The 56014-nt window shown below is 64.4% G+C and carries 51 protein-coding genes, 1 tRNA gene and 2 pseudogenes (1 of these 54 cut by a window edge); 25 read left to right on the top strand and 29 right to left on the bottom strand.

From position 1 onward, the window contains the following. Together JQ586_RS17455 and JQ586_RS17450 are read left to right on the top strand one after the other, a co-directional pair. On the top strand, positions 1 to 543 hold the 3' portion of the coding sequence (locus JQ586_RS17455; protein ID WP_212395836.1) for a hypothetical protein. It extends 465 nt beyond the left edge of the window; the window shows 543 of its 1008 coding nt (coding positions 466-1008); its start codon lies beyond the left edge, outside the window; it ends in the stop codon at positions 541 to 543. 109 nt (positions 544 to 652) lie between these two features. Continuing rightward, a tRNA-Ser gene (locus JQ586_RS17450) sits at positions 653 to 729 on the top strand. Between the two features lie 533 nt (positions 730 to 1262). Here the strand turns inward: JQ586_RS17450 and JQ586_RS17445 are convergent. The 7 genes and pseudogenes from JQ586_RS17445 to rsmI form a co-directional block, all read right to left on the bottom strand. Then, complete coding sequence (locus tag JQ586_RS17445; RefSeq protein WP_212395835.1) at positions 1263 to 2264, bottom strand: ParB/RepB/Spo0J family partition protein; 1002 nt, start codon at positions 2262 to 2264, stop codon at positions 1263 to 1265. Then, entirely contained in the window at positions 2261 to 3928 is a 1668-nt protein-coding gene (locus JQ586_RS17440; protein WP_212395834.1) for a recombinase family protein, read from the bottom strand. The genes JQ586_RS17445 and JQ586_RS17440 overlap by 4 nt, the downstream gene beginning before the upstream one ends. Before the next feature lie 41 nt (positions 3929 to 3969). Next, a pseudogene (locus JQ586_RS17435) lies at positions 3970 to 4614 on the bottom strand (magnesium chelatase domain-containing protein); the annotation flags it as partial. Positions 4615 to 4755: 141 nt separating this feature from the next. Next, positions 4756 to 5502, bottom strand: a complete 747-nt coding sequence (locus JQ586_RS17430) for a hypothetical protein (protein ID WP_249147709.1) — start codon at positions 5500 to 5502, stop codon at positions 4756 to 4758. A gap of 411 nt (positions 5503 to 5913) precedes the next feature. Next, on the bottom strand, positions 5914 to 6861 hold the full coding sequence (gshB, locus tag JQ586_RS17425; protein ID WP_212395832.1) for a glutathione synthase: 948 nt from the start codon (positions 6859 to 6861) through the stop codon (positions 5914 to 5916). A 30-nt stretch (positions 6862 to 6891) separates the two neighbouring features. After that, entirely contained in the window at positions 6892 to 7275 is a 384-nt protein-coding gene (locus JQ586_RS17420; protein WP_212395831.1) for a YraN family protein, read from the bottom strand. After that, positions 7262 to 8215, bottom strand: a complete 954-nt coding sequence (rsmI, locus tag JQ586_RS17415; protein ID WP_212395830.1) for a 16S rRNA (cytidine(1402)-2'-O)-methyltransferase — start codon at positions 8213 to 8215, stop codon at positions 7262 to 7264. The genes JQ586_RS17420 and rsmI overlap by 14 nt, the downstream gene beginning before the upstream one ends. A gap of 208 nt (positions 8216 to 8423) precedes the next feature. On the opposite strand from rsmI, the gene JQ586_RS17410 reads away from it, so the two are divergent. Beyond that, positions 8424 to 9614, top strand: a complete 1191-nt coding sequence (locus tag JQ586_RS17410; protein ID WP_212395829.1) for a penicillin-binding protein activator — start codon at positions 8424 to 8426, stop codon at positions 9612 to 9614. On the opposite strand, the gene hemW is transcribed toward JQ586_RS17410, so the two are convergent. Genes hemW through rph form a run of 3 tightly spaced genes read right to left on the bottom strand, consistent with a single transcriptional unit; the run spans position 9611 to position 12115 of the window. Continuing rightward, positions 9611 to 10768, bottom strand: a complete 1158-nt coding sequence (gene hemW, locus JQ586_RS17405) for a radical SAM family heme chaperone HemW (RefSeq protein WP_212395828.1) — start codon at positions 10766 to 10768, stop codon at positions 9611 to 9613. The two genes, JQ586_RS17410 and hemW, sit on opposite strands and share 4 nt — an antisense overlap. Continuing rightward, the gene (rdgB, locus tag JQ586_RS17400) at positions 10755 to 11390 is read right to left on the bottom strand and encodes an RdgB/HAM1 family non-canonical purine NTP pyrophosphatase (RefSeq protein WP_212395827.1); all 636 of its coding nucleotides are present in this window, start codon (positions 11388 to 11390) and stop codon (positions 10755 to 10757) included. The genes hemW and rdgB overlap by 14 nt, the downstream gene beginning before the upstream one ends. Positions 11391 to 11401: 11 nt before the next feature. Beyond that, positions 11402 to 12115: a ribonuclease PH gene (rph, locus tag JQ586_RS17395; RefSeq protein ID WP_212395826.1), complete on the bottom strand. Its 714-nt coding sequence runs from the start codon at positions 12113 to 12115 to the stop codon at positions 11402 to 11404. A gap of 217 nt (positions 12116 to 12332) precedes the next feature. Between rph and hrcA the strand changes: the two genes are divergently transcribed. Both hrcA and grpE read left to right on the top strand, forming a co-directional pair. Beyond that, entirely contained in the window at positions 12333 to 13421 is a 1089-nt protein-coding gene (gene hrcA / locus JQ586_RS17390; RefSeq protein WP_212395825.1) for a heat-inducible transcriptional repressor HrcA, read from the top strand. Positions 13422 to 13576: 155 nt separating this feature from the next. Continuing rightward, complete coding sequence (grpE, locus tag JQ586_RS17385) at positions 13577 to 14182, top strand: nucleotide exchange factor GrpE (protein WP_212395824.1); 606 nt, start codon at positions 13577 to 13579, stop codon at positions 14180 to 14182. 24 nt (positions 14183 to 14206) lie between these two features. Here the strand turns inward: grpE and pncA are convergent, their stop codons facing one another. Next, positions 14207 to 14929, bottom strand: a complete 723-nt coding sequence (gene pncA, locus JQ586_RS17380) for a bifunctional nicotinamidase/pyrazinamidase (RefSeq protein WP_212395823.1) — start codon at positions 14927 to 14929, stop codon at positions 14207 to 14209. A 99-nt stretch (positions 14930 to 15028) separates the two neighbouring features. Then, entirely contained in the window at positions 15029 to 15967 is a 939-nt protein-coding gene (locus JQ586_RS17375; protein ID WP_212395822.1) for a hypothetical protein, read from the bottom strand. 590 nt (positions 15968 to 16557) lie between these two features. Between JQ586_RS17375 and dnaK the strand changes: the two genes are divergently transcribed. From dnaK to JQ586_RS17335, 8 genes are all read left to right on the top strand, one after another. Next, on the top strand, positions 16558 to 18459 hold the full coding sequence (gene dnaK, locus JQ586_RS17370; protein WP_212395821.1) for a molecular chaperone DnaK: 1902 nt from the start codon (positions 16558 to 16560) through the stop codon (positions 18457 to 18459). 148 nt (positions 18460 to 18607) lie between these two features. Next, the gene (gene dnaJ, locus JQ586_RS17365; RefSeq protein ID WP_212395820.1) at positions 18608 to 19741 is read left to right on the top strand and encodes a molecular chaperone DnaJ; all 1134 of its coding nucleotides are present in this window, start codon (positions 18608 to 18610) and stop codon (positions 19739 to 19741) included. A gap of 92 nt (positions 19742 to 19833) precedes the next feature. Beyond that, positions 19834 to 20436 (top strand): class I SAM-dependent methyltransferase, encoded by a 603-nt coding sequence (locus JQ586_RS17360; RefSeq protein WP_212395819.1) that lies wholly within the window; start codon positions 19834 to 19836, stop codon positions 20434 to 20436. 139 nt (positions 20437 to 20575) lie between these two features. Further along, positions 20576 to 21154, top strand: coding sequence for an NADPH-dependent FMN reductase (locus JQ586_RS17355; protein WP_212395818.1), 579 nt, complete (start codon positions 20576 to 20578; stop codon positions 21152 to 21154). A gap of 6 nt (positions 21155 to 21160) precedes the next feature. After that, the gene (gene pyrF / locus JQ586_RS17350; RefSeq protein ID WP_212395817.1) at positions 21161 to 21871 is read left to right on the top strand and encodes an orotidine-5'-phosphate decarboxylase; all 711 of its coding nucleotides are present in this window, start codon (positions 21161 to 21163) and stop codon (positions 21869 to 21871) included. Positions 21872 to 21893: 22 nt separating this feature from the next. Beyond that, the gene (locus JQ586_RS17345; protein ID WP_212395816.1) at positions 21894 to 22196 is read left to right on the top strand and encodes a DUF1330 domain-containing protein; all 303 of its coding nucleotides are present in this window, start codon (positions 21894 to 21896) and stop codon (positions 22194 to 22196) included. 123 nt (positions 22197 to 22319) lie between these two features. Beyond that, positions 22320 to 23132, top strand: coding sequence for a 4-hydroxy-tetrahydrodipicolinate reductase (dapB, locus tag JQ586_RS17340; RefSeq protein ID WP_212395815.1), 813 nt, complete (start codon positions 22320 to 22322; stop codon positions 23130 to 23132). Positions 23133 to 23163: 31 nt separating this feature from the next. Further along, positions 23164 to 23784, top strand: coding sequence for a 2,3-bisphosphoglycerate-dependent phosphoglycerate mutase (locus tag JQ586_RS17335; protein ID WP_212395814.1), 621 nt, complete (start codon positions 23164 to 23166; stop codon positions 23782 to 23784). Positions 23785 to 23846: 62 nt separating this feature from the next. On the opposite strand, the gene JQ586_RS17330 is transcribed toward JQ586_RS17335, so the two are convergent. Together JQ586_RS17330 and JQ586_RS17325 are read right to left on the bottom strand one after the other, a co-directional pair. Next, positions 23847 to 24743 carry a bifunctional helix-turn-helix domain-containing protein/methylated-DNA--[protein]-cysteine S-methyltransferase gene (locus tag JQ586_RS17330; RefSeq protein ID WP_212395925.1) on the bottom strand — a complete coding sequence of 299 codons (897 nt, stop codon included), beginning with the start codon at positions 24741 to 24743 and terminating at the stop codon, positions 23847 to 23849. 57 nt (positions 24744 to 24800) lie between these two features. Beyond that, entirely contained in the window at positions 24801 to 25331 is a 531-nt protein-coding gene (locus JQ586_RS17325) for a DUF2244 domain-containing protein (RefSeq protein WP_212395813.1), read from the bottom strand. Between the two features lie 22 nt (positions 25332 to 25353). Between JQ586_RS17325 and nth the strand changes: the two genes are divergently transcribed. The 6 genes from nth to JQ586_RS17295 all read left to right on the top strand — a co-directional run bounded on the left by nth (position 25354) and on the right by JQ586_RS17295 (position 32190). After that, complete coding sequence (nth, locus tag JQ586_RS17320; protein ID WP_212395812.1) at positions 25354 to 26130, top strand: endonuclease III; 777 nt, start codon at positions 25354 to 25356, stop codon at positions 26128 to 26130. A gap of 58 nt (positions 26131 to 26188) precedes the next feature. Then, entirely contained in the window at positions 26189 to 27322 is a 1134-nt protein-coding gene (locus tag JQ586_RS17315) for an HlyD family secretion protein (protein WP_312016978.1), read from the top strand. Beyond that, positions 27309 to 28949 (top strand): MFS transporter, encoded by a 1641-nt coding sequence (locus JQ586_RS17310; RefSeq protein ID WP_212395810.1) that lies wholly within the window; start codon positions 27309 to 27311, stop codon positions 28947 to 28949. Before JQ586_RS17315 ends, JQ586_RS17310 begins: the two co-directional genes overlap by 14 nt. Before the next feature lie 114 nt (positions 28950 to 29063). Next, complete coding sequence (locus JQ586_RS17305) at positions 29064 to 30116, top strand: type III polyketide synthase (protein WP_212395809.1); 1053 nt, start codon at positions 29064 to 29066, stop codon at positions 30114 to 30116. Then, entirely contained in the window at positions 30113 to 30625 is a 513-nt protein-coding gene (locus JQ586_RS17300) for an isoprenylcysteine carboxyl methyltransferase family protein (protein ID WP_212395808.1), read from the top strand. The genes JQ586_RS17305 and JQ586_RS17300 overlap by 4 nt, the downstream gene beginning before the upstream one ends. Continuing rightward, positions 30622 to 32190 (top strand): DHA2 family efflux MFS transporter permease subunit, encoded by a 1569-nt coding sequence (locus JQ586_RS17295; RefSeq protein ID WP_249147708.1) that lies wholly within the window; start codon positions 30622 to 30624, stop codon positions 32188 to 32190. Before JQ586_RS17300 ends, JQ586_RS17295 begins: the two co-directional genes overlap by 4 nt. On the opposite strand, the gene JQ586_RS17290 is transcribed toward JQ586_RS17295, so the two are convergent. The 3 genes from JQ586_RS17290 to JQ586_RS17280 all read right to left on the bottom strand — a co-directional run bounded on the left by JQ586_RS17290 (position 32187) and on the right by JQ586_RS17280 (position 35483). Then, complete coding sequence (locus JQ586_RS17290; protein ID WP_212395807.1) at positions 32187 to 32939, bottom strand: sulfate transporter family protein; 753 nt, start codon at positions 32937 to 32939, stop codon at positions 32187 to 32189. The two genes, JQ586_RS17295 and JQ586_RS17290, sit on opposite strands and share 4 nt — an antisense overlap. Before the next feature lie 78 nt (positions 32940 to 33017). After that, entirely contained in the window at positions 33018 to 34430 is a 1413-nt protein-coding gene (locus JQ586_RS17285; protein ID WP_212395806.1) for an MFS transporter, read from the bottom strand. A gap of 126 nt (positions 34431 to 34556) precedes the next feature. Then, a complete protein-coding gene (locus JQ586_RS17280; protein WP_212395805.1) occupies positions 34557 to 35483 on the bottom strand; it encodes a LysR family transcriptional regulator in 927 nt (308 codons plus the stop codon). A gap of 107 nt (positions 35484 to 35590) precedes the next feature. On the opposite strand from JQ586_RS17280, the gene JQ586_RS17275 reads away from it, so the two are divergent. Next, entirely contained in the window at positions 35591 to 36760 is a 1170-nt protein-coding gene (locus JQ586_RS17275; RefSeq protein WP_212395804.1) for a CaiB/BaiF CoA-transferase family protein, read from the top strand. Positions 36761 to 36767: 7 nt separating this feature from the next. Continuing rightward, on the top strand, positions 36768 to 37715 hold the full coding sequence (locus JQ586_RS17270; protein WP_212395803.1) for a hydroxymethylglutaryl-CoA lyase: 948 nt from the start codon (positions 36768 to 36770) through the stop codon (positions 37713 to 37715). A gap of 176 nt (positions 37716 to 37891) precedes the next feature. Here the strand turns inward: JQ586_RS17270 and JQ586_RS17265 are convergent, their stop codons facing one another. Next, a complete protein-coding gene (locus JQ586_RS17265; protein WP_249147707.1) occupies positions 37892 to 38779 on the bottom strand; it encodes a YiiX/YebB-like N1pC/P60 family cysteine hydrolase in 888 nt (295 codons plus the stop codon). 223 nt (positions 38780 to 39002) lie between these two features. Here JQ586_RS17265 and JQ586_RS17260 point away from each other — a divergent pair, with 223 nt between their 5' ends. Further along, positions 39003 to 40412, top strand: coding sequence for an NAD(P)/FAD-dependent oxidoreductase (locus JQ586_RS17260; protein ID WP_212395802.1), 1410 nt, complete (start codon positions 39003 to 39005; stop codon positions 40410 to 40412). An 818-nt stretch (positions 40413 to 41230) separates the two neighbouring features. Then, positions 41231 to 42445 carry an acyltransferase gene (locus JQ586_RS17255; protein WP_212395801.1) on the top strand — a complete coding sequence of 405 codons (1215 nt, stop codon included), beginning with the start codon at positions 41231 to 41233 and terminating at the stop codon, positions 42443 to 42445. On the opposite strand, the gene queC is transcribed toward JQ586_RS17255, so the two are convergent. Beyond that, positions 42442 to 43155 carry a 7-cyano-7-deazaguanine synthase QueC gene (queC, locus tag JQ586_RS17250; RefSeq protein ID WP_212395800.1) on the bottom strand — a complete coding sequence of 238 codons (714 nt, stop codon included), beginning with the start codon at positions 43153 to 43155 and terminating at the stop codon, positions 42442 to 42444. The genes JQ586_RS17255 and queC overlap by 4 nt on opposite strands. A gap of 129 nt (positions 43156 to 43284) precedes the next feature. On the opposite strand from queC, the gene mazG reads away from it, so the two are divergent. After that, positions 43285 to 44109, top strand: a complete 825-nt coding sequence (gene mazG, locus JQ586_RS17245; RefSeq protein ID WP_212395799.1) for a nucleoside triphosphate pyrophosphohydrolase — start codon at positions 43285 to 43287, stop codon at positions 44107 to 44109. A 69-nt stretch (positions 44110 to 44178) separates the two neighbouring features. Here mazG and mgtE read toward each other — a convergent pair whose 3' ends face one another. The 5 genes from mgtE to JQ586_RS17220 all read right to left on the bottom strand — a co-directional run bounded on the left by mgtE (position 44179) and on the right by JQ586_RS17220 (position 51434). Beyond that, positions 44179 to 45549 (bottom strand): magnesium transporter, encoded by a 1371-nt coding sequence (mgtE, locus tag JQ586_RS17240; protein WP_212395798.1) that lies wholly within the window; start codon positions 45547 to 45549, stop codon positions 44179 to 44181. Positions 45550 to 45687: 138 nt separating this feature from the next. Further along, entirely contained in the window at positions 45688 to 47082 is a 1395-nt protein-coding gene (gene hflX, locus JQ586_RS17235) for a GTPase HflX (RefSeq protein ID WP_212395797.1), read from the bottom strand. Positions 47083 to 47093: 11 nt separating this feature from the next. Further along, entirely contained in the window at positions 47094 to 47342 is a 249-nt protein-coding gene (gene hfq, locus JQ586_RS17230) for an RNA chaperone Hfq (RefSeq protein WP_006020546.1), read from the bottom strand. A 322-nt stretch (positions 47343 to 47664) separates the two neighbouring features. Further along, positions 47665 to 49035, bottom strand: a complete 1371-nt coding sequence (locus JQ586_RS17225; protein ID WP_212395796.1) for a sigma-54 dependent transcriptional regulator — start codon at positions 49033 to 49035, stop codon at positions 47665 to 47667. Between the two features lie 17 nt (positions 49036 to 49052). Further along, complete coding sequence (locus JQ586_RS17220; protein ID WP_212395795.1) at positions 49053 to 51434, bottom strand: PAS domain-containing sensor histidine kinase; 2382 nt, start codon at positions 51432 to 51434, stop codon at positions 49053 to 49055. Positions 51435 to 51925: 491 nt separating this feature from the next. Between JQ586_RS17220 and JQ586_RS17215 the strand changes: the two genes are divergently transcribed. Then, complete coding sequence (locus JQ586_RS17215; protein ID WP_212395794.1) at positions 51926 to 52171, top strand: hypothetical protein; 246 nt, start codon at positions 51926 to 51928, stop codon at positions 52169 to 52171. 20 nt (positions 52172 to 52191) lie between these two features. Here JQ586_RS17215 and JQ586_RS17210 read toward each other — a convergent pair whose 3' ends face one another. The 5 genes and pseudogenes from JQ586_RS17210 to JQ586_RS17195 form a co-directional block, all read right to left on the bottom strand. Beyond that, positions 52192 to 52638, bottom strand: a complete 447-nt coding sequence (locus JQ586_RS17210; protein WP_212395793.1) for a hypothetical protein — start codon at positions 52636 to 52638, stop codon at positions 52192 to 52194. A 4-nt stretch (positions 52639 to 52642) separates the two neighbouring features. Continuing rightward, positions 52643 to 52864, bottom strand: coding sequence for a hypothetical protein (locus JQ586_RS17205; RefSeq protein WP_212395792.1), 222 nt, complete (start codon positions 52862 to 52864; stop codon positions 52643 to 52645). A gap of 781 nt (positions 52865 to 53645) precedes the next feature. Continuing rightward, a complete protein-coding gene (locus tag JQ586_RS17200; protein ID WP_212395791.1) occupies positions 53646 to 55079 on the bottom strand; it encodes an HlyD family type I secretion periplasmic adaptor subunit in 1434 nt (477 codons plus the stop codon). After that, a pseudogene (locus tag JQ586_RS40520) lies at positions 55066 to 55257 on the bottom strand (hypothetical protein); the annotation flags it as partial. The pseudogene JQ586_RS40520 and the gene JQ586_RS17200, both read right to left, overlap by 14 nt. A 427-nt stretch (positions 55258 to 55684) precedes the next feature. Continuing rightward, on the bottom strand, positions 55685 to 56014 hold a 330-nt coding region (locus JQ586_RS17195), incomplete at its 5' end, for a transposase (protein WP_249147706.1).

The raw sequence follows: 56014 nt of genomic DNA, 5'->3' as shown, positions 1-56014 counted from the left end.
ACCAACACCGAGACCACCCACACCGAGACCGCCAACACCGAGACCGCCAACACCGAGACCGCCAACACCGAGACCGCCAACACCGAGGCCGCCAACACCGAGGCCAGCAGCGCCGAGAGCACCGGCGCCAGTGTTGAGAGCATCAGCGCCGAGAGCACCAGCATCAGCGCAGAGGCGACCGAAGCTGCCGCAAAAGAAGCTGTCGCTGGTGGCAACACTGAGGGCGGCGATACGGTCGCCGAGAGCCCGTCTGAAGAGCCACAAGGCTCCGAGAGTGAGCCGCCAAAAGTAAGAGATACCGTTCTCGAAAGGCTCAAGGCAGCGGGTGACAAGGGTTTGAAAGCTGCTGAGGCCCGTCAGTACTACGAAGACACGTTCTCAACCAAGCTGCACGAAAAGACTATCGGAATGACTTTATACCGCCTCTCGAGGGAAAAACTCGCTCGTCGTGAGGGGCGCACCTGGTTCTACGTCTCGTCTAACTCAGGCGAAACGAAGAACCCCGGCGGTGGCACGCCGGGGCTTATCGATATGCTCAAGTAGAGAAAGGAGACCAGCACCATGTGGCACATGGTCAACAGCAGCGTCTAATCCGGGTCGGGCTGTGGTTGGGGGCACTACTCCCCGCCCAGCTCGGTTCGGCGCTGCTCTCGGCCCGGTAACTCAGCAGGATAGAGTAGCCGTCTACTAAACGGCATGTCGGGAGTTCAAGTCTCCCCCGGGCCACCAGTACATAAACACGCGTCACCGTGCTTCGCAAGCCATCTGGTCTCATGCGGCTCCCCGGGCACGCTTTTGCTCGGCCCTCGTCGCGGCGCGACCTTGGGGCCCCCTTCCGGACATGGTACCATTTCCGGGCGCGCCCTACCCCTTGGCTTCAAAAAGTTGAGCTAAAGCCAAAAGCCTATGCTGGGCTTCACAGGGCGGTGCCCGCTTCCGGGAAACATTGGGGATGCACGGCACCCAGGTGCCAATGCCCCCCCTAGGTGCCCCTTCGGAAGGTGCTGGGTGCCCCCCGTGGGACCCTGCCTCCTAGCGCCTACCCGCCCCACGGGCTCCCGAGGGGCCCACAGGGGCATTGTGGGGATGCCTACGCGGGGCCAAAGCTGACCCGCCGCCCATTTGGCATCTATATGTGAGCGGAACGGGACCATGCCTGTAACTTATTGTAATTGCTACTGAATATTACTGCCTTGCCCCTCGTGTCCTCCGCTCGATACGCTTGGCGAAGGGTGCAAAATGCACTCCCTGTATTTGCACCCCTAAAATGGGCTGTCGTCTGGCATGGCGATTTGGGCCGCCAGTTCCTCAATATCCTCCGAGTAGTCCCCTGCCCAGTGTTGCATCAATGCCCTCGGCAGTTCCGCATTAAGCATTTGGAAGGCCAACGCCGTGACCTCCATGTCCTTCATGATCCCGGCAGCAACATTGGTCCTCTGGATGAGGTCCACAATCTCTTGGGCCTTCCGCTCCTTCCAAGTGTCCCGCTCTTCATCGGTGTAGGCCGCTGCCGACTTCCCCTGCCAAATATCTCTCGCCTTGGGCCATGACAGCTTCATGGGGTCCACTGGCTGCTCCCCCGCTGCCGCTGCTGCCGCCTCTATTGCCTTTGGTAGCCCCTTCCAGGCTGCCCTCATGTACTTCACTTGTCGCAGAGAGACGGATGTCCGGTCAGCTATCTCCTGTGCCGTAAGGCCCCCGAGGTCCTCCTTCACTATCTGCCAAGCGGCCTCGCTCTTGGCGTGTTTCGTCATCGGCAGCTTATCTTTGACGTTACAGGAGAGTGCCAGCAGCCGCGCCGCAGCTAGGTCCCCCGGAAACACCTCCACAGGTATCCCCCCGTCCCACCCTGCGGTGTCATAGGCTGCAAGGCGGTGGTGCCCATCAATCACGTAGAAACTCTGCCCCACCGGCATGACCAACAGGGGCGCTAGTGGCTTGCCCTGTTCCTCGATTGCCTTGGCGAGCGTGTGAATATGGTCACGCCTGCTCCACTGATCCGCGCTTTCGCTCCCTCTCCACTGAAACACCCGCTCAGCAATGCAAATGTCTGCCCGTGCGACCTTGCGCCTATCGGGCCCTCTGGTGGCGTTGCCCGCCGCCCCATTGCCCGCCTTGCGGCTGGCCTCAATATGCGCCTGTAGTTGTTCGGCGGTCCTTCCGCTGTCCGCTGGCGTCTGCACGTTCTCTTTGAGTACGCGGCGGGTCCTCACTTTGTCCCACGGGTCCTTCTTAGCTTTGGTGTTGGTGGCTTGCTTCTTCATTGTCCCGTTTCTTCCGCGTTCTTCTCAATCTGATTAGCGTCCCAGTCGTAGCGCCTTGTAATGAACGCCGTTTCCTGCGGTTCATCGGCGTGGTGCCAGTGTATTTCCAGGCCTCCCTCAGCGGGCCTCATGACCAGCTTGCGCACCGCGCCCCGCAGCGCCTTATTGGCCTCCTCGGTGTCTATGGTTTCCGCTGTGAGCGCCTCCTCGACTGCTGCCAGCCGTAGCTTGACGTTGGTGCTAGTCATGGTGTCCCGCCGCGCCAGCATCTCCCGCAGGTTCTCTTTGGCCTCCTCAAGCGCCTGATCCAACGTGTTCAACGCCTGTCTCGCCGCCCTGCTCTTATCGGTGATAGTTATCTCCAAAAGCTCGCGTACCCTGTCCTCTCCGTCATCAATTGCCGCGCGCTGCTGTGTAATCTTCTCGTCCATCTCTGCGGTGTCATTGCCCCTTGGAGCCTCTTCCAAGACGAGGCGAATTATCCGGCGCATCTCCTCCTCTGCATCGTGGTACGGGATGCTTTCGTACTTGCACGTTCCCGACTTCGCGTGCGCTGCTGAGCACACGAGGTACACATGCTCTCCCTTGTTGACCCGAGTTACAGTGCCGCCGCAATGCCGACATTTCAGAACCCCCGCGAATATGGACTGCACCGGGGCGTTGGTGTTCTTGCCTCTGGCCCCAGTGGTGCTCAGGCGGGCATTCACCCGCTCGAATAGTTCGCGGTCTATGGCGGCGGGGAAGCGGTGCAGGATAGGCTCTTGGGGTGTCCGTTCCTTGGTGCGCTTACCGTCCACCTTCCGCACCGTGTGTGGGACAAATACGCCGATAGCCGCTTTGTTGGTCAGTAGTTTGCGGATGTATGACTTGTGCCAGAATTTGGCCTTCCATCCCCCCGCGCCCCATGTGTCAACCTTGGCCTCATTGAGCTGTGCCGCGATGGTGTGCTGTCCCATGCCATCGTCAGCCATCTCAAATATCCAGCGCAGCCTCTCCGCCCGCTCGTCGATCAACTCATAGCTTTTCTTCTCAGTGTTCCAGCGTATCCACGCGGGTAGCCTCCGGGTGTAGGGTTTGGTCAGCCTCTCCTCGCTGGCGAACACGCGGCGTTTCTCGGCATACTTCTGGGCGACCCGCATACCTTTCACTGCGCTCTCTTGGTTGCCGCGTGCGAACGAGAGCACCATTGCGATGAGGTGCATCAGGCCATCTTGGCTGCGTAGGGTCTCCATGTTGTATTCGCGCCCAAGGCCGCCGTTGTCCGACAGATCAACGACGGTGATGCCCGCGCGGATGATCTTCTGCATCTCGAATGAAGCATCCGCTGCTGGCTCTCGGCTCAACCTGTCAAGGCTTTCGACAAGCAGCCATGAGCCCTTCGGCACAGTGCCCTCCTCCACCGCCTTGAGGAACGCACCGAGGTTTCCAACGTCTCGGTTGGCTCCTGTGTACGCAGAGACGCCCCGGTCAGTGAGGTTCAATTCGGTGTCGAGCGGGACACCCATGCGGTTAGCCCACGCCTGTGCTATGGCTGTCTGTCGCCGCAGGCTGTCTCCCAGCGCCTGTGCAGGCGTAGAGAAGCGTTTGTAGCTGTAGGCTCTGGGTTGCTGCTGGGTGTCCGGCGGAGGCGCCTGGCCTGCTGCGGGAATGGTGATGCGGTTCATTGCGGGTCTCTGTTAGCCCACCATGGGCAGTGAGACAATCACATGAGCAGGTGATGCCCGCCGGCGGCCGCGATCTCGAGTGCGCGTTTCGCACTCTCCTGGCCCTTGATGTCGCGCAGGTCGGGCAACGCCTCCCCGCGTTCATGCACCTTCGGCTGTGGCCGCGACAGCACCTGCGTGCCCTTGAAGTGGTTGGCGATCTGGATCAGCGACTGCGCGGCGATGATCTGGATGTCCGGGCTGGCCCAGGCCGCTTCCGAGCCGCAGGCTGCCGGGCAGATCAGCCCCTCGTCGCGCGAATTGGCGCCGATCGCGGCCGGCAGCACGCCGGCCACCGGGGCGATCGAGCCGTCGAGCCCGAGTTCGCCGAGCACGGTGAAGCCTCTCAGCGCATCCGGCGGGATCGCGCCAATTGCCGCCATCAGCCCAAGCGCGATCGGGAGGTCGTAATGACTACCTTCCTTGGGCAGGTCGGCGGGGGCGAGGTTGACGGTGATCCGTCGGGCGGGCAGTGCCAGGCCGGATGCGATCAGCGCCGAGCGCACCCGCTCCCGAGCCTCCGACACCGCCTTGTCGGGAAGGCCGACGATGGCAAAGGCCGGGAGGCCCGGTGCAACCTGCACCTGTACGTCGACCGCGCGGGCCTCAATCCCCTCGAACGCGACGGTGGAAACCCGCTGGACCATGCTGCCCCTATCTTCTGCAATCAAAGGTAGCGGAAGCGGATCACCAAGGCAAGAACATTAAGGGAACATTCATCGGGCGTCATCTGCCATCCAACCGGAAATGGCCGCTGCAAAGCCGTGGGTTTGATGTCCGCTGTTCGTTCAGGGGCCGAATATCACCAGTTCGGTGAAGGTCAGGTCCCCCAGCTGCGGCGGCTTGGGACCCTTGAAATATCTCAGCCCCCTGTTCGGGAAGTGCCGGCCGAACAGACCTGGAATCCTCTCTTTGGCATCGACCAGGCAAAGCAGGATGCCGCGTCGCAGCAGGAAACGCCCGATCGTGCCGGCGCACCGGCCCAGATCCGCCGGAGAGCGGCAGTAGACGATCTGGCCGCACGGGATGAGGCCGTGGCCTATCCGGCGCGCCACGACCACGAAGGGAAACACTGCGCCATCGCAGACGCAAATCAGCGAGAGGCACCCCAGGGCGGAGTGTTCCGAGAGCGTATATCTCTCGCTCTCGGACAGCAGCGCCATTTCAGCAAGGTCGCAACGAGCTTCAAGCACCCGGCAAGACCGCCGCACCGGATTGAGCGCGGGCACGAACGCGAACTGTCCGTTGGAAAAGAGGCGAAATCCAATCGCCTCGTTGGCTTTCAATGTCGCGGGCGCGGGTGAGATGTTTGTGAAGGTCACCCCCTTCTGTCTGAGAAGCGCTCCGACCAGCTTGGCGGCATAGGGACGGAACCCCGCATCGACGGACCAGCTTGAAAGATTGCAGCGGACTTCGTCGCCGTCCCGTCCCGCGTGGAGGGAGTAGAGCGTCATAACCACGCCGACGATCCGGCCGGATTTCTCCAGGGCAAGGCCGTATCGCGGGAAATCAGCGACGGCAGGCCGTTGCGACAAGCGGGTCAGCGCCTGTGCCCAGTAACGCCGTCCGCGTCCCGGGAAACCCCTGCAGAGACAATCGATCACTCCTTCCCAATCACTCTCGCGAATTGGTCGACAGCTAAGGTCGAGAGGGAGCGCACCAAGTACGGCCATACGCAACCCGAAGATGAAAAATCAATATTGCCTGTTGTACCGGCTTTGAAAGGGAAGTCGGAAACCCGCTGAACCGCGCTGCCCTATCCTCTGCAATCGACGGTAGCGGACGCGGCGACTCGAGGGCAATGCCTCCAAGGCATTACCGATTCCAGATTAGAACTTTTTGGGAACATCCGGTGTGGCGCTTCTGCTCACCCGATCGGAGCGCCTCGCATTGGCGCGGATGATCTTCTTGAATGAAACAGGGATTTCCGGATCAACAACGCGAGCTTATTTCGCAGCGCGCCTTGCCTCGATGGCATCCCAGATCATCGCCGCGACGTCGGGGCCGTTGAGCCGCGCGATCGCACGGATGCCGGTCGGCGAGGTCACGTTGATCTCGGTGAGATTGCCGTCGATCACGTCGAGGCCGACGAACAGGAGCCCGCGCTCGCGCAGCGCCGGGCCGACGGCGGCGCAAATCTCGCGCTCGCGGTCGGAGAGCTCCGTCGCCCTGGCCGCGCCGCCGCGCACCATGTTGGAGCGCAGGTCATCCGCGGCCGGCACGCGGTTGACCGCGCCGGCGAACTCGCCGTCGACCAGAATGATGCGCTTGTCGCCGTGCTTCACCTCGGGAAGGAAGCGCTGGATCACCCAGGGCTCCTTGAACGTCACCGAGAACATGTCGAACAGCGAGCCGAAATTCATGTCCTGCGGCATGACGCGGAACACCGCTGCGCCGCCATGGCCGTGCAGCGGCTTCATGACGACGGCGCCATGCCGATCCCGGAACGCGTTGATCTCGTCGAGGTCGCGCGAGATCAGGGTCGGTGGCATCAGCTGCGGGAAATTCATCACGAACAGCTTTTCCGGCGCATTGCGCACGCTGGCCGGATCGTTGACCACCAGGGTTTTGGGGTGGATGCGCTCGAGGAGGTGGGTCGAGGTGATGTAGGCGAGGTCGAAGGGCGGGTCTTGGCGCAGCAGCACGACGTCATAGGCATTGAGCGCCTCGCGCTTCGGCTCGCCGAGCGTGAAGTGATCGCCGGCCTCGTCGCGCACGGTCAGATGCTGCACCGGCGCCACCAGTTCGTCGCCGTTCAGCGACAGCTTGTCCGGCGTGTAATAGGAAATGCCGTGGCCGCGCTTCTGCGCCTCGAGCAGCAGCGCGAAGGTGGAATCGCCGCGGATGTTGATACGCGCGATGGGATCCATCTGGACTGCGACTTTCAATTTCATGGCGTTTCCCGCGAGGTCTGGAGAAGGAATTTACCGGCTTGCGTCGAATGCCGCTAACAGATGGCGCGGCAGGCTGCGCGGCGCAATCAGGACGGCGTCGAATCTTAAGTCGAATTCGGCATGCTCGGGATGCGCCATCAGCCAGGCCTGCGCGGCATCGATGATGCGCCGCTGCTGGCGGAGCGTCACTGCGTAGGCGGCATCGTCGAGGCTGGCACGGGCCTTGACCTCGATGAAGGCGATCAGATTGCGCCGGCGCGCCACGAGGTCGATCTCGCCATAGGGCGTGCGGAAGCGCTTTGCGAGGATGCGATAGCCCTTGGCGATCAGATAGGCTGCGGCGCGGGTCTCCGCGGAGAGGCCGGTGCGGAAGGCCGCGACGCGTTGGGGGGAAGCGCTGTCAGTCTTCGGCATCATCGCCCCTGGCCGTCCTGGCGAGCTCCAGCGCGCGGGCATAGACCTCGCGGCGCGGCCGGCCCGACAGCTCGACCGCGTGCGCGACGGCGTCCTTGACGCTGCTGCGCGCAAGCTGCGTGCGCAGCAGGTCGTCGAGGGCGTCCTCGCCCATCACGCCGGCATCGTCGGCCGGCGGGCCGACGACGAGCACGAACTCGCCGCGCGTTTCCAGCGTATCCGCCCGCGCGGCCAGCTCCGCGACCGGAGCGCGCTTGATGTCCTCATGCAGCTTGGTCAGCTCGCGGCAGATCGCGGCGTCGCGGCCCGCCATGGTCGCGGCGAGATCGCGCAGCGTCTCCTGCACGCGATTGCCGGACTCGAACATCACGATCGTCGAGGAGATCCGGGCGAGCTCGGCAAGCCGCGCGCGCCGCGCATGCTCCTTCGCCGGCAAGAACCCCTCGAAGAAGAACCGGTCGGTCGGCAGTGCCGCCACCGACAGGGCCGTCAGCACCGATGACGGCCCGGGCACCGCGACGACGCGATATCCTGCGGCGCAGACCTCGCGCACCAGTTTGAAGCCGGGATCCGAGATCAGCGGCGTGCCGGCATCCGACACCAGCGCAATCGACGCGCCCTGCGCCAGCCGTTCCAGGATTTTCGGCCGCGCCTGCGCGGCGTTGTGCTCGTGATAGGGTTTCAGCTCGGCGGCGATTGCATAGCGCTCGGTCAGGCGGCGGGTGATCCTGGTGTCTTCGCAGGCGATGATGTCGACGCCGGCCAGCGTCTCCAGGGCGCGCAGGGTGATGTCGCCGAGATTGCCGATCGGCGTTGCCACCAGATGCAGTCCGGGCGCGGCCTTGGGCGCCGTCAGCACCTGGCCGCCGACGGCGAAGGTGCGATCGGCGGAACCTGCCGCGGCGTCCGAATGCTGGAGGGAACTGGTTTTTGCGCGCATAATGCCAATCTAGAGGGATGACAGTGCTTACGCCACACGGAGGTGGCTGAGGACGGCGCGCCGCCGCGCCGAAACCGAGGTGCCGGCAGCGGCGCCATAATCCTTTTGTTTTGGTTAACTATTCGCCGACAATATGCCCAAATCCACCCCCCTCATCAGGGCTGGATGGAGTCCTGGCCGATCACGGTCGGTCAAGAGAAGAGAGACGATGGCAGGCCCGCATCACCGCAAGTCCACGCCGACGGGCGCGACCCGGCGCACAGCGCTTGGCCTCATCATTGGCGCGCCGCTGCTGTCGGCCTGTTCGGGCATCCAGCAGAGCTTCTCAACCCCGGACGCCGGACCCTCGGGTCCGCCGCAGCAGCCGCAGGCGGTCGGGACCGGGCAGGTCAAGGTTGGCCTGATCCTGCCGCTGTCGGCGTCCGGCAATGCCGGCGTCGCCGCGCAGTCGATGCGGAACGCGGCCGAGATGGCGCTTGCGGAATTCCAGAACCCGAACATCCAGCTCCTGATCAAGGACGATGGCGGCAGCCCGCAGGGCGCGTCGCAGGGTACCCAGCAGGCGCTCGCCGAGGGGGCCGAGATCATCCTCGGGCCGCTGTTTGCCGGCTCGGTGCCGGCCACCGCGCAACTGGCGCGCGCGCGGGGAACCTCCGAGATCGCGTTCTCGACCGATTCGAGCGTGGCCGGCCATGGTGTCTATCTTTTGAGCTTCCTGCCGGAATCCGACATCAACCGGATCGTCGATTATTCGATCGGCATCGGAAAGCGCTCGTTCGCGGCGATGGTGCCCGACAATGCCTATGGCAATGTGGTCGAGGCCGCCTTCAAGCAGGCGGTCGGCCGCAAGAACGGGCGCGTCGTCGCGTTCGAGAAATACGGCGCCGACCGGGCCGCCCCGGCGCGGACGGTGGCGCAGGCACTCGGCCAGGCGGACGCGCTGCTGCTCGCCGATGATGGTGATTCGGTCGTCGCGACCGCCGATGCGCTGACGGCCGCGGGTTCCAATCTGCACAATATCCAGCTGCTCGGCACTGGGCTGTGGGACAATCCGCGCGTGTTCGCGAGCCCAGCCCTGCAGGGCGGCCTCTATGCCGCACCCGATCCGTCCGGCTTCCGCAGCTTCGCCGGCCGCTACCGCACCAAGTTCGGAGGCGAGCCGGTGCGCACGGCAACCCTGGCCTATGACGCCGTCGCGTTGGTCGCGGCGCTCGCGCGCACCCAGGGCGGGCAGCGCTTCGCGCCGGAGACGCTGACCAACCCTTCCGGCTTTGCCGGCATCGATGGCCTGTTCCGCTTCCGCTCCGACGGCACCAACGAGCGCGGTCTTGCGGTGATGAAGGTGACCTCGGGCGGCGGCACGGCAGTTGCCGGATCGCCGAAGAGTTTCGGCGCTTAAGCGGCTAGGTCGGCAACGACAGCGTCGAGCACTGGAAAGCCCGACTTGGTCACGCGCAGCCGACCGTCGGCGTCGACGGTGATTGCACCTTCGTCGCGCAACATCGCAATCCGGTGCGGATCGAGCGTGCGGCCGGAGAGCGCGGCATAACGCTTGGGATCGATGCCCTCGGCGAGCCGCAATCCCATCAGCAGGAATTCGTCGGCGCGCTCCTCGCTGTTGAGGCAATCATCGGTCATGACGCCGTGGCCGTCCGTCTCGACCCGCAGCAGCCACGCCTCGGGGCGCTTGTCGGTCGCGGTTGCGTGCCTGACGCCGTCGATGTCGAGGCGGCCATGTGCGCCTGGGCCGATGCCTGCATACTCGTCGCCGCGCCAGTAGACCAGGTTGTGCCTGCACTCCGCGCCGGCCCGCGCGTGATTGGAGATCTCGTAGGCCGGCAAACCCTCGCGCGCGCAAACCTCCTGCGTCACGTCGTAGAGCGCGCGCGCCGTCGCCTCGTCGGGCGTCTTCAGTTTGCCGGCGGCGTGCAGCCCGAAAAACGGCGTGCCCTCCTCGATCGTCAGCTGATAGAGCGACAGATGCTCGGCGGCTTCCGAGATCGCCTGCTTCAACTCGGCGGTCCACATCTGCGGTGTCTGGTCGGGCCGGGCATAGATCAGGTCGAACGAATAACGTTCGAATGCGGTGCGCGCGATTGCAACCGCGTCAAGCGCTTCGCGCGCGGTATGCAGGCGGCCGAGCGCCTTCAGCGATGCATCGTCCAGCGCCTGCACGCCGAGCGAGACGCGGTTGACGCCGGCTGCGCGATAGCCGCGGAAGCGCGTCGCCTCGACGCTGGTGGGATTGGCCTCCAACGTGACCTCGACGTCGCGTGCGACCTGCCAGTGCTTGCCGATCGCATCCAGCACCGCGCCGACGGTCTCCGGCTGCATCAGCGAGGGTGTGCCGCCGCCGAGGAAGATCGAGGAGACCTGGCGTCCCGGCACGCGGGCGGCCGTCGTCTCGATCTCGCGGGCAAAGGCGCGCACGAAGCGCACCTCGTCGACGGGCGCGTGCCGGACATGGCTGTTGAAATCGCAATATGGGCATTTCGACAGGCAGAACGGCCAGTGCACGTAGACGCCGAAGGCAGCTTGGTCAGCGAGGCTCAAGGCAGATCTCCGCGAGCTTCACGAAGGCGCGGGCGCGATGCGACAGGCCGAGGCCGAGCGGCGGCAGGCCGTGCTTCTCGATGCTGGTCATCTCGCCGAAGGTCCGTGTGTGGCCATCGGGCAGGAACGCCGGATCATAGCCGAAGCCGGCGGTGCCGCGCGGCGGCCAGACCAGGGTTCCATCGACCCGGGCCTCGACCTCCTCGAGGTGACCGTCGGGCCATGCCACGCACAGCGCCGAGACGAAATGCGCCTTGCGCTCGCCCGGCGTGGTCGCGCCGCGCTCCTGCAACAGGCGCTCGATGCGCGTCATCGCCGCCATGAAATCCTTGGCTTCGCCGGCCCAGCGCGCCGAATAGATGCCGGGCGCGCCGTCGAGCGCGTCGACCACGATGCCGGAATCGTCGGCAAAGGCCGGCAGCCCGGCGGCCTTTGCCGCCGCGATCGCCTTGATCGCGGCGTTGGCACGAAAGCTGTCGCCGGTCTCCTCCGGCTCGGCGAGGTCGAGCTCGCCGGCCGACGCCGCTTCCACCCCGTGCGGCGCCAGCAATTCCCGCATCTCGGCGAGCTTGCCCGGATTGTGGGTCGCGATCACGAGCTTTCCGGTGATTCGGCGGTGCATGGCCAATCAGACTACGCCACGGCGATCTTTTGCAAGTCGACCAGACGCGCGACACCCTTGCGCGCCAGCGCCATCAGCGCCAGGAACTCGTCCTGCGAGAACGGCGTCTTCTCGGCGGTGCCCTGCACCTCGATGATGCGGCCATCGCCGGTCATCACGAAATTGGCGTCGGTCTCGGCCTCCGAATCCTCCGCATAGTCGAGATCTAGCACCGGCGTGCCCTGGTAGATGCCGCAGGAGATCGCCGCCACATTGTCGCGCAGCACATTGGCCTTCAGCATGTTGCGGGTCTTCATCCAGCTGATGCAATCGGCCAGAGCCACCCAGGCGCCGGTGATCGAGGCGGTGCGGGTGCCGCCATCGGCCTGGATGACGTCGCAATCGACCGTAATCTGGCGTTCGCCCAGCGCTTCCAGGTCGACCGCGGCGCGGAGCGAACGGCCGATCAGGCGCTGGATCTCGACCGTGCGCCCCCCCTGCTTGCCGGCCGAGGCCTCGCGGCGGGTCCGTTCCAGCGTGGCGCGGGGCAGCATGCCGTATTCGGCGGTGACCCATCCGCGGCCCTGGCCCTTCAGCCATGGCGGCAGCCGTTCCTCCAGGGTGGCGGTGACGAGCACGTGGGTGTCGCCGAACTTCACCATGCAGGAACCCTCGGCATATTTGACGACACCGCGATCCAGCGAGACGGGACGCAGCTCATCGGGCGCACGGCGGCTTGGCCGCATGGAATCCTCCGAAAATCCGAGAGAAATGGCTGGCCGTGCTTGTAGGAGGGGGAAGGGGCAGCGGCAAGGGTTTTGGGAGCGTTTTGGGCGCGGTTTTCGACCCCGCTTGCAGCCCGGTTTCCCGGGGCGAATGCATGCTCGTCATGGTGCTTGTCTTGGTGCTTGTCTTGGGCCCCGCAGATCGACAAATTAGGGGGTAATTGTGAGGGAGTAGAGCTTGGCTCACCACGATCCGATTGGCCTGATCGCGCCCCATGCGGGGCTCGCCCAGCTCAACGAGCGCTCGCGCGACATTTTTCGTCAGATCGTCGAAAGTTACCTGGCGACCGGCGAGCCGGTCGGCTCGCGCAACATCTCGCGCCTGATCGCGTTACCGCTATCGCCGGCATCGGTGCGCAACGTGATGTCGGACCTCGAGCAGCTCGGCCTGATCTACGCGCCGCACACCTCCGCCGGCCGGTTGCCGACTGAACTTGGCTTGCGCTTCTTCGTCGACGCCCTGATGCAGGTCGGTGATCTCACCGAGGCGGAGCGCCAATCGATCCAGACCCAGCTCGCCTCGGTCGGCCGCGCACAGACAGTCGAGGCTGCGCTCGGTGAAGCGCTGACCCGGCTGTCGGGGCTGACCAGGGCCGCGGCGGTGGTGCTGACGCCGAAGTCGAACGCACGGCTGAAGCACATCGAATTCGTACGGCTGGAACCCGAGAAGGCGCTGGTCGTGCTGGTCGGCGAAGACGGCCAGGTCGAGAACCGGGTGCTCGCGCTGCCGCCGGGTGTTCCCTCCTCGGCGCTGATGGAAGCGACCAACTTCCTCAATGCGCGGATTCGTGGCCGGACTCTGGCCGAAGCCCGTCTCGAACTCGAGACCGCGCTGACGCAGAACCGCGCCGAGCTTGATCAACTGACGCAAAAGGTCGTCGCCGCCGGGATCGCAAGCTGGTCGGGCGGCGAGAACGAGGACCGCCAGCTGATCGTGCGCGGCCACGCCAATCTGCTGGAGGATCTGCATGCGCTCGACGATCTGGAGCGCATCAAGTCGCTGTTCGACGATCTCGAGACCAAGCGCGGCGTGATCGATCTGCTCGGCCGGGCCGAGCGTGGCGAGGGTGTGCGGATCTTCATCGGCTCGGAGAACAAGCTGTTCTCGCTGTCGGGTTCCTCGACCATCATCGCGCCCTACAGCGACGCGCACGGCCGGATCGTCGGCGTCCTTGGCGTGATCGGCCCGACCAGGCTGAATTATGCGAGAGTGATTCCGACTGTCGACTACGCCGCGCGCATCGTCAGCAGGATTCTGGGCGGCTGACCGTACCGAGGCTCGTTTTTGACCCGTTGATGTCACGCGAACCGGAGGCCACCCGAAACGCCACGTAGCGCTTGATTTTCGGCGCCCAAAGCACGATATCCCGGCAAGCCAATCCCCAAGATTTGAACCGACGCGAGTTTTCGAGAAGGCACGCTATGACCGATCCGAACCGGACAAATGACAATGCCGAGAATTCGGCGCCGACGGGCGAGCCTGTGGTCTCCAAGCCCTACATCATGCCCGACGACCCGGAAGCGGGATCGGCGGAGGCTCTCGGCAAGGAACTGGCCGAGGCGCGCGACAGGACGCTGCGCACGCTGGCCGAGATGGAGAACCTCCGTCAGCGCACCCGCCGTGAGGTCGCCGATGCCAAGACCTACGGCATCACCGGCTTCGCCCGCGACGTGCTCGAGATCGCCGACAATCTGCAGCGCGCGCTCGATGCGGTCCCGGCCGAGACCAAGGAGGCCGCTGATCCCGGCCTGAAGGCGCTGATCGAAGGCGTCGAGTTGACCGAGCGTTCGCTGCTCAACGCGCTGGAAAAGAACGGCGTGAAGAAGTTCGATCCGATCGGCGAGAAGTTCGATCCGAACTTCCAGCAGGCGATGTTCGAGGTACCCGACCCGTCGGTGCCGTCGGGCACCGTGGTGCAGGTCATGCAGGCCGGCTACATGATCGGCGAGCGCATTTTGCGTCCGGCGCTGGTCGGCGTTTCCAAGGGCGGCGCAAAGGCCGCCCCGGCGGCCGATTTCACGGCCTGATCGTCGGTCCGCTCGCGACGCGGTTCAGGCGATGTCCGACGACTGGATGCGCTTGACCCCGGCCTTGTCCATGTCGGCCCAGGCCTTGGCGAGCGAGCCCTGGGTGTCGATGCCGCGGCAGGCGTCTTCCACCACATAGGTCTCGAAGCCGGCCTTGCGTGCATCGAGCGCCGTCCATGCGACGCAGAAATCGGTGGCGAGGCCCGCGACGAAGACGCGCTGCACCTCGCGTGCCTTCAGGTAGGCGGCGAGCCCTGTCGTGGTCTTGCCGTCAGCCTCGGTGAACGCCGAGTAGCTGTCGACGTCCTTGTGAAAGCCCTTGCGGATGACGAGCTCGGCCTGCGGGATCGCAAGATCCTTCGACAGCGAGGCGCCGTCGGTGCCCTGCACGCAATGGTCGGGCCACAGCACCTGCTTGCCGTAAGCGAGGTCGACCGTCTCGAACGGCTTCTTGCCGGCATGGACCGAGGCGAAGGAGATGTGGCCCGGCGTGTGCCAGTCCTGCGTCATCACCACATTGGCGAAGCTCTTGGCGATCTTGTTGATGATCGGCACCACCTGCTCGCCGTCCTTCACCGCGAGGCTGCCACCGGGCAGGAAGCAGTTCTGGACGTCGATCACCAGAAGCACCGAGCCGTCATCCGGCTTGATTGCAGCTGCCCAAAGCTCGCCAGGAACCAGTGTTGCCAGAGCCGTCGCCCCGAGACCCGTAACCAGGCCTGCAACAACCCGTCGTCGATCCAACATCGTGCCTCTCCTCGCTGGGGTGAAACCGCGCGGGAAGGCTAGTTCCGTTTGCGTACAAACGAAAGGCCGATTTTTCGGCGGGGCTTGAGGAAATTCCGGTCAGCCGCGCGGCTCGATGCCGTCGCGCACCGCGCGGAAGCGCGGGAATGCCTTCTCCCAGTCGGTGCGCGGCGTACTGGCGATGATGCGCATCGAGGAATTCGAGCCGAAGCGCAGCCACTGCACGACGGTGACGGGGGTGTTGTCCTTGCCGCTGGTGGCGTCGATCCGGGTCTCGTAGCCGGGCTGGCCGTCGATGCGGATCGGCTCGGACATGGTGATGTGCCCGTCACGTATGCCGGGGATCGTGGTGGCGATCTGCTGCGCGAAACGGCCGCGATCGTCGGGACTGGCTGCGGTCGAGCCGATCACGCCGAGGATCATGAACGGCTTGGTTTCCAGGCCGCTCTTCTCGTCGCCGTCGGCAATCATCAGCGCCGCGCCCGGCACCAGCATGCGGACGTTCTTGAAGTCGCTGAGCTGGGTGATCTTGAAGGGCATCATGCCGAGCTGCTCGTCGACCGGAACCTCGTTGCGGACCACGGCGGTAGCGAACATCTGCCGCACGGCGTCGTCGGTGTAGATCTTGGCGGCGTTCTCGGGCACCTGCACCGCGACGTAGCCGGAGAAGGTCGGGCCGGGCAGGATCATCGAATAGCGCCGCACATTGGTGGCGCCGTCCCGCCCGCTCTCGATCGTGTAGTAGCCGAGCCCTGCCGGGGTCTCGAGGCTTTCGGGCTTGATGCCGCCGCTGCCGGCGGGGTTGGCCTTGAAGGCGCTGACCACCTCACCATAGGCATCCGCCGGCAGATCGGCGACCAGGACCTTCACCCCCTGATCCTCGGTCTCGAACCCAATGAACGTCTTCGCGCGGACGAGGCCGACGAGCGGCTTCATGCCGACATGCGCGCCCGGCGGAAAGACCACGTCGGCCGCGAAAGCGGAACAGGTGGCGGCAATCAGCGCGGCAACCGCAGCGAGAACTCGAAAGGGCGTCATGAAGGATCTACCGGCTTTGGCTTTGAGGCCGCTCATCGGGCCTGCGCAGGACTGGGGGCGTCATCAGTCGGCCCGCTTTTAGCGGTTTTGATGACCCTGCAACAGGGTCCGCGGTCGATCCGTCTCGGTCTTGCGCGCCTTCGATTCCGCATGATTTTTCCCCGATAATCCGCCTGTTTCCGGGGTTTGCCGACATTTGTCCGGCAACTGATCGCCCCGTCCGGAGGCCTCCGGCAGCGGCCAAACAGCGCGCCCGGTACCGATGAGCTGATCGCTGACCGGCCGTTGTGAGCGTTCACTCAACAAGCGCAAGCGGCGCCAGGCATCCGTCGCGCGTGGGCGCGGGAGATATCATTGCCGATTTGTTAACTTGACTGGAGGCTGAACCGGCGCGACGCCCGGGCTGACACAATCTTTCAAACGTCAGTCTTTTCAGGCCTCAACGTTGCGTCCAGTCCTTGCGGGCAGGACCCTCTCTCCTATATCAGGCTCACCGTCGCAATATCGCGAGTATGTGATCGTCTGGGGGTTCGGTTCGGGGCGCCGTCAGGGCTCAACCAACCTGCCGCAGCAAGAAGGATATGAAAACCATGGGTAAGGTCATTGGGATCGACCTCGGCACCACGAATTCGTGCGTCGCCGTAATGGATGGCAAAAATGCCAAGGTGATCGAGAACGCGGAAGGCATGCGGACGACACCGTCGATCGTTGCTTTCACTGACGATGGCGAGCGCCTCGTCGGACAGCCGGCCAAGCGCCAGGCGGTGACCAATCCCGAGCGCACGTTCTTTGCGGTGAAGCGCCTTATCGGCCGCCGCTATGACGACCCGATGGTCGAAAAGGACAAGAAGCTCGTTCCGTACAAGATCGTCAAGGCATCGAACGGCGACGCCTGGGTCGAAGCCGACGGCAAGACTTATTCGCCCTCGCAGGTCTCGGCCTTCATCCTGCAGAAGATGAAGGAGACCGCTGAGGCGCATCTCGGCCAGAAGGTCGATCAGGCCGTCATCACGGTTCCTGCCTATTTCAACGACGCACAGCGTCAGGCCACCAAGGACGCCGGCAAGATCGCCGGGCTGGAGGTGCTGCGCATCATCAACGAGCCGACGGCTGCCGCGCTCGCCTATGGCCTCGACAAGTCGAAGGCCGGCACCATCGCCGTGTACGACCTCGGCGGCGGCACCTTCGACGTCTCGATCCTCGAGATCGGTGACGGCGTGTTCGAGGTGAAGTCGACCAACGGCGACACCTTCCTCGGCGGCGAGGACTTCGACATGCGCCTCGTTGGCTATTTGGCCGATGAGTTCCAGAAGGAGCAGGGCATCAACCTGCGCAACGACAAGCTCGCTCTGCAGCGCCTGAAGGAGGCTGCGGAGAAGGCCAAGATCGAGCTGTCGTCGACCACGCAGACCGAGATCAACCTGCCCTTCATCACGGCTGACCAGACCGGTCCGAAGCATCTGACGATGAAGCTGACCCGCGCCAAGTTCGAGGCGCTGGTGGCCGACCTCGTCGAGAAGACCATCGAGCCGTGCCGCAAGGCGCTGAAGGATGCCGGCCTCACTGCCGGCGAGATCGGTGAAGTGGTGCTGGTCGGCGGCATGACCCGCATGCCCAAGATCCAGGAAGTCGTGAAGCAGTTCTTCGGCAAGGAGCCGCACAAGGGCGTCAATCCCGACGAGGTCGTCGCGATCGGTGCTGCGATCCAGGCCGGCGTGCTGCAGGGCGACGTCAAGGACGTGCTGCTGCTCGACGTGACCCCGCTGTCGCTGGGCATCGAGACGCTGGGCGGCGTGTTCACCCGCATCATCGACCGCAACACCACGATCCCGACCAAGAAGAGCCAGGTGTTCTCGACCGCCGAGGACAACCAGAACGCCGTCACCATCCGCGTCTTCCAGGGCGAGCGGGAAATGGCGGCCGACAACAAGATGCTCGGCCAGTTCGACCTGATGGGCATTCCGCCGGCTCCGCGCGGCATGCCGCAGATCGAGGTGACTTTCGACATCGACGCCAACGGCATCGTCAACGTCTCGGCGAAGGACAAGGCGACCGGCAAGGAACAGCAGATCCGGATCCAGGCATCCGGCGGCCTGTCCGAAGCCGACATCGAAAAGATGGTCAAGGACGCCGAGGCCAACGCGGCCGAGGACAAGAAGCGGCGCGAGGCTGTCGACGCCAAGAACCACGCCGACGGTCTGGTGCATTCGACTGAGAAGGCGTTGGCCGAACACGGTTCGAAGATCGCGGATACCGAGCGCCGCGCCATCGAAGACGCGGTCAGCGACCTCAAGGAAGCGCTGAAGGGTGACGATGCCGAGGCGATCAAGGCCAAGACCAACACGCTGGCGCAGGCCTCGATGAAGCTCGGCGAGGCCATGTACAAGCAGCAGGCCGAGGCCGATGCGGCCAAGGACGCTGCAAAGGACGACGTCGTCGACGCGGAGTTTACCGAGGTCGACGACGACAAGAACAACAAGAAGTCTGCTTAACGGCGGGCTGGAGATGATGACCCTCACGCCAAAGAGCACGCCAGGCGTCTCGATGGGGTGGGGGTCATTTTTCGTTAAGCCGATCGCTGCATCTTTTTTACCGGACGCGATCCTGGCGATGGCGACGAACTTCGGACGGAATTGAAGGATGTCCACCAAGCGCTGCTATTACGAGACCCTCGAGGTCGAGCGGAATGCGGACGAGACCAAGCTGAAGTCGGCTTTCCGCAAGCTCGCGATGAAATGGCACCCGGACCGCAATCCCGGCGATGCGCAAAGCGAAGTCCGGTTCAAGGAAATCAACGAGGCCTATGAGGTGCTGAAGGACGGCGATAAGCGCGCCGCCTACGACCGCTTCGGCCATGCCGCCTTCGAGCAGGGCATGGGTGGCGGCGGCCCGGGCTTCGGCGCCGGTTTCGCCTCCTCCTTCTCGGACATCTTCGAAGACCTGTTCGGCATGGCCGGGCAGCGCCGCAGCGGCGGCCGCGAGCGCGGCGCCGATTTGCGCTACAACATGGAAATCACGCTCGAGGAAGCCTTCCAGGGCAAGACCGCGCAAATCGAGATCCCGGTCTCGGTCACTTGCGAATCCTGCTCGGGCACCGGCGCCAAGGCCGGCAGCAAACCGAAGACCTGCTCGCATTGCGGCGGCGCCGGCCGCATCCGCCAGGCGCAAGGCTTCTTCACGCTGGAGCGTACCTGCCCCGGTTGCCAGGGCCGTGGCCAGATGATCGAGGACGCTTGCGGCGCCTGTGCCGGCTCCGGCCGGGTCACGCGCGACCGCACCCTCTCAGTCAACATCCCGCCGGGCGTCGAGGACGGCACGCGCATTCGTCTTGCCGGCGAAGGCGAAGCCGGTGTCCGCGGCGGCCCGCCCGGCGACCTCTACATCTTCCTGTCGCTGACCACGCACCAGTTCTTCCAGCGCGACGGCGCCGATCTGCATTGCCGCGTGCCGATCTCGATGGTGACTGCAGCGCTTGGCGGCGAGTTCGAGGTGCCGACCATCGACAAGGGCAAGACCAAGGTCAAAGTGCCCTCGGGTACCCAGTCGGGCCGTCGATTCCGCATCGCATCAAAGGGTATGCCGGTGCTGCGGTCGCGCCAGACCGGCGACATGTATGTCCAGGTCATGGTTGAAACGCCGCAGAATCTGACCAGGAAGCAGCAAGAACTGCTGATGGAATTCCAGAAACTGTCGAACGGGGCCACCCAGCCGGAGGCTGAGGGTTTCTTCTCTAAGGTCAAGGACTTCTTCGGAAACCGTTCCGCGCAGCAATAGTCGTCATGCTTGACCGTAACGGCTCCGACCTATACGTCTTTGTGACTGTTTTCTGACAACCGCTCGATTGTGCGGTCCCGCCTGGTAGCGACATGCCCTTGCAATCGTCCGCGCGTGTTTTGAAGAAGCCCCTCCGTCTCGACGACGAGGTCCGTTTTCTCCGATCATGGATAGAGAAGCCGCTGCATATGGGCGCGGTGATGCCGTCCGGCCGGCTGCTGGCCCGCACCATGGCGCAGTATGTCGATCCGCACGCGGAAGGGCCGGTTGTCGAGCTCGGACCCGGCACCGGCGCGATCACCAACGCGCTGATCGAGCACGGCGTCGACCAGAAGCGGCTCGTACTGGTCGAGTACAATCCGGGATTTTGCGCGCTGCTGCGTGAGCGCTATCCACAGGCCAAGGTCGTCCAAGGCGATGCCTACCGGCTTCGGGACACGTTGTGGGATGCCCTGAAATCTCCCGCCTCGGCCGTCGTCTCCGGCCTGCCGCTCGTTACCAAGCCGATGCTGACGCGCCTGAAGCTGGTCCGCGACGCATTCCTCGCGCTCGCGCCTGGCGCCCCCTTCGTTCAGTTCACCTATTCGGTGGTGCCCCCGATCCCGAAATCGCTGCCGGGCGTGTCCACAGAGGCCTCTGAACGAATCTGGATGAACCTTCCGCCGGCCCGGGTCTGGGTGTACCGCAAAGGCTGATCTTCGGCGCGTATTCCGCAAAAGTGGATGCCGGTTTTGCGAATGGAATACGCGCAAAATATTGGCTAAGAGCATTTTCTGCGACAATGCTCGCTGCGCGCCCTGCGCGGGCGGGCTCGGCCCCAACCGCGATTTCAAAATGTCCGCGCTGAAAATCCTCGTGATCCCCGGATCGCTTCGCGCCGGCTCGCTCAACGCGAAGCTGGCCGCTGTGCTGACGCAGCAACTGGCGCAGTGTGGGGCCGACGTTACCCGCATCTCGCTCGCCGATTTCCCGCTGCCGATCTACGACGGCGATCTGCAGGCCAAGTCGGGCGTGCCGCAGCACGCCGTCAATCTCAAGCGGATGATCGGCGCCCATCATGGCGTGCTGATCGTGACGCCGGAATACAATTCGTCGGTGCCCGCGCTGGTGAAGAATACGATCGACTGGGTCAGCCGCGTGCAGGATCCGAATGAGGCCCGCGGCCAGGTGTTCCGCGACCGCGTGTTCGCGATCGCCGCTGCGTCCGGCAACCGGCTCGGAGGCACCCGCGCGCTGGCGGCGCTGCGCCTGATCCTGTCCGCATGCCACGCCGCCGTGATCCCGAACCAGCTCGCGCTGTCATTCGCCGAGCAGGCCTATGACGATATGGATCGCCTGAAGCACCAGGCCGACATCGAGGCGATGCGCGCGCTGGTGCAGCAGTTGATCGACCATTCCCAACGCATGATGTGAGGTGACATGCAGCCTGCCAGGATCGCTTCCAGAGACCGGTTGATTGTGGCGCTCGATCTGCCCTCGGTGGCAGCCGCGGAGGCGATGATCGACAAGCTCGGCGACAGCGTGACTTTCTACAAGATCGGCTATCAGCTTGGTTATGCCGGTGGCCTGGCAATGGCGAAGCAGCTTGCAGGCAGTGGAAAGAAGGTGTTCCTCGATCTGAAGATGCACGACATCGGCAACACGGTAGCGCGCGGCGTCGAGAGCGTCGCGAGCCTCGGCGCAACCTTCCTCACCGTGCACGCCTATCCGCAGACCATGAAGGCCGCGGTCGACGCCCGCGCCGGCTCGGGCCTGAAGATCCTCGCGGTCACCGTTCTGACCTCCTACGACGACAATGATCTTCACGCGGCGGGCTATCGCCTCAACGTCTCCGATCTCGTCGAGACGCGCGCCCGGCAGGCGCAGGCGCTCGGTGTCGACGGCATCGTGAGCTCGCCCGAGGAGGCAGCGGCGTTGCGCGCAATCATCGGCGACCGGATGAACCTGGTGACCCCGGGCATCCGTCCGGCAGGTGCGGCCACCGGCGACCAGAAACGGATCATGACGCCGGCCCGTGCGATTGCCGCCGGTGCCGACTATCTGGTGGTCGGGCGACCGGTCGTGGACGCATCGGATCCGAAGGCCGCGGCAGACGCCATTCAGGCCGAGATCGCAGAGGCGATCGCCTGACCACCAATGAGGGAGAACAGAGATGGCAAAAGGATATTGGGTCGCGCGCGTCGATGTGAGCAATGAGGAAGGCTACAAGCCCTATGCGGTGGCCAATCCCGGCATCTTCCAGAAGTTCGGGGGCAGATTCATCGTCCGCGGCGGCAAATTCAACAACCCTGAAGGCCAGAGCCGTTCGCGCAATGTCGTGATCGAATTCCCCGACTACGAAACGGCGATGGCCTGCTACAACTCGCCGGAATACCAGGCCAACATCAAGGTCCGGCAGCCGCATTCGATGGCCGATCTCATCATCATCGAGGGCTATGACGGCCCGCAGCCCTGATATCGGGCAGCCGGCTCGGTTGCCGGAACAGCTATGGCCGCCATTGTTTGAGCATGATCTCGATCGGAAAACCGGGTTTCCACTTTTCCGGATCATGCTTTATACGGCGGTGAGAGGTGAGCCATGGCTGACATGCGTCTGATTGTTGCGGGAGCCGGCGGCCGGATGGGTCGCACGCTGACGCGCGTGATTTCCGAAACCCCGGGTGCGGTCCTGGTGGGTGCGCTCGAGGCGCCGGGCTCGGAACTGTTGGGCAAAGACTCCGGCGTGCTCGCTGGTCTGCCGGCCAACGGCATTCCGCTGTCGGCCGACCTGTGGTCGATGTCGTCCAATGCCGACGGCATCCTGGATTTCACCGTGCCGGCAGCGAGCATCGCCAATGTCGCGATCGCGGCCCAGCGCGGCCTCGTTCATGTCATCGGCACCACCGGCATGTCGCCGTCGGACGATGCCGTGATCAGGAGCGTCACCGATCGTGCCATCGTGGTGAAGTCGGGCAATATGAGCCTCGGCGTCAATCTGCTCGCCGCGCTGGTCAGGCGCGTCGCGCAATCCCTCGACCAGGCCTTTGATATCGAAATCCTCGAGATGCATCACAAGTCCAAGATCGATGCGCCGTCCGGTACCGCCCTGATGCTCGGCGAGGCCGCGGCGGCGGGACGCCAGATCGCGCTGGCGCAACATTCGGCGCGCGGTCGCGACGGGCTGACCGGTGCGCGCCGTGCCGGCGACATCGGCTTTGCCTCGTTGCGCGGCGGCACCGCGGCCGGCGATCACAGCGTCATCTTTGCGGGTCCATTCGAGCGCATCACGCTGTCGCACCACGCCGAGGACCGCGCGCTGTTCGCGCAAGGCGCGCTGAAAGCGGCCCTGTGGGCGCATGGCAAGAAGCCCGGCATGTATTCGATGACCGATGTGCTCGGGCTGAGCGAATAAACCCCTCTGAAGCAAGAACGGAAACTTTGGAATGAGCGATCGTCTCCTTGTCCTCGTGCGGCACGGCCAAAGCGAATGGAATCTGAAGAATCTCTTCACCGGGTGGAAGGACCCCGATCTCACCGAGCAGGGCATCAGTGAAGCCAAGGAAGCCGGCCGCAAACTGAAGGCGCAGGGCCTGTCGTTCGACGTCGCCTTCACATCCGACCTTACGCGCGCACAGCACACGCTGAAGGTGATGCTCGCCGAGATCGGCCAGTCCGGATTGCCGACGACAGAGAATCTCGCGCTCAACGAGCGCGACTATGGCGATCTCTCGGGGCTCAACAAGGACGACGCCCGCAAGAAATGGGGCGAGGACCAGGTTCTGGTCTGGCGCCGTTCCTACGACGTGCCGCCGCCCGGCGGCGAGAGCCTGAAGGACACGCTGGCACGCGCGCTGCCCTATTACGTGCAGGAGATCCTGCCCGGCGTGCTGCGCGGCCAGCGCACGCTGGTCGCCGCCCACGGCAATTCGCTGCGCGCGCTGATCATGGTGCTGGAAAAGCTGACGCCCGAGCAGATCCTCAAGCGCGAACTCGCTACCGGCGCGCCGGTGGTCTACCGGCTCAACGCCGATTCCACCGTCGCGTCAAAAGTGGATCTGGCGTGATAATTGAACGCGTCATTCCGGGCCTGATGCTGTCACACCAGACCGGAATGACGAAGTGGTTGTCAATGCAATCCCACCTGCCCGGCTTCCCAGCCGAGCATGGCCTGCTTGCGGGTGACGCCCCAGTGATACCCGGTCAGCGCGCCGCTCTTGCCGAGTGCGCGGTGACACGGCACCACGAATGACACCGGGTTGCGTCCCACCGCGGCGCCGACCGCGCGCGAGGCCTTCGGGTTGCTGATCTTGTTGGCAATGTCGGAATAGCAGACCGCACGGCCCATCGGGATCTTGAGCAGCGTCTCCCACACCCGCACCTCGAAATCGGTGCCGATCAGCACCACGCGCAGCGGCTGGTCCGGCCGCCACAGCCGGGTGTCGAACACACGCTGGGCCAGCGCGGTGGTGCCGTCGGTATCCTCGACATAGGTCGCGTTCGGCCAGCGCCGCTTCATGTCGGCGAAGGCGGTCTGCTCGTCGCCGGGGTCGGCGAAGGCAAGGCCCGCCAGCCCGCGGCCTGTCGCGATCACGATCGCGGTGCCGAATGGCGAGGGATGGAAACCGTAGCGCAGCGTCATGCCGGCGCCGCCGTTCTTCCATTCGCCTGGCGACATCGCCTCGTGCGTCACGAACAGATCATGCAGCCGACCCGGCCCCGACAGGCCGGAATCGAGTGCCGCGTCGAGCACGCTTGCGGAGTCACGCAGCAGGCCCTTGGCGTGGTCCAGCGTCAGCGCCTGCATGAAGGCCTTTGGCGTCAGCGAGGCCCAGCGGCGGAACAGGTGGTGGAGTTCATCCGGTGTGACGCCGGCTGCGTCCGCCATCGACTCGATCGTCGGTTGCGTCCGCCAGTGTTCCGAGATGAAAGCGATCGCACGCCGCACCGAATCGTAGTCGCGCAGCGCGGCGTGCTGCGGGCCCGGCTTGGCCAGGCGTTGGTCATGTATGGCGAGTGTCATCATGGGATCTGATTTAGGAGCCATGGCGCGTTCGAACCACCCGATTTCTGACAAGCCCGCTCAAGCGACCGGATTGTAGGTGGGGCCACGTTTGGCGGTGTTCAATGCCGCGATCAAGGCTTTGGAAAAGCTAGCCTTTTCATCCGGGCTGAGGAAGCTGCCGATGCTGACCCGGCGGCCTCTGGAAATCAGGTAAAGCCGCTCGATGCCGAATTCCGCATGCGACTTCTGCTCGAACTGCACCCAGAGCGGATTGAGCACCCATTCCACGACATGGCCGCGGTGGCTGACCCGGCGCACCCGCAGCTCCGACGGCGTCACGCTGATCTCCTCGCTCGCCTTGGCGGTGCGGAAATTGACCTTGAACGCCCAATAAACCAGCAGGACGTCGAGCCCGAAGAAGCCGAAAATCGGCCATGCGCCCAGCCACCAGAACACCGCGCCGGCGATGAAGCTGATCGCGGTGACCGCGGTCATCAGCACGACGAAGCCGGTGCGGTTGAGCGAGCGGTGGGGCGTCAGCAACGCCGAGAACAGCATCGGCTCGGGCTCAAGATCATTGGTGGGATCAAAGTCGTTGCCTGCGGTCATGACGTATCAGTATATCCGGAACATGGCCAAAATCACCCGCCCTCAACGCGCCAAATCTCAACGCGTCAAGACAGCCAGCGTTCGCTCCGCGCCGAAGAAAAAGGCCGCGAAGTCGGTCAAGCCATCGCCGAAGCGCCCGGCCAGGAAGGCCGCGAAACCAAAGCCATGGACGGAGGCCGAGGTCTACGAGGCCTTCAGTCGGTTCCGCAAAGCCAATCCGGAGCCGAAGGGCGAGCTGGAACATCTCAACCCCTACACGCTGCTGGTCGCCGTTGTGCTTTCGGCACAGGCCACCGACGCCGGCGTCAACAAGGCGACGCGCGCGCTGTTTGCGGTCGCCGACACGCCCGGGAAGATGCTCGCGCTCGGTGAGGAAAAGGTGCGCGACTACATCAAGACGATCGGGCTCTACCGCAACAAGGCCAGGAACGTCATCGCGTTGTCCGAGAAGCTGATCGCGGAGTTCGGCGGCGAGGTGCCGCGCACCCGCGCGGAGATCGAGTCGCTGCCCGGCGCCGGCCGCAAGACCGCAAACGTGGTGCTCAACATGGCCTTCGGCGAGCACACGATGGCGGTCGATACCCATGTGTTTCGCGTCGGCAATCGCACCGGCCTCGCGCCCGGCAAGACGCCGCTCGAAGTCGAACTCGGACTGGAGAAGGTGATCCCGCCGGAGTTCATGTTGCACGCCCATCACTGGCTGATCCTGCACGGCCGTTACACCTGCCTGGCACGCGGACCGCGTTGCGGGGTCTGCCTGATCAATGATCTCTGCCGGTGGCCGGAGAAGGCCGTCTGAGGCATGCTCGACGCCATGCCTTGCCAGACCGGTATGTAGCTTGAGTGAAGGGGATGTCGTGACAGAGCAGGTTCAGACCACCGCGCCACCCGCCAGTCCGGCTGCGCCGTCAACGCCTCCGGCCGCGTCCAGCGGCTTCTGGGGCCGCTTCGCGATCCCGCTGTTTGCCGTGCTCGTCGCGCTCGCCTTCGTCGCACTGGCGACCATGCGTTGGGACGCCTGGGTCGGCAATGCCACAATCCAGAGTACGGATGATGCCTATGTCCGCGCCGAGCTGACCCAGCTCGCCAGCCGGGTCTCGGGCGAGGTGCTCACGGTCGCCGTCAGCGATTTCCAGCGCGTCAAGGCCGGCGATCTGCTGGTGCAGATCGATCCCGCCGATTATCAGGCGCAGGCCGCCCAGGCTGAGGCAGGCGTCGTCGGCGCACAGGCGGCGCTCGACAACCTCGGCAACCAGGTCGAGCTGCAATACGCGACGATTGCGCAGGCCGAAGCCGCGCGATTGTCCGCGGAGGCACAGCAGACCGAGGCGCGTCAGGAGCAGGAGCGTCAGCAGTCATTGTCACAAACCGATGCAGGCACACGGCAACGGCTTGAACAGGCGACCGCCGCCTATGCCAAGGCGCAGGCAGATGTCACCGCGAGCCGCGCTGTCATTGCAGCCCAGCGCCATCAGCTCGACGTCCTGCAAGGTACCAAGAAACAGCGTGCTGCCGATCTGGACGCCGCGAAGGCGCAGCTTGCAGCGGCAAATCTCAAGCTCGGCTACACCAGGATCGCCGCGCCGTTCGACGGCGTCACCGGCGAGCGGCAGGTGCAGCCGGGCGACTACGTCAACATCGGCACCAATCTGGTCAATGTCGTGCCGCTGCCGAACGTCTATGTGATCGCCAACTACAAGGAAACGCAGCTCACGCACGTCAAGCCGGGCCAGGCGGTCGAGATCACGATCGATTCGTTCCCCGGCCAGAAGCTGCACGGCCGCGTCGAGCGCGTGGCGCCGGCGAGCGGATCGCAATTCGCGCTGCTGCCACCCGACAACGCCACCGGCAATTTCACCAAGGTGGTGCAGCGCATCCCGGTGCGCATCCAGTTCGACAAGGGCCAGCCGCTGCTCGAGCGGCTGCTGCCGGGCATGTCGGTCGTCACCAGCATCGACACCGGCGGGGCGGCCGCGAATGACGGAAAATGACGACCGCACTCACGGCCCGGTATCGCAGGGCGGGATCGGACCGCAGCCGCTGTTCGCGGTCGGTGCGGTGTTGCTGGGCGCATTCCTGGCGAATTTCGACAGCCGCCTGACCACGGTCGGCCTGCCCGATCTGCGCGGCGCGTTCTCGCTCGGCTTCGACGAGGGGGCGTGGCTATCGACCGCCGCGATCGGCTCGCAGATCTTCGTGGCGCCGGCCGTCGCCTGGCTCGCCACCGCGTTCGGCCTGCGGCGGGTGCTCGGGATACCGAGCCTGATCTACGCGGTGGTCTCGCTGATCATCCCGTTCGTGCACGACTATCCGACGCTGATGGTGCTCAGCATCGCCCATGGCATGCTGCTCGGCACCTTCGTCCCCGCGACGCTGATGATCGTCCTGCGCAACCTGCCGATCCGCTGGTGGCTGCCGGCGATCTCGCTCTATTCGATCCGGGTCGGCTTCGCGCTTGACTCCTCGAGCTCGCTGGTCGGCTTCTACGTCGAGCATCTTGGCTGGCCGTGGCTGTACTGGCAGGGTGCGGTGGTCGCGCCGCTGATGGGCCTGATGGTCTATCTCGGCACGCCGAACGAGCCCGTCAATCGCGATCTGCTGCGCGATGCCGATTGGGGCGGCATGCTGCTGCTCGGTGCCGGTGTCGCGATGGTCTATGCCGGCCTCGATCAGGGCAACCGGCTCGACTGGCTGGAATCGGGCACGGTGATGGCGTTGTTGCTCGGTGGCGGCGCGTTGATCCTCGCCTTCATGATCAACGAGATGCTGGCGCTCCGGCCCTGGGCGCATTTCAACATCCTGTTCTCGCGCAATATCGGGCTCTCGCTGATCGTCATTGTCCTGTACACACTGACCAGCCTGTCGAACTCGTCTCTGGTACCGAACTTCCTCGGCACCATCACGGCGCTGCGGCCGGAGCAATCCGGCGCACTGCTGCTGGCCTACGGGGCGCTGCCGATGTTCGTGCTGGTGCCGATCTCGATCCTGCTTCTCCGCCACCTTGATCCGCGCATCGTCGTCGTGCTCGGCTTCTCGGCATTCGCAGCCGCCAATCTCTGGGGCACGCAGCTGACCCACGCATGGGCGCGGGAGGATTTTATCGGCATCGTTCTGCTGCAGTCGGTCGGGCAGGCGCTCACGCTGCTGCCGATCATCATCATGGCGCTCGCCAACTCCGACCCATCGCGGGCGACCGCGTTCGCGGCCTATATCCAGATCTGCCGGCTTGGCGGTGCCGAGATCGGCATCGCGTTGATGGGTACCTGGCTGCGCGTCCGCGAGCAGATCCACTCTGCCTATCTCGGCTTGCATGTCCAGAACGGCGATGTCGACGTCAGGCAATTGCTGCAACAGTTGGCGGAGGGCTTCTCGGCACATGGCGTGGGGACGGCGTTGGGGCGAGCGGTCGGCACGCTCGCTGCGCTGGTGCAGCGCGAGGCGAACGTGCTGGCTTACATCGATGGCTTCTGGCTTTGCTTCTGGTTCGGCATGTTGGCGCTTTTCCTGGTCGCATTGATCAAGCGCGCGCCAGCCGGTCCCCTGTCGCCCGTGCCCGTCGATCTTGCGATCAAGGTGCCGTGGAAGCGCGGCGCGAAGACGGCGCCGCCTCGTCCCTAGTTGGTATCCTCAATTTATAGTGAATACTGCGCGGCGTCCGTTACCGGCGGCGCACGAAATATTTCGCTCGCCCGGCGGTTTCACATACCGGGAAATCAAATCGGGATGAGCCTCATGAAGCAAACGGCCGCGCTTGTCGCGGTAGCGACGTCTGTCCCGCCGCATCTCTTCCGTCAGGAGCAGGTGTTGCAGGCCGCACGCAATCTTCTGGCCGACCGCTATCCGGAATTCGAGACGCTATCGAGCCTTTTCGCGAACACCGGCATCCAGCGCCGCTATGGCGTGAAGCCGGTCGAATGGTATCTCGAGCCGCGCGGTTGGCCGGAGCGGACACAGGCCTTCTTGGAAGGCGCCGAAGCGCTCTTCGTTGACGTCGCGCGCAAGGCACTGGTCCGGGCAAATCTGTCCGGCGTCGACATCGATGTCGTTGTCACCGTGTGCTCGACCGGAATCGCGACGCCGACCCTGGAGGCGCGCGTTGCTGGCAGGCTCGGCCTTCGGCCCGACGTGTCACGCGTGCCGGTGTTCGGCCTCGGCTGCGCGGGAGGTGTTTCGGGCCTGTCGATCGCATCCCGGCTCGCGGAAGCGCGGCCGGGCGCAAACGTGCTGCTGGTCGCGCTCGAACTCTGCACGCTCGCGGTCAGGCATGACGAACTCAGCAAGGCCAACATCGTTGCCGCCAGCCTGTTCGGGGACGGGGCCGCGGCGATCGTGCTCCGCGCCGGCGATGGCGGCGCGACGCGCATCGAAGCGACCGGCGAGCAGCTTTGGCCGGACACGCTCGACATAATGGGGTGGACCGTCGATCGCGAAGGATTCGGCGTGGTCTTTCAGCGGACCATTCCCGATTTTGTCCGTCAGCACCTGGGGACCGCGGTGGCCGACATCCTTGCCCGGATGCAACTGGCGGTCGACGATGTCGATCGCTTCCTCTGTCATCCCGGCGGCGCCAAGGTCATTGCGGCGCTGGAGCGGGCGCTCGCGCTGGACCAGGGTACGCTCGATCATGAGCGCGACGTGATCGCGGATTGCGGCAACATGTCGGCGCCGACCGTCCTCTTTGTCCTTGAACGTGCGTGGATGCGAGGGCTGCCGCCGCGTTCGCTCCTGACCGCGCTCGGCCCCGGCTTTACGCTCAGTTGTGTCGCGCTGAGGCATGCGGCGTGAGCCCTGCATCGCTTATTCTCACCTTGGTGACGCTTCAGCGATTGGGCGAACTCGTGCTGTCGCGTCATAATACCAGCCGATTGCTGGCCCGCGGCGCGGTCGAAGTCGGCGCTGGTCACTATCCGCTCATTGTGTCGGTGCACGCCGGCTGGCTTATTGCGCTGTGGATCTGGGGTCGCGGCCAGGACGTTAATCTGGCAGCAATTGCCGCCTACCTGGCGCTGCAGGGAATGCGCGTTTGGGTTCTCGCTAGCCTCGGTCCACGATGGACCACGCGGATTATCGTCCTGCCCGGCGAGCCGCTGACTCTGTCAGGGCCATACCGGTATTTCTCGCATCCGAACTATGCGGTCGTCGTCGGGGAGATCGCGCTGCTGCCGCTTGCGCTGCATCTGCCCGCGCTGGCCGTGATCTTCACACTCCTCAATCTCGCGGTCCTCGCCATCCGGGTCCGCGCCGAGACGCGCGCGCTCCGCATGGTCGGCGGGCCACGCACCAGCGCCCCATGAGCGAGCCGACCGGGTGCCGCGCCGAGAACCCATCCATTGCGACCTGGACGGGATTTCTCCTGATGTGCGTTGGCATGTTCATGGCGATCCTCGATATTCAGGTCGTTGCGACCTCGCTGCCGGCGATCCAGCGCGCCCTCGAGATTTCACGGCAGGCCATGAGCTGGATCCAGACCGCCTATTTGATCGCGGAGGTGATCGCAATTCCGCTGACCGGATTGCTCACGCGTGCGCTGTCGCTGCGCGGGCTGTTCGTCACGGCCGTGATCCTGTTCACCGTCGCATCCATCGGGTGCGCCGTCAGTAGTGGCTTTGCCCTGCTGCTCGCGTTTCGCATCCTGCAGGGCTTCTCCGGCGGCGTCGTGATTCCCGTGGTGTTCTCCGCCGTGTTCATGCTGTTTCCGCAACGTCTCCATGCCGTGGCTACCACGATCGGCGGTGTCGTGGCGGTACTCGCGCCCACCGTCGGTCCTGTGGTGGGCGGCTGGATCACGCAGACCTGGTCGTGGCCATGGCTTTTCCTGATCAATGTCGTTCCGGGAGTGATTGTTGCGGCCATCACGCCATTTCTGCTTCCACGCGACGCGGCCGATTTCAGCGAATTGTCGAAGCTCGACAAATGGGGGTTGGTCCTGCTGGCGGCGGTGCTCGCAAGTTTCGAGATCGGGCTCAAGGAGGCGCCGCAGCGCGGATGGGCCTCGGTGATTTGTCTGAGCTTGCTGGCCGGCAGCGCAGCCGGGATGGCGATCCTGATCCGGCGCACGCTGCGCGCGGCGCAGCCGCTCGCGCGGCTGTTGATATTCCGGCGGCGGTCATTCGCGGTCGGCTGCGCGCTGAGCTTTTGCCTGGGCGTCGCGCTGTACGGTTCGGTCTATCTGTTGCCGGTTTTCCTGGGCTTCGTCCGCCGACACGACGCCTTCGAGATCGGCACGACTATGCTGGTGACTGGCATCGCACAGCTCGTGGCAGCGCCGCTTGCCGCGATCCTCGAGAACCGCATTGGCGCGCGCCTGTTGACCGGCGCAGGCTTTGCGCTGCTCGCAATCGGCCTCGGCCTGAGCGCGTTGGAGCCGCGCACCGCTGATTTCGGTGAGATGTTTTGGCCGCAGATCGTGCGTGGAGTGGCGATCATGTTCTGCCTGTTGCCGCCGACACGAATTGCGCTGGGCGCCTTGCCCGAGGCCGAGGTGGCTGACGCCAGCGGGCTGTTCAACCTGGCGCGGAATCTGGGCGGCGCGATCGGCATCGCCCTGATCGATACGATCCTCTATGGCCGCAGTCCGATCCACGCGGACGATTTGCGTGCGCGATTGTTGGCGGGAGACCTCACCGCGGCGCAGGCCATCGGCCTCGATCCGAAGCTGTTGATCGACCGTCCGCCGGGACCGCCCGACGATGCCACGATTGCGTTTGTCCGCCCGCTGGTCGAGAGGGCGTCGCTCGCGCTCTCCGTCAACGAGGCATGGGCGATGCTCGCGGGCATTGCGATCATGGGGTTGTTATTGGTGCAGCTCGCGCGCGATTCGGCGGTTCCCCCGGCATCGAAGCCACCGGAGGCGGGCTAGACGATGGGTACGCCGCTACGTCGCGCCCGCTCCAGCAATTCCGGCCGTGGGCCGGACAGGCGTTTGTGCATATGGACCATGAAGGCCATGCCGAACAGCGGCGTCGCCAGATTGACGATCGGGATCGAGACGAAGGCTGCAATGAACAGGCCGGCGGTAAACACGGCCGACGCATTGTCCCGGCGCATCGCCTTGGTGTCCTCGGGTGAGCGGAATCGCATCGCCGCGAGCTCGAAATACTCGCGCCCGAGCAGCCACGCGGTCGCGATGAAGAACACGATGAAGCCGGCGCCGGCGAACAGGACGAAGGGAACCGCGATAAGGTAGACCAGAACCGTCAGCAGCGCGGTTTTGACGCCCTGGGTCATCGAGAGCGCGAAGGGCGGTGCGACACCCGGCTGCTCGGCGGGATAGTGCTCGCGCTCGACGATGTCGGCGACGTCGTCGACGAAGAAGCTCGCCACCAGCGAGGTGATCGCAGGCATCAGGAAGATGCCGCCGAGCACGACGCCGAGACCGGCGGCGATCGAGATCATCCAGGACAGCACGTTCAGCGCGGAATGGAAGTTGGGGCCGAGCATGCCTTCGGCCCAGACCTCGCCATAGCCGGCAAACCAGCTCAGCAGTCGCTGCAACCCGATCGCGAGCACGATGATCAGCACCAGCGCGAGCCCGATCGAGCGCCAAAGGATCGAGCGCATCGGCGGCGACAGGATTTGCGAAAGCGCCTTGACGGCGGCGTCGAACATGACCGGGGTACCTCTGCAAAATTCCTCGCGAGAGGTAGACACCCAATGTGGCTTCGGCAAGTGCCGTTTGTGTTTCGATCAAGCGTCGAGCGGCCTGCCGCGGACTGCAGGGCCCCAGATACCGATCGCGACGACCACGATGACCATCGCCGCCGTGATCAGGCCGAACACCCCGGCGACGCCGGCCTGCTTCAGCATGAAGGCCACGATGAAACCCGAGAAGGTCGCGCTGAGCCGGCTCATCGAATAGACGAGGCCGGCGGCGCGCGCCCGGATCGCGGTCGGGAACACCTCGGTCTGGTACGCATGATAGGCGTAGGACATCGTCATGTTGGTGCCGGTCAACAGCACGCCGCTGGCGATCAGCAGAGCCGGCTCGGTGAATTGCGAAAAGGAGAGGCCGAATAGGATGGTCGCGGCAGCTGCGCCGCAGATGATCGATTTTCGCTCGAAGCGATCGGCGAAGGTCGCAGCGAGCAGGGGCGCCAGCGGATAGGCGATCGCAATGATGAAGGAATATTGCAGGCTCTTGGTGACGTTGATGCCCTTCTCGACCAGGAAGGCCGGGACCCAGTTGGAGAAACCGTAGAAGCCGAACGCCTGGCAGAGATTGAAGACCATGAACAGCACGACGAGCGACGCATAAGGCGGCTTGAACAGATCGGCAAAGCCCGACGTCATCGGGGCGCGCGCCGGCGTCATCGCAACCGCCGGCGCCGGGCGCGTCGTGGCCGTGCCGGCGGTCGCCTCGAGTTTCCGCATGATTGCGTCGGCGTCGCGCGCGCGGCCGTGCCGGGCAAGCCAGAGCGGGCTCTCCGGCACGTAGAGCCGCAGCACCCAGATGATCATGCTCGCCGCGGAGCCGATCAGCACGACCCAGCGCCAGCCGTCGACGCCGTAAGGCGTGAGCGGCACCAGCCACCAGGCCAGCGCGGCAACGATCGGCACCGCCGACAGCATCACCGCCTGGTTGATCGCAAAGGCACGGCCGCGCATCCAGCTTGGCACGAGCTCGGTGATGTAGGCATCGATGGTGATGACCTCGATGCCGATCCCGATCCCGGCGATGAAACGCCACAGCAGAAGGCCGCCCGGCGTGGTCTGGCAGGCCATGATCACGGAAGCTGCGCTGTAGAACAGCAGCGACCAGGTGAAGACCGCCTTGCGACCAAAACGATCGGCCAGGAAGCCGAGGAAGAAGGTGCCGACGAACAGGCCCGCAAAGGTCGCGGCAACGAAGGCGCCGATGCCGGAGAAGCCGAAGAAGGCCTGCGTGGTCGTGGTCATCAACCCGCTGCGGGCCAGGCCCGGCGCGATGTAGCCGGTGAAGAACAGATCGTAGATTTCGAAACAGCCGCCGAGCGACAGCAGGATCACCAGCCGCCAGACATAGCCGGACGCGGGCAGGGCTTCGAGCCGCCGCGAGATATCGTCCGGCCCATTTGCCGTGCTGGCATGATCGATCACTGAGCCGACGTCGACGGCGCTCATGCTGGTCCTCCCGAATGGTCCAATGGCCGCCTTTCTTGCGAAGGCGTGCCGGTCGCGCCATGTTTGGCAGCCGGGAGCCAGAAATCCAGACGAACATATCGAAGGGACCGTTCGATAATTTCGATTTCAGGCATGGAGGGTGGCGTCCCAGGCGCCGCGACCGACCTCTTCGGCAATCAGTGCAACGATCAACCGGCGCATTTCCTCCATCACATAGGTCATCGGACGGTTTCGCAGGCGGCAGAGATAGAGCGTGCGGATCAGCTTCGGCTCGATCACCTCGCGTACCACCAGTTTTCCGGCCTTCAACGGCTCGCTGACGAAGTGCGTCGTCGCGATCGTGCAGCCCAAGCCCGCGGTCAGCGCGCCGATCATGCCGCTGGTCGAGTTGAGATGCATGATCGCGTTGGCCTCCAGCCGCTTCAGCGGCACGGGGTCGTCCAGCAGGGCGCGGGCCGACAGCCCCTGCCGCAACAGGATCAGCGGCAACTGCGCCACCTCCTCGAGAGTGATCGGCGCCCCGGTATTGCCAATCAGCTTGGCAGTGCCGACGCAGAACATCTGCTCTTCCAGCACCGGTTCGGCGATCAGGTCCTTTTCCGACGGCGGATTGTAGACCAGCGCGAGGTCGACCTCCGAACTCATCAGATGCAGCAGCGTCGCGCCGGAGAGGCTCTCGGTCAGCGACAGCTTCAGGTTCGGATATTTGGTCAGCACAGTCCGCATCAGCGGCACGCCGATCGCCTTCATCCCGGAATTGGCCATGCCGATCGAGATGTCGCCGGCAATGGCGCTGCCGCCTTCCTTGATCTCGCGCTCGGCCGCGGCCATCGCGCGCAGGATGATGCGGGCATGCTCATAGAGCCGTTCGCCGGCTGCGGTCGGTTCCATGCCGCGTGGCTTGCGCTCGAACAGGGGCGTCGAGAATTCGGCCTCGAGGTTGCCGATATGGTGGCTCAGCGCGGATTGCGCGACGTTGGCCTGGTCGGCCGCGCGGGAGAGGTTGCGCTGCTCGTAGACGGCGATGAAATAGCGTAGCTGGCGCGAGTCCATGGCCTCTAGCGTTCTAGAACCGCGAATACACTATTCGACAGATTATATTTTTCAGATGGCAAGCGGAAGCCTAGTCTGCGCCGATACCAACGAGCTCGGAGGAACCGATGACCGGAAATGGACTGCCGCTGGAAGGCGTGAGGGTCGTCGAGATGACCCACATGGTGATGGGTCCGACCTGCGGCATGATCCTGGCCCAATTGGGCGCCGAGGTGATCAAGGTCGAGCCGCCCGCCGGCGACAAGACGCGCGCGCTCGGCGGCATGGGGACCTCGTTCTTCCCGCTGTTCAACCGCGGCAAGCGCAGCATCGTGCTCGATCTTGCAAAGGCTGAGGACCGCGAGACGATGCACCGGCTGCTCGCCAGCGCCGACGCGTTCCTGGAAAACTTTCGCGACGGCCTGCTCGAGAAGCAGGGGCTCGGTGCGGACGAGCTGCGCAAGCGGCATCCGCATCTGATCGTCACCGGACACAAGGGCTTCCTGTCGGGCCCCTATGATCACCGGCCCGCGCTCGACGAGGTCGTGCAGATGATGTCCGGGCTCGCGGCGATGACCGGCACGCGCGACAAGCCCCAGCGCGTCGGTTCGTCCGCCAACGACATCATGGGCGGCATGTTCGGGGTGATCGCGATCCTCGCCGCGCTCTACCAGAAGCGCGGCGGCAGGACCGATGGTGCCGACATCCGCATCGGCCTGTTCGAGAACTGCCTGTTCCTGGTAGCCCAGCACATGGTCGAGTACGAGATGACCGGCCGCCAGCCGCGCTCGATGCCCGAGCGGGAGCACGCCTGGCCGATCTACGACATCTTCGACACAGAAGGCGGTGATCGCATCTTCATCGGCGTCGTCACCGAAGGTCATTGGCAGAGCTTCTGCCGCGAGTTCGGCCTCAAGGATTTCGCCGAGGATCCGTCGCTGCGTACCACCACTGACCGCATCATGGCGCGCGAGCGGATCATTCCGCGCGTCGCCGAAGAGATCAAGCGCTGGAGCGCTGCAGACCTGTCGGCGAAGCTCGACTCGCTCAACATCTGCTTCTCGCCGATCAACCGGCCCGAGGATCTGCTCAAGGATCCGCATGTGCTGCGCCCCGGCGGGCTCGTGAGCAATGTGAATGCCGACGGCAAGCCGTTCCATGTTCCGGCATTGCCGGTCGAATGGAACGGGCGCCATATCGGCGACGGCCTGAAGGTCCCCGTGCTCGGCGCCGACACCCAGGCGGTGCGGGCCGAACTCGACGGGCATCAATACAATCCAACCGGAAACGCTGCGTGAGGCTGCCATGACCCGTGTCCACGATATCTATCCCGGCGACAAGGTGACCCTGCGCGAGGTCGGCCTGCGCGATGGATTGCAGCTTGTGAAGACGTTCCCGTCGACATCCGCGAAGCAGCGCTGGGTGCGCGACGAATATGCCGCCGGCGTCAGGCATTTCGAGGTCGGCTCGTTCCTGCCGGCAAAGACCTTTCCGCAATTCGTCGACGTACGTGACGTCGTCGCGACGATAGCTTCGCTCCCCGGCGCGCACGGCGTCGCGCTGGCGCTGAACGAGCGCGGCGTCAACGAGGCGCTGGCCTCCGGCACAGCCGAGATCGCCTCGGTGGTGTCGGCGACCGAGGAGCACAGCCAGGCCAACGCCAATCGCTCGCGCGACTCCGCGATCGAGAACATCAGGCGGCTCTGCGAGTTGCGCGACGCCAGCGCGCACAAGCCACTGGTCAATGCCGCGATCTCGATGGCGCTGGGCTGTTCGATCGTCGGTGACGTCGATCCGAAGGAGGTGCTGCGCCTCACCGAGAAGCTCTATGAAGTTGGCGTCGACATGGTCGCGATCGCCGACACCGTCGGCTATGCCGGCCCGAAGCAGGTCGGCGAATTGACCAAGGGCGCGGTCAGGATCGCCGGATCGAAGCCCGTCTGCATCCACCTGCACGACACCCGCGGCATGGGCATCGCCAACGCCGCCGCCGCGCTCGACGAAGGCGCCCGCGTGCTCGACGGCTCGCTCGGCGGCCTCGGCGGCTGTCCGTTCGCGCCGGGCGCGACCGGCAATGTGGTGTTCGAGGATCTCGTCTTCCTCTGCGAGAGCAAGGGATTTCCGACCGGCGTCGATATCGACGCCCTGATCGAGGTGCGCGGGATCCTCACATCCGAGATGCCGAACGAGCCGCTCTATGGCGGCCTCGCGCGTGCAGGGCTGCCGCGCGGGACGAACGCGAGGGCTGCCTGATCTTTCTTCTCCCTCGCCCCGCTCTTGCGGGGAGAGGGTGGGGTGAGGGGCTGCTTCTGCGAGTGAACTGTTCGGATGGACCCGTACCCACTCACCCCGATCGCATCTCGCGATGTGATCCGACCTCTTTCCGCAAGCGGGGCGAGGCAAGTAGATTTCGCTGCGCTTCATCCGGGCTACGGCAGCACCGGCTCCGTGGCCGTCCGCATCATTTCGCCAACCGGAAGCGGCGCCGCTTCGTCAGTCGCTTGAGGAACGAGCGGCGGCGACTTGTTTTCTGGAAACACACCGAATTCGCCCGCTACCTCCTGGAGCGGCTTCTGCTTGTCGGCCCAGTGCAGGGCCGTGTAGTCGAATCCGTGCACGATGGTAGGTTTGACGATTTCGAAATAGGGCGAGATGTCGAAGTCGCGCGGCATATAGAGCGAGGAATCGCGGATATGCAGGATCTCTCGGCGTGCCTTGCGGCTGGCGGCGCGCGTGATCTTGGGCAGGATCGGGTAGCGCACGGCATCGAAGGCCTGCGCGATCAGCGCGGAGCAGATGATCTTGGTCGGATCGCCGGAGCCGAACGCGATCATGCGCCGCCGCCAGCGCTGCGGGATCGGCAGGGGAAACAGGAAGCGAGCCAGGTCGACGATGTTCTTGGTGTCGTAGCCGAAGCCGATCCGGTTGATCGCATAGCGGCACACCGTCGTGCGGTCCTCGTATGACAGGCCGACCGGCCGGCAGATGCGGGTGTGGTAGGTGAAGTATTTCGACAGCGGCGCCGACGTCACGCCTTCGCCGACATTGGCCTCGATCAGCACATGCTGTTCGCCGTCGGCCTCGAACGCGCCGTCGATCGGTCCGACGAACAGCGCGGCGTGGGACCATGTCGACTGCGTCAGGTATTTGATGATGCCGGAAATCCGGTTGTTGCCTTCGACCAGCAGAACATCGCCGGGCTGGATGATGCCTCGCAGATGGTCCGGATCGCTCGGCGTAAACGGCTCGTAGCCAGGGACCTCCTTTTGCAGGTACCCCGCGATCCACTTGCCAAGAGTATCGAGCACGAGCCCCATGGAATCCCCCCAGCGGTTCTACGACCGCTTGTTTCTCACTTAATCATGATCGCAAGCCGTTTCAATTTAGTTCATGCGTCAAGCGGATCAATCATGATTGATTTACCATGAGTGTTGCTGCGACCTGAGAGATGCGGCACAGTTCGCGAAGCGTTCCCATTTGCCGCAAGTCGCCGGAAACCATGCCAGACAACTTGCCAGAAGACTTGCCGGAAGATTTGCCATGACAATGACCCGCCGCGATTTCCTGTCGGCGTCCACCGGACTGGCGCTGGTGCCGGCGCTTGTCGGCCGGGCCATTGCGGCGCCAAAGGTGCGCGAGGCCGACATCGTCGTGATCGGCGCCGGCGCTGCCGGTATTGCTGCTGCGCGGCGGATCGCAGCCGCCAATCGCAAGGTGCTGGTCGTCGAGGCCACAAGCCAGGTCGGCGGACGCTGCCAGACCGATACGACGAGCTTCGGGGTGCCGTTCGATCGCGGCGCGCGCTGGCTGCACAACCCCGAGACCAATCCGATGGTGCGGCTGGCGCACGCGGCTGGTCTCGAGATGGTCGCCGCGCCTGCCGGGCAGAAGATCCGAATCGGCCGGCGCTATGCCCGCCCCGGTGAGACCGAGGAGTTTCTCGCGGCGCTGGTGCGTGCCAACCACGCAATCGACGATGCCTCGCGCAAGGGCGATATCGCCTGCGCGGCGGCGCTTCCGAAGGATCTCGGCGATTGGGCCGGCACCGCCGAGTTCCTGCTCGGCGCAAGCTTCAGCGGCAAGGATCTCAAGGACGTCTCCGTCGTCGACAAGGTCCGCGCGCAGGACCGCAACACCGCGATTGCCTGCCGGCAGGGCCTCGGCACGCTGATCACGAAACTCGCCGAGCAGCTCCCGCTGGCGCTGTCGACCCCGGTGCAGCGCATTTCCTGGAGCAACCGCGACGTCGAGGTGGAGACGCCGTCGGGCAAGATCACCGCGCGCGCAGCCATCATCACGGTGTCGAGCAATGTGCTGACCAGCGGCAACATCAAGTTCTCGCCAGAGCTGCCGAAGCGCGCGCTCGATGCCGCCGCCAAGCTCAGCCTCGGCAGCTACGATCGCATCGCGCTGCAACTTCCCGGCAATCCGCTCGGGCTGGCGCGCGACGACGTCATCATCGAACAGAGCAGTTCGACCCGGACGGCGCTGCTCTATTGCAATATCGGCGGCTCGTCGCTGTGCACGATCGATGTCGCGGGTTCGTTCGGCCGCGACCTGTCTGCGCAGGGCGAGCAGGCGATGGGCGCATTCGCGGTCGAATGGCTCACCAGGCTCTATGGCAGCGAGATCGGCGCGGCCGTGAAGAAGACCACCGCCACGCGCTGGAATGCGCAGCCCTTCATTCTCGGCGCGATGTCGGCCGCCGCCCCCGGCGCCCAGCCCGCGCGAAAGGTGCTCGCTGATCCGATCGGCTGTCTCTATCTTGCGGGTGAGGCAACGCATGAGACGCTGTGGGGTACCGTCGACGGCGCCTGGGACAGCGGTGAGCGCGCCGCCGAGGCCACCTTGCGACGGATCGGCGCGCTGAGAGATGCGACGCCGGAAGCCCCCGCGCCGACCGCGAAACGGCGCCGCGCACCGGCCCGCACCGCCTCGCCGATGCGATGATTGTTGCGTGAGCACGGGTGATGTGAACGTCGGCGGGTGTTTGAGGCTGCCGCACAATTGGTGTCGTACCTGCGAAAGCAGGGACCCATAACCACAGGATCGTGTTGCCGATACAACACGCTGTGGCCCCAGCGACGCGCAACAATTGGCGTTCGTGGTTATCGGTCCCGGCTCAAGGCCGGGACGACACCGAACATGTTGTACGGTATGTGAGTCGAACATCCGCATTCTCGCGGCGCGTTGCGTCCGAGGTTTGCTGCAATCTTCGCCGCTCTATGTGAAGAGGGCGCAGGGAAAGCCGGGTGCCGATCGCACCCATGGGCCCCGTGCAGTGTAGAAAGCACGGGGGTAGGACCACAGGTGTAACCGGAGCAATCCGGCTTTCCCTGCGCGATGGGTTACGGCTTATACGTGCTCTCCCCGGCGAGACTGGGCTCTTTTGTCACCGTCATACGGAAGGGGCGTTGGCCTCCTCCGATGAGACACCTGCCACCAGGGCGTCAGGCCTGCACGATTTCGCCGTCCGCCTCATGCGCTCTCGTCAGTCACGCATGCGGCGTCCACCGCATCCCACCGCAACGTTCGTGACGATCGCGAGCGCCCCTCATTCGGGTGAGACGGGAAACTCTATACACTGATTTGACTTTACGATAAACCGAAATATTTTCATTTCGAGGCTTGCGCCGTCGGGCAAATCAGTGATTGGCGACAGTTCACGGGTGCGGCGAACCGGCCCTTTCGACGCAACGACGCAAGGCTTTGTTAGCCTCCTTGTCCCACATTTGATCGCCTTTCGTCAGGGGTCATTGAGCCGTCCCATGCCTGCGTCCCGGATGTCCTATCTCGACGGTCTTCGCGGCGTCGCGGCGCTCAACGTCGCGCTGTCGCATTTCGTGATGGCCTTCGATTTTGCGATCTATACCGGGCGACCTGAACATGCGCAGGGGACCTGGGAAACGGCGTTTTCGGCCGCCCCGTTTCTGTTCATCGCGGCAGGCGGCAATTATGCGGTCTGCATCTTCCTGGCGCTCTCGGGCTTCGTCCTCGCCAAGTCCTTCTTCAAGGGCGATCTGTCCGCCCTGGCCCTCGTCGTGAAGCGCACGCTTCGTCTGGGACTTCCGGTGCTCGTGGCCAGCCTGTTCGGCTGGATCGTTCTGTCATCGGGACTTGCATTCAATCAGGAAGCCGCTGCGATCACCCGCTCGACATGGCTCGCCAAGCAGTTCACGCAGCAGCCGGGATTTGCCGATGCCCTTCTTCAGGCCTGGAACAGCCTGCTGGGCATCCCGACCCGCGAGAACTCGTATAATTCGGTGCTCTGGACGATGCCGATCGAATATCTCGGCTCGCTTCTGCTGATCGGGATGTTTGCGACACGATTGCCCGCCAATCGCCCGCGCCTGGCGGCCCTGATCATGATCGCATTCGGCCTCGTCTTCGCGCGCGCCTACGTGTCGATCGTCCTGTTCGGCGCGGCGCTGTACCTGCTCGATGCGCCGAGCTTCACGGCGCGCCTGCGCTGGCGCCCTGCCATCCTCGTCCTGATCCTTTTCCTTGGAACGGTCCCGCTGAGCGTGGTGCGGACCCCGGTCTGGGATGTAATGCTCGCGATCACTGATCCGATCCCGTTCGTTCCGATCGTTGCGCCCGGCCTGACGATGCAAGCTGACGCATCGATGTGGCATGCGATCTCCGCCGTGATGCTTGTGGCGCTGATCACCGGCTGGCCCGCAGCACAGCGACTGCTCGCGAGCCGGGCTGGCCAATATCTGGGCCGTCTCTCCTTCCCGCTATATCTGGCGCACATCCCGGTGCTGTTCTCGGTAGCGTGCTCAGTCTTCCTGGTCGGCCACGCCGCCGGATTGTCCTATGGCACAGCGACCGCGATCAGCCTGATCGCCTATGTCCCGTCGTTCCTGATCGCGGCCATGGTGCTGGAGAAGACGGTCGATGAGCCGTCAATCCGGCTCGCCGCGCGGGCCGCGAACGCCATCTCCGAACCCGTACCCAGGCCGGCGGTTCCCACGGCTTAAGGCCGGGCCACATATTCCCGCCAGCCCTTGGCGCGCAGGCTGCACGCCGGGCACTCGCCACAGCCGAATCCCCAATCGTGCCGGGCGCCGCGCTCACCGAGATAGCAGGTGTGGGAGTGCTCGCATATCAGGTCGACGAGCCCTGCCCCGCCCAGCTCTTCCGCCAAACGCCATGTCGCAGCCTTGTCGAGCCACATCAGCGGCGTGTGCAGTTCGAAGTCTCTGGCCATGCCAAGGTTGAGCGCCGACTGCAGCGCCTTGATGGTCTCGTCGCGGCAGTCGGGATAGCCGGAATAATCGGTCTCGCACATGCCGCCGACGATGTGGCGGATGCCGCGGCGATAGGCGAGCGCCGCCGCGAAGGTGAGGAACACGAGGTTGCGGCCGGGCACGAAGGTGTTCGGCAGCCCGTCCGCGCCCATCGCGATCGCGACGTCACGGGTCAGTGCGGTGTCCGAAATCTCCGACAGCGTCGGGATATCCAGCGTGTGACTGTCACCGAGCCTCAGGGCCCAGTCCGGCCGCAGCGCCCTGAAGCCCCCCAGCAGACGATCGCGGCATTCGAGCTCGATGGCATGACGCTGTCCGTAGGAGAAACCCAGCATCTCGACCCGTGCGAAACGGGACAGGGCCCAGGCCAGGCACGTGGTGGAATCCTGGCCGCCGGAAAACAGCACCAATGCGGTGCCGGACGTGATGGGATCGTTCATGCAGCGCGATTTAGCACTCCGGAGCGGGCCGGCCAACCGGTGGACAGCGCCCTCATTCCGGCGCGTTTGGCTGGGATCGACGAGCACGTTTTGGCATAACGTTCTGTGCCCCTCACGTTCCGGTGCCCGATGACCCCTTCCCGCGACATTTCCCGCCTGATCGAGATCATGGCCGCGCTGCGCACGCCGGTGACCGGATGCCCCTGGGACCTCGAGCAGGATTTCTCGACGATCGCGCCCTATACGATCGAGGAGGCCTACGAGGTCGCGGATGCGATCGCGCGCAGCGATTTCGAGGACCTTCGCGACGAGCTCGGCGATCTGCTGCTGCAGGTCGTCTATCACGCCCGCATGGCCGAGGAGCAAGACGCGTTTGCGTTCGGCGACGTGGTCGAGGCGATCACCAGAAAGATGATCCGCCGCCATCCCCATGTCTTTGCCGACAAGGACGGCAACATCAAGCCGGCCGGCGTCAAGAGCGCCTGGGAGCGCATCAAGGCCGAGGAAAAGGCCGAGCGCGCCGCGCGGCGTCCAGCGCAGGACACCGCACACACCTCCCTGCTCGCCAGCGTAAAGGCCGGCCTCCCGGCGCTCTCACGCGCGATGGAGCTGCAGCGCAAGGCTTCGACCGTCGGCTTTGACTGGAACGACCCGCGCGCCGTGCTCGCCAAGATCCGCGAGGAGGCCGACGAGATCGAGGCCGCGCTCGACGGCAATGACGCCAAGGAGCTTGCGGAAGAGACCGGCGACCTGATGTTCGCGGTCGTCAACCTTGCGCGCCACGTCGGCGCCGATCCCGAAACCGCACTGCGCGGCACCAATGCGAAGTTCGAACGGCGCTTTGCCTATATCGAGAAGGCGTTGGCTGCGCAGGGCCGTTCGCTCGAAGGCGCGACGCTCGAGGAGATGGACGCGCTGTGGAACGAAGCAAAAGTCGCCGCCCACACCGCGTGACCTGTCGGATGATTTGGACGACAACGGGTGTGTCCCGGCTGCAGTGACGGGTCACGAACGCAGCTCCTCTTATAGCAGCGTCCCGCGCAGGATCAGCGCCGCCACGCCGAAATAGATCACGAGGCCGGTAACGTCGACCAGCGTCGCCACGAATGGCGCGGAGGCGCTTGCCGGGTCGAAGCCGATGCGCTTGAGGATGAACGGCAGCATCGACCCGGACAGCGATCCGAAGGTCACGATGCCGACAAGAGCCGCGCCGACGGTCAGCGCGACGAGCTGCCAATGCGGGCCGTAGTCGAACAGGCCGAGGGTTTGCCATAGTGTGATCCTGACGATGCCGATCACGCCCAGAATGGAGCCGAGCACGATGCCGGTCGGCAATTCGCGCATCGCGACACGCCACCAGTCGCGCAGCCGCACCTCGTGCAAGGCCAGCGACCGGATCAGAAGCGAGGTTGCCTGCGAGCCGGAATTGCCGCCGGAGCTCATGATCAGCGGGATGAACAGCGTCAGGACGATCGCCTTCTCGAGCTCGGTCTGGTACGACTGCATCGCGGTCGCGGTCAGCATTTCCGACAGGAACAGCGCGCACAGCCAGCCAGCGCGCTTCTTGATCATCTCGCCGAAACCGATCCGCAAATAGGGCTCGTCGATCGCTTCCATGCCGCCGAACTTCTGGGCGTCCTCGGTCGATTCCTCGACGATCGCGTCGATGACGTCGTCGACCGTGACGATGCCGAGGATATGGCCGGGGCCATCGACCACGGCGACCGCGAGCAGGTCATAGCGCGAGATCAGCCGTGCCGCTTCCATGCGGTCGGCCTCCGGCGCAATCATCAGCGGCTTCCGCGCCGGCGCGGCCGTGAGCACGTTGGCATGGGGATCGGCGGAGATCAGGCGCCGCAGCGGCACCGCCTGGATCAGCGTCTTCTTGACCGGATCGATCACGAAGATTGAGTAGACGGTCTCGCGGGTGCGCTCGACCATGCGGATATGATGGAGCACTTCAGCGATGGTCCAGGTCGACGGCACGCTGACGAATTCGGTGGTCATGATGCTGCCGGCGCTGCGCTCCGGATAGGCCAGCAGCGCCGAGATGGTGGTCCTGGTGTCCGGATTGAGCCGGTTCAGCAGCGTGGTGCGGAGCGGCTCGATGAGCTCCTTGAAAATATCCGCCGCGCGGTCGTCGGACACCCCTGACAGCAGGGACACCGCGGTGTCGGTCGGCAGTTCGGCAAGGATCTCGCAGGTGTTGTCGAGCCCGGGCAGATCCAGGACTTCGATCGCCTTCTCGGCCGGCAGCGACTGCAGCAGTTTGGCTGCATCCGGTGGCTCCTGGGCGTTGAGCGCCTCCACGATTTCGGGCGCCCGCTCCTGGGCGAGGTCAGCGTTCGGGCTGGCGAGCGGGTCTCTGGTCATGGTGTCATGGGAATTCTGCATCGATCGCCCTCGTCCTTGCGTCCAGCAGCGAATGAACCAAGGCGGCGCGAAATTCAAACAGAAAGTGCGGCTGAAGGTCGCAATACGGCGATGTCATGGAAGCGTCGTATTCCGGGCCGGCGCTAGGTCTTGGCGTGGTCAGGCGTCGGCCGGAACGGCATCGAAGCGCGACATCACGATATCGCGCTTGGTCTCGTCGACGCGGACCGTCATGTCGAACCGCTCGCCGTGCAGCTGCTTGTCGAGCACCTCGGCATTTCGGTGCAGCCAGCTGATGCCCGCCCCGTCGGAGGCGGCGATCGAGAGATTGAGCGTCATCCGCTTGGCCGCGAGCCGATCCTCGATCGCGGAGAGCAGTTCGTTGATCCCCTCACCGGTCGCGGCGGAAACGAGGAAGCAGGGCCGCTCCGGTGGGCGGCGCGCCGCGATGTTGCGCAGATTGTCGCGCTCCTCGGAATCGAAGCGGTCGATCTTGTTCCAGACCTCGATGATGCAACGGCCGCCGTCGGCGTCGGGATCGATGCCGAGCTGGCGCAGCACCGCCTCGACGTCGCGCTCCTGGGCCTCGGCGTCCTCGTGGGAGATGTCACGGACGTGCAGGATGATGTCGGCCTCCAGCACCTCCTCCAGTGTGGCGCGGAACGCCGCGACCAGCTGGGTCGGCAGGTTGGAGATGAAGCCGACCGTATCCGACAGCATCGCCTTGCCGCCGTGCGGCAGGTTGAGCGCGCGCAACGTGGGATCCAGTGTCGCAAACAGCATGTCGGCGGCCTGGACGTCGGCGCGGGTCAGACGGTTGAACAGGGTCGACTTGCCGGCATTGGTGTAGCCGACCAGCGCGACGACGCGATACGGCACCCGCTGCCGGCCGGCGCGATGCAGCCGCCGCGTCGCCTGTACCTTCTTCAGTTCCCCCTCCAGCTTGGTGATGCGGTCACCGATCAGCCGGCGGTCTGCCTCGATCTGCGTTTCGCCGGGGCCGCCCATGAAGCCGAAGCCGCCACGCTGGCGTTCGAGGTGGGTCCACGACCGCACCAGGCGGCTGCGCTGGTAGTTGAGATGGGCCAGTTCGACCTGCAGCGCGCCCTCCTTGGTCTTGGCGCGACGGCCGAAGATTTCCAGGATCAGGCCGGTGCGGTCGAGCACCTTGGTGCTCCAGGCCTTCTCGAGGTTGCGCTGCTGAATCGGCGAGAGCGCGCAATCCATCACCACGAGTTCGACCTTGTCGCCCGCGACGAGGCCGGTGATCTCCTCCACCTTGCCCTTTCCGAGATAGGTCGCGGGGCGGATCTGGCTGATCGGCGCGACGACGGACTCGACCACGATGAGGTCGATGGCCCGCGCGAGGCCCGCGGCTTCCTCGATCCGCGCATCGTAGTCGCGGACAGACGAATCCGTTTGCGCATCGCCGTCGCCGCGGCGCGTGCGCAGGTAGGGACCGATGACGATCACCCGCCCCGTGCTGCTGCCCCCCGCCGACCCGGGCCTAGACTTGGTCCGGTCGGCGCCCCCTTCACGATTGAAGGGTTCCAATCAGTTCACTCTCAAGCCGGAGCATCCTCGCCGCCTTCAAACAACTGGATCGGAGCGCCCGGCATGATGGTCGAGATCGCATGCTTGTAGACCAGCTGCGAATGCCCGTCGCGCCGCAGCAGCAGGCAGAAGTTGTCGAACCAGGTGACAATCCCCTGCAGCTTCACTCCATTCACCAGAAAGATCGTCAGCGGAGTTTTGGTTTTACGAACGTGGTTCAGGAAGGTGTCTTGTAGATTTTGTGCGCGGTCTGCCGCCATTGTTTTTGTCCCGCAGGCTTGTGCTTCTTTTTTATTGAACCGGTTGTTGCTCTCTTATGGAGCCTCCTCCGGGTGCCTGCCTGTCCTGAGATCCCCCTCCGGCAGGCATGACCGCAGGATTAGAGGACACGCGCGCTTTTTAGGCAAGCCGGTTCACGCGCCAGATCGTAGGAACACGGTGGCAATTCTAAGAAAGTGCAGCGAAAGAGACGAATATTCTCAGGATGGTGGATAAGTTGCCGTGGCATCGGCCGGCGCCGGCGCTGATGGCCGACCTGCCGTTCGACGCCCTGGTCCCACCCTCGTGCCGGCCTTTTGGGGGTCAGCCGACCCCCAGCGCCTTCAGCTTGCGATGCAGCGCCGAGCGCTCCATGCCGACGAACTCCGCCGTGCGCGAGATATTGCCCGAGAAGCGGCTGATCTGGGCGATCAGATAGTCGCGCTCGAACACCTCGCGCGCCTCGCGCAGCGGCAGACCCATGATGTGCTCGCCATTGTTGGAGGTCGGCATCGCCGGCACCATCGACCCGACGTCCTGCGGCAGCATGTCGGCGGTGATGATCGCCTCCGGCCCGCCGCCGGCGAGAATCATCACGCGCTCGACATTGTTGCGGAGCTGGCGAACGTTGCCCGGCCAGACATGCGATTGCAGCACCGCCATCGCGTCCTGTCCGATCTGCCGCTTCGGCAGGCCGGTGGCGGCCGAGATCTGGTCCATGAAGTAGTCGATCAGTTCGGGAATATCCTCGCGCCGCTCCGACAGCGGCGGCACGCGGATCGGTACAACCGAGAGCCGGTGGTAGAGGTCCTCGCGGAAGTGCCCGGCGGCGATCTCCTCCTCGAGATTGCGCGCGGTCGACGAGATGATGCGGACATCGACATGGACCTTGCTGGTGCCGCCCTGGCGCTGGAAGGTCTGGTCGACCAGGACGCGCAGGATCTTGTTCTGGGTCTCGCGCGGCATGTCGGCGATCTCGTCGATGAACAGCGTACCGCCATGGGCCTCCTCGAGCGCCCCGGGCTTGCGTTGCTGCTCGCCGTTCGAGCCCTCGATGCCGAACAACTCGACCTCCATCCGCTCCGGCGTGATGGCCGCCGCGTTGATGACCACGAACGGCCCTTCGGCCCGGCCAGAGGCATTGTGCAGGGTGCGCGCGGCCAGCTCCTTGCCCGCGCCGGAGGGGCCGACGATCAGGATCCGGCTGTTGGCCTTGGCGGCGCGGTCGATGGTCTGGCGGAGCTGGTTCATGCAGGCCGAACGGCCGGTCAAAACGCTTGCAGCCGGAGCCAGTTGCTTGAGCTCCTTCACCTCACGCTTGAGCCGCGAGGTCTCCAGCGCCCGGGTTGCCACCAGGATCAGGCGGTCCGACTTGAAGGGCTTTTCGATGAAGTCGTAAGCGCCGCGCTTGATCGCGGCGACCGCGGTTTCGATGTTGCCGTGACCGGAGATCATCACGACGGGCAGATCGGCATTGTCCTTCTTGATCTGCTCGAGCAGTTGCAGGCCGTCGAGCTTGGAACCCTGCAGCCAGATGTCGAGGAAAACCAGATGCGGCCGGCGGTTGGCGATCTCGCCCAGCGCCGAATCGCTGTCGCGCGCGGTGCGCGTGGAAAAGCCCTCATCGTCCAGAATACCCGCAACGAGATCGCGAATATCGGCCTCGTCGTCGACAATCAGAATGTCACTTGCCATGGGTTACACCTGCCTTGTCACTCGCCCGTCGCGGCTTTGCGTCTTGGTTCTTGGATTTTTGTGTCATTGTTGGTCGTTTCTTCCGGCGCACCGGTCGGCTCCGGCGCGGGATTTTTTTCGGCGTCTTGCCCGGTCAATTCCGGTTTCGCGTCCGCGCCTTGCTTCCTGTTTTCGGCCTTGGCCGCCTGCCCCGAGACAGCAAAACGCAGCCGCATCCAGGCGCCGCGCTGGCCTTCCCGGAAATCGGATGCATCCTTGAGCTCGATGCGGCCGCCATGGTCTTCCAGCACGCGGCCGACGATCGCAAGTCCGAGGCCGGTGCCCTTGGCCCGCGTCGTGACATAGGGTTCCAGCAGGCGCGAGCGCGCGACCTTGGGGAGTCCGATCCCGTTGTCGACGACGTCAAGGATGATGTCGTCGTGCTCGCGCTGGGCGACGACGTCGATCCGGCCCTTGCCGAGTTCCTCCGGCGGAACCTGCTCGATCGCTTCCGTGGCGTTCTTGATGATGTTGGTGAGGGCCTGCGAGATCAGCCGGCGGTCGAACTGCGCGGGCAGCGGGTCCTGCCTGATGTCGACCACGATGTCGAGGTCGGGATGGGCGACCTTCATCAGGAACACCGCCTGCTTCACCACGTCGGCGACGTCCTCGCCCTCCATCACGGGCTTCGGCATCCGCGCAAAGCGCGAGAACTCGTCGACCATCCGCCTGATGTCGTCGACCTGGCGCACGATGGTATCGGTGCACTGGTCGAAGATCGACTTGTCCTTCTCCTCGGTGATGCTCTTGCCGAACTTGCGGCGGATGCGCTCGGCGGAGAGCTGGATCGGGGTCAGCGGGTTCTTGATCTCATGGGCGATGCGGCGTGCGACGTCGCCCCAGGCCGAGGTGCGCTGCGCCGACACCAGCTCGGTGATGTCATCAAGCGTGATGATGTAGCTGTCGCGGGCGTGGCTGGTCTGCTCGGCCGAGATCCGCACCGAGAGGTTTCGCTCATGGCCGTCGCGATTGATCGTGACCTGGCCCTGCACCAGCCGCTGGGTCCCTTCCCGCGCGGTCTTCATCATCTCGTCGAGCTCGGGCAGCACGTCCGACAGCGGATGGTCCAGCGTCTCGGATTCGGCATGCCCGATCAGCTTCTCGGCAGAGCGGTTGAGGATGCCGACGCTGCCGGAGGCGTCGACACCGATGATGCCGGCGCTCGCCGAGGACAACACCGCCTCGATGAAGCGGCGGCGGCTGTCGATCAGGTCGCTGGCGCTGACCAGTTCGTCGCGCTGGGTTCGCAGCTCCTGCGTCATCTTGTTGAAGGTCTGCCCCAACTGGGCGAGGTCACCCTCGGACTTGACCACGGGCACCTGCACATGCAGGTCGCCGGTCGAGACCTGGTTGGCCGCGCTCATGATGTTGCGGATCGGTTCCACCAGCCAGTTGGCGAAGTTGAGCCCTATCAGGACCGAGGCCATCAGGATGGTCAGCGCGATCACCGCGAACATCAGCGCGAAGGTGACCTGGATGCCGAGCCGGCGCGATTCGATCTGGGCATATTCGGCGACGCTGGCCTGGGTCTGCTTCAATTGGCTGATCACGCGCGGATCAAGCAGGCGGGCGACGAACAGGAAGGTGTCGTTGAAGGCGCGCAGGCGAACCACCGCCGCGACATAGTTCTCTTCCGGGAAGACCGATATCTCCGGCTTGGTTTCGCCGACATTGGCGAGAAAATCCTTCGGCGGCGGCAGGAAGTTCTGCCTGATGCCGGTCTGCGCAGTCGCCAGCACATTGCCGTCGCTGTCCAGCAGCATCGCACCGGGAAGATCGCGCGAGGCCGCGTTCGCCGTCAGCAGTTCCAGAAACGAGCGCCGGTCCTGATCGTAGAGCGGCCGCGCATTGGCGAGGTCGTTGGCCATGGCGAGGATATCGCCGTTGATCAGCTGCGCGTGCTCATATGTGTAGGCGCGCGCGATGATCAACGAATTCATGATCACTTCGCGGGTCGGCCCGGAGAACAGCCGGTCGAGGCCACGATCGATGGTCACATTGGCGACGACCGCGACCAGCACGGCCGGCAGCACGGCGATGATGGAGAACAGGCCCACGATCTGGACGTGCAGTCTTGCGGCCGCCCGGCCCCGGCGGCGGGCCTGGATCACCTTCCAGACCTCCCGGACGATAATTCCGATCAGCAGCAGGATGGTCGCCGCGTTGATCAGGAGGAAGGAGTAAACGACGCGCTTGGACGGCTCGATCGGCGTCAGGCCGCTCAGCACGACAAAGGTCAGGAACGCCGACAGCAGCGCCATGACCGCAGCAAACGGCGCCAGCCACTTCCGCAGGCGGAATCCCTGCGGATCGGTTGGCGACGTGTCTAACGTTGAAACCGTGGTCTCTGCGCTGGTCATTCCGGCGATGGAGCTAGGGGGCTAGTCCACTGGGTGAGCGAACTGATGCAATCATATCACAATGTTGCCGGAATGCGGCATCTTCAAGACACCGTTGAGATTCAATGATTTACCAGTAACCCGCTGTGGCCGAGTGGTAATTTTACCGAGCACACGTCATCGGCGAGGAGCGGCAGGTCGGCCCGGACTGCCTCAAGGCCTTCGGCTATACACAGTCACAACCCTGGAGCGATGCCGGGCGGATGTCGATTTGCCTAAAAATCCTGGCCGACGAATACCGCGCCAAAAGACATGTCTCGAATTGAGTACCGCGCCGTATCCGTTAACCTCCTGGATCCCGGAGGATAGATTTGCACGCTTCCGGTTTTTTTGTGCCCCCCTTAGTCGACCGGAGGAAAACCCCCTCGGGTTGGCGATCCTTGGCGAGCGCCGCCTACTCCGCCAAGGATCGCTTCGGCGCCGTGGTCCGGGTTAATCCTGAGGATGTTTGAGTGGACTTCAGCGCTTCCGCCGGCCTTTTCAAATGGCCATCTTTCGCAAATGAACGCCGAGAAGACCGGGGCCCCTATTTGCTAGTGGAAGGCACGCTTGATGAATGCATCCGGGCGTTCATGGCCAAGCCGGAGAAGACCCGGCACCTCTATGAAATCCGCACGCCCCCTCGAGGATCAGTCGAGACGTCGATCTTGTCGCCGGAGCACATTGTCGAACTCGCGAGGCTCCGGGATTTTCTTTGACGAGCCTTGAACGATGCTCGTCACTGGATGCGGGCCAGCAGATCGGAACGGGGTGGTATGGAACCCGGAAACGGGTGAGCTACCATCAGGGTTGCCCGCTCATCGTTTTCCAGCGCGATCTTTTGAGCAAGCATCACGTCGCCTGCCACCAGTGAGCCGACAGGCCGGAAACACCATCCCAGCACAATGCGGTCCTGGTCGTCCATTTCGTAGACGTTCGTCGACGTGCCGTAGCAAATGCGATAGCGCTTGCCGGACTCCGAGCCGATGACATCGAACCGTTTGTATCTCTCGAACTGCAAGCGTTGCGCTGGCGACAGCCATGCAAGCATCAGCGCAATCCCGCGTGCCTCGATCTTTTCATAGTGCCGCCAGCGCTCCCGTATCGCGATCAGCGTCGTCCACAACGATCTGACCGCACGTCGGACCGCCGCCGGCATACGCGAATATCGCAGACGGCCCATCATGCCGTCAGCCGCCGACCAGCCTTGGGTAGAACAGCGTCTCCTCGGCAGCGGGATCCAGCGCGCGGACCAGTGCCACTGCCCCCGGTCCTGTTCGGGTCGCCGCAGTGTAGCCGTCCGATATCAACTGTTGAAAGCGCGCTTCTGCCCAGGCCAGCTGCTCGTTGTCTCCCGCATCAAAGGAATGGCGCGTGTCACCGGCGTGATCCATGACCAAAAGCGTTGCCATCGTCTTCTCCATCGTAGCAGCGTGACAATCTCGGCATGAGGTCAAAGTTCCTGCACCATCGCTTTGGAGATGAAAGGTTCTTGATGGGGACTAGTTAGGAACGATCGTCATCGGGTCCCGTTGTTCGACGCCAATTCCGATATGCGGCTGATTGTGGCGGTGAAGGTCGATGCCCCTTCTTCGATACCTGGTATTCACGAGCGGAATGCTGCTCGGTTTGCTGTTCCTAACCAGCTGGCTCTTTCCGGATTCACCAATCAGCGAGGCCCGGGACGACATCGATCGAACAGTCATCCGCATCCACTCGCGCCACAAGTGGCCAGAGGCGATACGGATGACCACCAGCGCTCAAGTCGCGGTCGCTCCCGCCATCTCAAATCCCGTCGTCGCAGCGCCATCGGCGGCCGAGCCTCCGCCGGCTCCATTGGCTACCGAGGCTTCGCCGCACGCCTCAGTCGTGCAGTCCGAGACGACTCGGCTGTCTCCGCCCGAGACATCTCGACATGCCCGGCGGCCTCCGGCGTCAGCACGTCGAGCGCAACGAGAGAGAGGCCGGCGCTTTGCGATGCACGGTCAGCGTTATGCGAGCTACCCCGAACCGGAGTGGCAGGGCTGGCCGTCAGCAAGCTGGTGAGTGGCATCACGAATGCCGGTGAGATCGCCGGAAGGCTGTATTCGTCGCTTCCATTGCCCCGGCGAATGCAGTCTGGGCTTCCGGCGATGCCGAGCTGGCCGCGTCACCATGCGCGGCCAGCTCAATTCTGCCGAGAACGGAGACGCCCTATCTCTCGCGGAGGCTCTCCTGCTTGTATTTGAGCAGCGGCGAAAGCAGGTAGCTGATGACCCGTCGCGACCCCGTCTCGATCTCGACAGTGACCGCCATGCCGGGCGAGAGATCGACCATCTTGTCTTCCACCTGCATCTGCGTCCGATCAAGCGACACACGCGCGGAATAGACCAGTTCTCGTCCCCTGGGTTCGCTGCTGCTGCTGTCCGTGCTGGTCGGCGGCTTGCTCTCCGTATCCTTGTCCTGCTGAAGGTCGCGGCTGATCGCATCCTTCGACAGGCTCAGGACGGTCCCGTGCAGCAGGCCATATCGCGTGAAGTTGAAGGTGTCGACCTTGATCTCGGTTGGCTGGCCCACATAGACGAAGCCAATGTCGCGATTGGACACCATCGCCTCGATCTCGAGGGGACTGTCCGTCGGCACCACCACCAGCAGCGATTGGCCCGGCGTCACCACGCCTCCCACGGTATGGACCGCAAGCTGCTGAACGACACCGTCGATCGGCGCGGTCAGAGATTGCAGCCTGGTTTTCTGCTCGGCCTTGACAAGGTCCTGCGCAAGACCGGCGGCCTTTTGTTCGGCCTTCGCCAGTTCATCGTAAAGAGTATGGCGATATTCGGAGACCGCCTGCGCGCGTGACGCCGCGATCGAGGCGATCGCGGCCTCGGCTTCATGATCGTGGCTCTTCTGGATCTCCAGCTCCTGTTGTTGCTCGACCAGGCTCTGCAGCTCCTGAAAATATTGCAGCTTGGAACCGTACTCGCTCTTGAGCAGGGCCTTGCGGATGTCGACCCGCTCCTGGATCACCGGGATCATCGCTCCGATCTTGTTGATGGTTGCGATGATGGTAGCGCGCTCGGCTTCCTTTTGCGCCTGCTGTGCGTCGAGCGAGGCGAGCTTGGCCTTGTGCTCGGCGATCTGGTTCTGCAGGAATTTGCGCTGCACGGCAGTCAGATCCGGAGCCGCATCCTGCGGTGGGCTGAATGCCGCGATGGGATCGCCATCCGACGTCAGCGCGCGCAGCCGGGCAATGTCGAGACGGGTGGCGGTGAGGTCGCTTTGAACGTGTTCGCGCTCCGCGCCATTCATCGTCGGATCGAGCTCGATGAGAACGTCGCCGGCCTTGACGTTCGAACCGTCGTGAACGTGGATAGCGTGCACGACCCCGGTCTCGAAAGGCTGGACGACCTTGCTGCGGCCGCTCGGAACGATCTTGCCCGGCGCCGAGGCAACGATATCGATCTTGCCCCAGCAGGCCCACGACAGAGCCACGCAGAACACCGCGATGACCGTCGCGGCGATGGCGCGGCCGATCGGCGACGGCGGCGTCTCGACGATTTCCAGCGCAGCCGGCAGAAACTCGAGTTCCTCCTTGTCGCGCGGGACGGGCCTGCTCGGAAGCGGGATGATCTTGTTAGCGGACTTCATGGATCCCACTCTGTATCCGGTAGAGATTGGCGTAACGCCCGTCCTTCCTGATCAGGTCGTCGTGAGCTCCATCCTCCGTAATTCGGCCCCGCTCGATGGTAATGATCCGATCCGCGCTGCGGACAGCCGACAGCCGGTGCGCGACGATGAAGACGGTTCGTCCCTTGGCAATCTGCTTTGGCGGGCAATGTGGCGTAGGCATCCTGGGCGTAGACGCTGTAGCCGGCCTGGGCGGCAAGCGCGCTCTTCAGCTGCGCATAGTCGAACTGCTCGCAGATGAAGAAACGTCGTGGAGCGGCGCCCCGCCCCCGTCAATCGAATTGCCCATGGATCCCTCTATCTTATGCGGGTTGGGCCAAATGCCGGAAGTCGGGACGGCTCCTCGCTCGCCCCTGCAAAAATGTTCTCCAGCGTACAATCACCCTGGGCCATATCATCCCAACCGAAAAATCGTCGAACCGACTGCGGTGGCTGGGCCTGCGCAGCCGAGCTTCCAATTCCAGTACAGAGATGGAACTCCTTGAAGCTTGGGACCCCTGCAATGAGGGCTTGCTGCGTCAATTCGTCTCTGCCCGGAGTAGGACCATATTGCCAGCTAGAGCGTTTCACGTTTTGATAGAAGCGTATCCGGCGTTTTCGAAGTAGTTGCTGCATTCGTTAGGCTGGATGGTTGTGATGAGGCCGCCGACATGGTGGCAAATGTCGTCGATGGTGCGCTTCTGGGCGGAACGCATCCAGTGCTTGATCTTGGCGAAGGTCTGTTCGATCGGATTGAGGTCTGGGGAGTATGGCGGCAGGTACCGGAGCCTGGCGCCGGCCGCTCTGATCAAGCTGCGCAGGGCCGCCGACTTGTGGCTACCGAGATTGATGGGGTGGACGCCCCCTGACGGCATCGCTGTGCCAAAGTGGTGTCGTTGATCATCACTTGAACGGAG

It is taken from the genome of Bradyrhizobium jicamae (genome assembly GCF_018130215.1).
GTDB classification, from domain to species: Bacteria; Pseudomonadota; Alphaproteobacteria; order Rhizobiales; family Xanthobacteraceae; genus Bradyrhizobium; species Bradyrhizobium jicamae_A.
Note: the sequence above shows the minus strand (reverse complement) of the source record. Positions and strands in the feature narration are given on the sequence as shown.

What these genes read in the sequence shown, in the direction of transcription:
- pncA (WP_212395823.1), bottom strand. Translation starts at nt 14,929, where the DNA reads ATGTTGGATCGACGACGGGTTGTTGCAGGCCTGGTTACGGGTCTCGGG.
- JQ586_RS17445 (WP_212395835.1), bottom strand. Translation starts at nt 2,264, where the DNA reads ATGAAGAAGCAAGCCACCAACACCAAAGCTAAGAAGGACCCGTGGGAC.
- JQ586_RS17440 (WP_212395834.1), bottom strand. Translation starts at nt 3,928, where the DNA reads ATGAACCGCATCACCATTCCCGCAGCAGGCCAGGCGCCTCCGCCGGAC.
- JQ586_RS17275 (WP_212395804.1), top strand. Translation starts at nt 35,591, where the DNA reads ATGACCGGAAATGGACTGCCGCTGGAAGGCGTGAGGGTCGTCGAGATG.
- JQ586_RS17360 (WP_212395819.1), top strand. Translation starts at nt 19,834, where the DNA reads ATGCCCTTGCAATCGTCCGCGCGTGTTTTGAAGAAGCCCCTCCGTCTC.
- JQ586_RS17355 (WP_212395818.1), top strand. Translation starts at nt 20,576, where the DNA reads ATGTCCGCGCTGAAAATCCTCGTGATCCCCGGATCGCTTCGCGCCGGC.
- JQ586_RS17260 (WP_212395802.1), top strand. Translation starts at nt 39,003, where the DNA reads ATGACAATGACCCGCCGCGATTTCCTGTCGGCGTCCACCGGACTGGCG.
- hfq (WP_006020546.1), bottom strand. Translation starts at nt 47,342, where the DNA reads ATGGCGGCAGACCGCGCACAAAATCTACAAGACACCTTCCTGAACCAC.
- JQ586_RS17200 (WP_212395791.1), bottom strand. Translation starts at nt 55,079, where the DNA reads ATGAAGTCCGCTAACAAGATCATCCCGCTTCCGAGCAGGCCCGTCCCG.
- JQ586_RS17265 (WP_249147707.1), bottom strand. Translation starts at nt 38,779, where the DNA reads ATGGGGCTCGTGCTCGATACTCTTGGCAAGTGGATCGCGGGGTACCTG.
- JQ586_RS17205 (WP_212395792.1), bottom strand. Translation starts at nt 52,864, where the DNA reads ATGGCAACGCTTTTGGTCATGGATCACGCCGGTGACACGCGCCATTCC.
- dnaK (WP_212395821.1), top strand. Translation starts at nt 16,558, where the DNA reads ATGGGTAAGGTCATTGGGATCGACCTCGGCACCACGAATTCGTGCGTC.
- rph (WP_212395826.1), bottom strand. Translation starts at nt 12,115, where the DNA reads ATGCGGCCAAGCCGCCGTGCGCCCGATGAGCTGCGTCCCGTCTCGCTG.
- JQ586_RS17225 (WP_212395796.1), bottom strand. Translation starts at nt 49,035, where the DNA reads ATGGCAAGTGACATTCTGATTGTCGACGACGAGGCCGATATTCGCGAT.
- JQ586_RS17420 (WP_212395831.1), bottom strand. Translation starts at nt 7,275, where the DNA reads ATGCCGAAGACTGACAGCGCTTCCCCCCAACGCGTCGCGGCCTTCCGC.
- nth (WP_212395812.1), top strand. Translation starts at nt 25,354, where the DNA reads ATGGCCAAAATCACCCGCCCTCAACGCGCCAAATCTCAACGCGTCAAG.
- JQ586_RS17220 (WP_212395795.1), bottom strand. Translation starts at nt 51,434, where the DNA reads ATGACCAGCGCAGAGACCACGGTTTCAACGTTAGACACGTCGCCAACC.
- JQ586_RS17305 (WP_212395809.1), top strand. Translation starts at nt 29,064, where the DNA reads ATGAAGCAAACGGCCGCGCTTGTCGCGGTAGCGACGTCTGTCCCGCCG.
- gshB (WP_212395832.1), bottom strand. Translation starts at nt 6,861, where the DNA reads ATGAAATTGAAAGTCGCAGTCCAGATGGATCCCATCGCGCGTATCAAC.
- rdgB (WP_212395827.1), bottom strand. Translation starts at nt 11,390, where the DNA reads ATGCACCGCCGAATCACCGGAAAGCTCGTGATCGCGACCCACAATCCG.
- JQ586_RS17335 (WP_212395814.1), top strand. Translation starts at nt 23,164, where the DNA reads ATGAGCGATCGTCTCCTTGTCCTCGTGCGGCACGGCCAAAGCGAATGG.
- mgtE (WP_212395798.1), bottom strand. Translation starts at nt 45,549, where the DNA reads ATGCAGAATTCCCATGACACCATGACCAGAGACCCGCTCGCCAGCCCG.
- JQ586_RS17345 (WP_212395816.1), top strand. Translation starts at nt 21,894, where the DNA reads ATGGCAAAAGGATATTGGGTCGCGCGCGTCGATGTGAGCAATGAGGAA.
- grpE (WP_212395824.1), top strand. Translation starts at nt 13,577, where the DNA reads ATGACCGATCCGAACCGGACAAATGACAATGCCGAGAATTCGGCGCCG.
- JQ586_RS17375 (WP_212395822.1), bottom strand. Translation starts at nt 15,967, where the DNA reads ATGACGCCCTTTCGAGTTCTCGCTGCGGTTGCCGCGCTGATTGCCGCC.
- JQ586_RS17325 (WP_212395813.1), bottom strand. Translation starts at nt 25,331, where the DNA reads ATGACCGCAGGCAACGACTTTGATCCCACCAATGATCTTGAGCCCGAG.
- JQ586_RS17255 (WP_212395801.1), top strand. Translation starts at nt 41,231, where the DNA reads ATGCCTGCGTCCCGGATGTCCTATCTCGACGGTCTTCGCGGCGTCGCG.
- mazG (WP_212395799.1), top strand. Translation starts at nt 43,285, where the DNA reads ATGACCCCTTCCCGCGACATTTCCCGCCTGATCGAGATCATGGCCGCG.
- dapB (WP_212395815.1), top strand. Translation starts at nt 22,320, where the DNA reads ATGGCTGACATGCGTCTGATTGTTGCGGGAGCCGGCGGCCGGATGGGT.
- JQ586_RS17270 (WP_212395803.1), top strand. Translation starts at nt 36,768, where the DNA reads ATGACCCGTGTCCACGATATCTATCCCGGCGACAAGGTGACCCTGCGC.
- JQ586_RS17210 (WP_212395793.1), bottom strand. Translation starts at nt 52,638, where the DNA reads ATGATGGGCCGTCTGCGATATTCGCGTATGCCGGCGGCGGTCCGACGT.
- rsmI (WP_212395830.1), bottom strand. Translation starts at nt 8,215, where the DNA reads ATGCGCGCAAAAACCAGTTCCCTCCAGCATTCGGACGCCGCGGCAGGT.
- JQ586_RS17295 (WP_249147708.1), top strand. Translation starts at nt 30,622, where the DNA reads ATGAGCGAGCCGACCGGGTGCCGCGCCGAGAACCCATCCATTGCGACC.
- JQ586_RS17330 (WP_212395925.1), bottom strand. Translation starts at nt 24,743, where the DNA reads ATGATGACACTCGCCATACATGACCAACGCCTGGCCAAGCCGGGCCCG.
- pyrF (WP_212395817.1), top strand. Translation starts at nt 21,161, where the DNA reads ATGCAGCCTGCCAGGATCGCTTCCAGAGACCGGTTGATTGTGGCGCTC.
- JQ586_RS17285 (WP_212395806.1), bottom strand. Translation starts at nt 34,430, where the DNA reads ATGAGCGCCGTCGACGTCGGCTCAGTGATCGATCATGCCAGCACGGCA.
- JQ586_RS17290 (WP_212395807.1), bottom strand. Translation starts at nt 32,939, where the DNA reads ATGTTCGACGCCGCCGTCAAGGCGCTTTCGCAAATCCTGTCGCCGCCG.
- JQ586_RS17280 (WP_212395805.1), bottom strand. Translation starts at nt 35,483, where the DNA reads ATGGACTCGCGCCAGCTACGCTATTTCATCGCCGTCTACGAGCAGCGC.
- queC (WP_212395800.1), bottom strand. Translation starts at nt 43,155, where the DNA reads ATGAACGATCCCATCACGTCCGGCACCGCATTGGTGCTGTTTTCCGGC.
- dnaJ (WP_212395820.1), top strand. Translation starts at nt 18,608, where the DNA reads ATGTCCACCAAGCGCTGCTATTACGAGACCCTCGAGGTCGAGCGGAAT.
- JQ586_RS17310 (WP_212395810.1), top strand. Translation starts at nt 27,309, where the DNA reads ATGACGGAAAATGACGACCGCACTCACGGCCCGGTATCGCAGGGCGGG.
- JQ586_RS17410 (WP_212395829.1), top strand. Translation starts at nt 8,424, where the DNA reads ATGGCAGGCCCGCATCACCGCAAGTCCACGCCGACGGGCGCGACCCGG.